The organism is Pantoea sp. SGAir0183, from assembly GCF_043545505.1.
On record NZ_CP028053.1, the window covers coordinates 4,189,118 to 4,246,788 of the forward strand.

The 57,671-nt window shown below is 52.8% G+C and carries 39 protein-coding genes, 7 tRNA genes, 6 rRNA genes and 1 riboswitch (2 of these 53 running past the window's edge); of the genes, 11 read left to right on the top strand and 41 right to left on the bottom strand.

Annotated elements, in window-relative coordinates; translation table 11 throughout:
- From aceB to C1N59_RS19510, 4 genes are all read right to left on the bottom strand, one after another.
- Positions 1-201: the 5' end (the start) of a malate synthase A gene (gene aceB, locus C1N59_RS19495; RefSeq protein WP_394550106.1), read on the bottom strand. Its footprint begins 1,398 nt before the window's first position; 201 of the gene's 1,599 nt are visible here — the first part of the coding sequence; the start codon lies at positions 199-201; its stop codon lies beyond the left edge, outside the window.
- A gap of 262 nt (positions 202-463) precedes the next feature.
- Positions 464-1,393, bottom strand: a complete 930-nt coding sequence (metA, locus tag C1N59_RS19500; protein ID WP_033738928.1) for a homoserine O-acetyltransferase MetA — start codon at positions 1,391-1,393, stop codon at positions 464-466.
- 138 nt (positions 1,394-1,531) lie between these two features.
- Positions 1,532-2,290, bottom strand: a complete 759-nt coding sequence (locus C1N59_RS19505) for a substrate-binding domain-containing protein (RefSeq protein ID WP_185200078.1) — start codon at positions 2,288-2,290, stop codon at positions 1,532-1,534.
- Positions 2,259-3,329, bottom strand: coding sequence for an ABC transporter substrate-binding protein (locus C1N59_RS19510; RefSeq protein ID WP_394550107.1), 1,071 nt, complete (start codon positions 3,327-3,329; stop codon positions 2,259-2,261). Before C1N59_RS19510 ends, C1N59_RS19505 begins: the two co-directional genes overlap by 32 nt.
- A gap of 584 nt (positions 3,330-3,913) precedes the next feature.
- Between C1N59_RS19510 and C1N59_RS19515 the strand changes: the two genes are divergently transcribed.
- Positions 3,914-4,132 carry a YdgH/BhsA/McbA-like domain containing protein gene (locus C1N59_RS19515; protein WP_006122329.1) on the top strand — a complete coding sequence of 73 codons (219 nt, stop codon included), beginning with the start codon at positions 3,914-3,916 and terminating at the stop codon, positions 4,130-4,132.
- A gap of 570 nt (positions 4,133-4,702) precedes the next feature.
- On the opposite strand, the gene rrf (C1N59_RS19520) is transcribed toward C1N59_RS19515, so the two are convergent.
- The 4 genes from rrf (C1N59_RS19520) to C1N59_RS19535 all read right to left on the bottom strand — a co-directional run bounded on the left by rrf (C1N59_RS19520) (position 4,703) and on the right by C1N59_RS19535 (position 9,749).
- Positions 4,703-4,818, bottom strand: a 5S ribosomal RNA gene (rrf, locus tag C1N59_RS19520).
- A gap of 104 nt (positions 4,819-4,922) precedes the next feature.
- Positions 4,923-7,827: ribosomal RNA gene (locus tag C1N59_RS19525) — 23S ribosomal RNA — on the bottom strand.
- 213 nt (positions 7,828-8,040) lie between these two features.
- Positions 8,041-8,115, bottom strand: a tRNA-Glu gene (locus C1N59_RS19530).
- A 92-nt stretch (positions 8,116-8,207) separates the two neighbouring features.
- Positions 8,208-9,749, bottom strand: a 16S ribosomal RNA gene (locus tag C1N59_RS19535).
- Together the 16S, 23S and 5S rRNA genes with 1 tRNA gene alongside form the textbook arrangement of a ribosomal RNA operon.
- Before the next feature lie 632 nt (positions 9,750-10,381).
- Here C1N59_RS19535 and purH point away from each other — a divergent pair.
- Positions 10,382-11,971, top strand: a complete 1,590-nt coding sequence (gene purH, locus C1N59_RS19540) for a bifunctional phosphoribosylaminoimidazolecarboxamide formyltransferase/IMP cyclohydrolase (RefSeq protein WP_054634702.1) — start codon at positions 10,382-10,384, stop codon at positions 11,969-11,971.
- Between the two features lie 16 nt (positions 11,972-11,987).
- A complete protein-coding gene (purD, locus tag C1N59_RS19545; RefSeq protein ID WP_394550108.1) occupies positions 11,988-13,268 on the top strand; it encodes a phosphoribosylamine--glycine ligase in 1,281 nt (426 codons plus the stop codon).
- Between the two features lie 38 nt (positions 13,269-13,306).
- On the opposite strand, the gene C1N59_RS19550 is transcribed toward purD, so the two are convergent.
- From C1N59_RS19550 to nudC, 6 genes are all read right to left on the bottom strand, one after another.
- Positions 13,307-13,969: a DUF1481 domain-containing protein gene (locus C1N59_RS19550; RefSeq protein ID WP_394550109.1), complete on the bottom strand. Its 663-nt coding sequence runs from the start codon at positions 13,967-13,969 to the stop codon at positions 13,307-13,309.
- Between the two features lie 67 nt (positions 13,970-14,036).
- On the bottom strand, positions 14,037-14,309 hold the full coding sequence (gene hupA, locus C1N59_RS19555) for a nucleoid-associated protein HU-alpha (RefSeq protein ID WP_006121511.1): 273 nt from the start codon (positions 14,307-14,309) through the stop codon (positions 14,037-14,039).
- Positions 14,310-14,497: 188 nt separating this feature from the next.
- Positions 14,498-15,088 (bottom strand): YjaG family protein, encoded by a 591-nt coding sequence (locus C1N59_RS19560; protein WP_006121510.1) that lies wholly within the window; start codon positions 15,086-15,088, stop codon positions 14,498-14,500.
- Between the two features lie 62 nt (positions 15,089-15,150).
- Positions 15,151-15,819: a deoxyribonuclease V gene (gene nfi, locus C1N59_RS19565; RefSeq protein WP_033737954.1), complete on the bottom strand. Its 669-nt coding sequence runs from the start codon at positions 15,817-15,819 to the stop codon at positions 15,151-15,153.
- Positions 15,819-16,889, bottom strand: a complete 1,071-nt coding sequence (hemE, locus tag C1N59_RS19570; protein WP_039343272.1) for a uroporphyrinogen decarboxylase — start codon at positions 16,887-16,889, stop codon at positions 15,819-15,821. The genes nfi and hemE overlap by 1 nt, the downstream gene beginning before the upstream one ends.
- 40 nt (positions 16,890-16,929) lie before the next feature.
- Positions 16,930-17,700 carry an NAD(+) diphosphatase gene (nudC, locus tag C1N59_RS19575; protein ID WP_033737957.1) on the bottom strand — a complete coding sequence of 257 codons (771 nt, stop codon included), beginning with the start codon at positions 17,698-17,700 and terminating at the stop codon, positions 16,930-16,932.
- A gap of 196 nt (positions 17,701-17,896) precedes the next feature.
- On the opposite strand from nudC, the gene C1N59_RS19580 reads away from it, so the two are divergent.
- From C1N59_RS19580 to thiE, 3 genes are all read left to right on the top strand, one after another.
- Positions 17,897-18,400: an Rsd/AlgQ family anti-sigma factor gene (locus C1N59_RS19580; RefSeq protein ID WP_033737958.1), complete on the top strand. Its 504-nt coding sequence runs from the start codon at positions 17,897-17,899 to the stop codon at positions 18,398-18,400.
- 133 nt (positions 18,401-18,533) lie between these two features.
- A riboswitch (TPP riboswitch) is annotated at positions 18,534-18,633 on the top strand.
- A gap of 86 nt (positions 18,634-18,719) precedes the next feature.
- Positions 18,720-20,642 carry a phosphomethylpyrimidine synthase ThiC gene (gene thiC, locus C1N59_RS19585; protein ID WP_394550110.1) on the top strand — a complete coding sequence of 641 codons (1,923 nt, stop codon included), beginning with the start codon at positions 18,720-18,722 and terminating at the stop codon, positions 20,640-20,642.
- Positions 20,643-21,275, top strand: a complete 633-nt coding sequence (thiE, locus tag C1N59_RS19590) for a thiamine phosphate synthase (protein ID WP_033737961.1) — start codon at positions 20,643-20,645, stop codon at positions 21,273-21,275.
- Between the two features lie 114 nt (positions 21,276-21,389).
- Here thiE and C1N59_RS19595 read toward each other — a convergent pair whose 3' ends face one another.
- Positions 21,390-22,928, bottom strand: a complete 1,539-nt coding sequence (locus tag C1N59_RS19595; RefSeq protein ID WP_394550111.1) for an aminotransferase-like domain-containing protein — start codon at positions 22,926-22,928, stop codon at positions 21,390-21,392.
- Positions 22,929-23,102: 174 nt separating this feature from the next.
- Between C1N59_RS19595 and C1N59_RS19600 the strand changes: the two genes are divergently transcribed.
- The gene (locus C1N59_RS19600) at positions 23,103-23,288 is read left to right on the top strand and encodes a DUF1127 domain-containing protein (protein WP_394550112.1); all 186 of its coding nucleotides are present in this window, start codon (positions 23,103-23,105) and stop codon (positions 23,286-23,288) included.
- A gap of 175 nt (positions 23,289-23,463) precedes the next feature.
- On the opposite strand, the gene rpoC is transcribed toward C1N59_RS19600, so the two are convergent.
- From rpoC to C1N59_RS19665, 13 genes are all read right to left on the bottom strand, one after another.
- On the bottom strand, positions 23,464-27,687 hold the full coding sequence (gene rpoC, locus C1N59_RS19605) for a DNA-directed RNA polymerase subunit beta' (protein WP_033737967.1): 4,224 nt from the start codon (positions 27,685-27,687) through the stop codon (positions 23,464-23,466).
- A gap of 119 nt (positions 27,688-27,806) precedes the next feature.
- Complete coding sequence (gene rpoB, locus C1N59_RS19610) at positions 27,807-31,835, bottom strand: DNA-directed RNA polymerase subunit beta (RefSeq protein WP_033737970.1); 4,029 nt, start codon at positions 31,833-31,835, stop codon at positions 27,807-27,809.
- 330 nt (positions 31,836-32,165) lie between these two features.
- The gene (gene rplL, locus C1N59_RS19615) at positions 32,166-32,528 is read right to left on the bottom strand and encodes a 50S ribosomal protein L7/L12 (protein ID WP_006121499.1); all 363 of its coding nucleotides are present in this window, start codon (positions 32,526-32,528) and stop codon (positions 32,166-32,168) included.
- 63 nt (positions 32,529-32,591) lie between these two features.
- The gene (gene rplJ, locus C1N59_RS19620) at positions 32,592-33,089 is read right to left on the bottom strand and encodes a 50S ribosomal protein L10 (RefSeq protein ID WP_003848098.1); all 498 of its coding nucleotides are present in this window, start codon (positions 33,087-33,089) and stop codon (positions 32,592-32,594) included.
- A gap of 421 nt (positions 33,090-33,510) precedes the next feature.
- Positions 33,511-34,215 carry a 50S ribosomal protein L1 gene (gene rplA, locus C1N59_RS19625; RefSeq protein WP_006121496.1) on the bottom strand — a complete coding sequence of 235 codons (705 nt, stop codon included), beginning with the start codon at positions 34,213-34,215 and terminating at the stop codon, positions 33,511-33,513.
- 3 nt (positions 34,216-34,218) lie between these two features.
- Complete coding sequence (rplK, locus tag C1N59_RS19630; RefSeq protein ID WP_006121495.1) at positions 34,219-34,647, bottom strand: 50S ribosomal protein L11; 429 nt, start codon at positions 34,645-34,647, stop codon at positions 34,219-34,221.
- Positions 34,648-34,792: 145 nt separating this feature from the next.
- Positions 34,793-35,338 (bottom strand): transcription termination/antitermination protein NusG, encoded by a 546-nt coding sequence (gene nusG / locus C1N59_RS19635; protein ID WP_003848088.1) that lies wholly within the window; start codon positions 35,336-35,338, stop codon positions 34,793-34,795.
- Between the two features lies 1 nt (position 35,339).
- Positions 35,340-35,723, bottom strand: a complete 384-nt coding sequence (gene secE, locus C1N59_RS19640; protein ID WP_006121494.1) for a preprotein translocase subunit SecE — start codon at positions 35,721-35,723, stop codon at positions 35,340-35,342.
- Between the two features lie 229 nt (positions 35,724-35,952).
- Complete coding sequence (gene tuf / locus C1N59_RS19645) at positions 35,953-37,137, bottom strand: elongation factor Tu (protein ID WP_006120578.1); 1,185 nt, start codon at positions 37,135-37,137, stop codon at positions 35,953-35,955.
- A gap of 106 nt (positions 37,138-37,243) precedes the next feature.
- Positions 37,244-37,319: transfer RNA gene (locus C1N59_RS19650), tRNA-Thr, on the bottom strand.
- A 5-nt stretch (positions 37,320-37,324) separates the two neighbouring features.
- Positions 37,325-37,399, bottom strand: a tRNA-Gly gene (locus tag C1N59_RS19655).
- A 192-nt stretch (positions 37,400-37,591) separates the two neighbouring features.
- Positions 37,592-37,676: transfer RNA gene (locus C1N59_RS19660), tRNA-Tyr, on the bottom strand.
- A 7-nt stretch (positions 37,677-37,683) separates the two neighbouring features.
- Positions 37,684-37,759: transfer RNA gene (locus C1N59_RS19665), tRNA-Thr, on the bottom strand.
- A gap of 1,480 nt (positions 37,760-39,239) precedes the next feature.
- Between C1N59_RS19665 and coaA the strand changes: the two genes are divergently transcribed.
- A complete protein-coding gene (coaA, locus tag C1N59_RS19670) occupies positions 39,240-40,187 on the top strand; it encodes a type I pantothenate kinase (RefSeq protein WP_006121491.1) in 948 nt (315 codons plus the stop codon).
- Positions 40,188-40,231: 44 nt separating this feature from the next.
- Here coaA and birA read toward each other — a convergent pair whose 3' ends face one another.
- The gene (gene birA, locus C1N59_RS19675; protein WP_375097300.1) at positions 40,232-41,191 is read right to left on the bottom strand and encodes a bifunctional biotin--[acetyl-CoA-carboxylase] ligase/biotin operon repressor BirA; all 960 of its coding nucleotides are present in this window, start codon (positions 41,189-41,191) and stop codon (positions 40,232-40,234) included.
- Positions 41,188-42,225: a UDP-N-acetylmuramate dehydrogenase gene (murB, locus tag C1N59_RS19680; protein ID WP_324020643.1), complete on the bottom strand. Its 1,038-nt coding sequence runs from the start codon at positions 42,223-42,225 to the stop codon at positions 41,188-41,190. Before murB ends, birA begins: the two co-directional genes overlap by 4 nt.
- A 161-nt stretch (positions 42,226-42,386) precedes the next feature.
- Between murB and C1N59_RS19685 the strand changes: the two genes are divergently transcribed.
- Complete coding sequence (locus tag C1N59_RS19685; protein ID WP_394550113.1) at positions 42,387-42,521, top strand: hypothetical protein; 135 nt, start codon at positions 42,387-42,389, stop codon at positions 42,519-42,521.
- Between the two features lie 257 nt (positions 42,522-42,778).
- On the opposite strand, the gene rrf (C1N59_RS19690) is transcribed toward C1N59_RS19685, so the two are convergent.
- The 9 genes from rrf (C1N59_RS19690) to pepQ form a co-directional block, all read right to left on the bottom strand.
- Positions 42,779-42,894: ribosomal RNA gene (rrf, locus tag C1N59_RS19690) — 5S ribosomal RNA — on the bottom strand.
- 103 nt (positions 42,895-42,997) lie between these two features.
- Positions 42,998-45,901 (bottom strand): 23S ribosomal RNA (locus C1N59_RS19695).
- Positions 45,902-46,103: 202 nt separating this feature from the next.
- Positions 46,104-46,179, bottom strand: a tRNA-Ala gene (locus C1N59_RS19700).
- Positions 46,180-46,327: 148 nt separating this feature from the next.
- Positions 46,328-46,404 (bottom strand) — tRNA-Ile (locus C1N59_RS19705).
- Between the two features lie 73 nt (positions 46,405-46,477).
- Positions 46,478-48,019 (bottom strand): 16S ribosomal RNA (locus tag C1N59_RS19710).
- A 406-nt stretch (positions 48,020-48,425) separates the two neighbouring features.
- Positions 48,426-48,962: a menaquinone-dependent protoporphyrinogen IX dehydrogenase gene (gene hemG, locus C1N59_RS19715; protein ID WP_033737395.1), complete on the bottom strand. Its 537-nt coding sequence runs from the start codon at positions 48,960-48,962 to the stop codon at positions 48,426-48,428.
- 18 nt (positions 48,963-48,980) lie between these two features.
- On the bottom strand, positions 48,981-50,432 hold the full coding sequence (gene trkH, locus C1N59_RS19720) for a Trk system potassium transporter TrkH (RefSeq protein ID WP_033737393.1): 1,452 nt from the start codon (positions 50,430-50,432) through the stop codon (positions 48,981-48,983).
- A 31-nt stretch (positions 50,433-50,463) separates the two neighbouring features.
- A complete protein-coding gene (locus C1N59_RS19725) occupies positions 50,464-51,081 on the bottom strand; it encodes an IMPACT family protein (RefSeq protein WP_162286656.1) in 618 nt (205 codons plus the stop codon).
- Positions 51,081-52,412 carry a Xaa-Pro dipeptidase gene (gene pepQ, locus C1N59_RS19730; protein WP_039343611.1) on the bottom strand — a complete coding sequence of 444 codons (1,332 nt, stop codon included), beginning with the start codon at positions 52,410-52,412 and terminating at the stop codon, positions 51,081-51,083. The genes C1N59_RS19725 and pepQ overlap by 1 nt, the downstream gene beginning before the upstream one ends.
- 185 nt (positions 52,413-52,597) lie before the next feature.
- Between pepQ and fadB the strand changes: the two genes are divergently transcribed.
- Both fadB and fadA read left to right on the top strand, forming a co-directional pair.
- Complete coding sequence (gene fadB / locus C1N59_RS19735) at positions 52,598-54,781, top strand: fatty acid oxidation complex subunit alpha FadB (RefSeq protein WP_394550114.1); 2,184 nt, start codon at positions 52,598-52,600, stop codon at positions 54,779-54,781.
- Positions 54,782-54,791: 10 nt separating this feature from the next.
- Positions 54,792-55,955, top strand: a complete 1,164-nt coding sequence (gene fadA / locus C1N59_RS19740; RefSeq protein ID WP_006121482.1) for an acetyl-CoA C-acyltransferase FadA — start codon at positions 54,792-54,794, stop codon at positions 55,953-55,955.
- A 68-nt stretch (positions 55,956-56,023) separates the two neighbouring features.
- On the opposite strand, the gene fre is transcribed toward fadA, so the two are convergent.
- Together fre and ubiD are read right to left on the bottom strand one after the other, a co-directional pair.
- Positions 56,024-56,725, bottom strand: a complete 702-nt coding sequence (gene fre, locus C1N59_RS19745) for an NAD(P)H-flavin reductase (protein WP_033737387.1) — start codon at positions 56,723-56,725, stop codon at positions 56,024-56,026.
- A gap of 42 nt (positions 56,726-56,767) precedes the next feature.
- Positions 56,768-57,671 carry the 3' portion of a 4-hydroxy-3-polyprenylbenzoate decarboxylase gene (ubiD, locus tag C1N59_RS19750; RefSeq protein ID WP_006121480.1) on the bottom strand. Its footprint extends 581 nt past the window's final position, so 904 of the gene's 1,485 nt are visible here — the last part of the coding sequence; its start codon lies off the right edge, out of view — the gene reads right to left on this strand; the stop codon is at positions 56,768-56,770.

The window sequence follows — 57,671 nt, forward strand, 5'->3', positions numbered from 1 at the left end:
CATTTCGAAATCAGGTAACGACCCGGCATCGTACTTTTCTTGTCGTGCCTGTCGCGCCGCTAATAACGTATCGCGTTGGGGGGCAAAACGGATAACCAGATCCTGTAAAAACGCGACGGATTCTTCAGTAAGTAGCTGTTTTTCAAGATGATAAAAGGGCTTCTGGAAGTGTAATTCGTGGGTAATAACTGAGTCTGTCATGCTTGCTCTCTCCTGTTTACAGGCAGATCAACATGGTCGATCCACAAATAGGGTGATTAGTGAGCTACAGGATCAGAGCATATGTATTTTAAATTTAAAATCAAAAACTATTTCCATTTTAATTAAATATTATATTTATATCATTGAAATTTATGGTTTTATTTTTACTTTCCTTTAGGTAATGCCTTTCAAAGCTTTTTAAGGATGAAAAAAAACCGTGTTGCCAGCCAGCTAACACGGTTCAGTTGTAATGAAAGTGCGCTTATTCCAGCGTCGGATTCATATGGCGCAGATCAAACGGCGTAATTTGATAGACGTAATAGTTCAGCCAGTTTGAAAACAACAGGTTTCCATGGCTACGCCATGTGGCGCGTGGATGACGCTGCGGATCATCGTGGGGGAAGTAATTGTACGGCACGTCAGGGTTCAGCCCTGCGTCATAGTCGCGCTGAAACTCTCCCGCCAGTGTTAACGCATCATATTCCGGGTGACCCGTAACGAACACCAGCCTCTTGTCCTTGCTTGCCATCAGGTAGGCACCGGTTTGTTCCGATTCAGCAAATAATTCCAGATCGGTGTAATCGGTGATCAGCTGAGTGGGGAAATCCGCATAACGCGAATGCGGAGCGAGAAAATTATCATCGAATCCCCGCGTCAGTAAGGCATGGGGATGGAGAATCTGATGTTCAAATACGCCTGCAAGTTTCGTCTGTCGGGTTTGTTTAGGAATACCATACAAAATATTCAGTGCTGCCTGTACAGCCCAACAGACAAACAGGGTCGAGGTAACATGATCTTTCGCCCACGCCAGCACCTGCTGTATCTGGGGCCAGTAGGCGACATCGTTAAATTCAACCAGGCCCAGCGGCGCACCTGTAACGATTAAGCCATCATAGTTATCGTGCTGGATATCCTCAAAGTTACGGTAGAAATTATTAAGGTGATCGCTGGGTGTGTTACGCGATTCACGGCTGTCGATACGCAGCAACTGGACATCAATCTGCAAAGGTGAGTTAGAGAGCAAGCGCAGGAACTGGTTTTCGGTCTCAATCTTTTTAGGCATCAGATTAAGTACCAGAACTTTAAGTGGGCGGATCTCCTGAACACTGGCGCGCGACGACGTCATCACGAAGACATTTTCGTTACGTAAAAAATTCACTGCCGGTAATTCATCGGGAACCCTGATTGGCATGACTTAATCACCTCTTGTAACCATATATACGTTTAGACATCCAGACAGCCAAAGATAACGGCTCTTTTGCTAAATGTCGAGTCTGCATATAGACAGGTGAAAAAGTTTCAAGGCACTGTTACAGCCCGCACTGGTGGGTCAGAGACAGGCTTTACCTTGTGCGGGCTTTCTGAAACCATACGGCGGCAAAAAACCGTAACGCCGCAAAATACGCTGTGCCTCATCAGTATGGAGGAAGGCGGCAAGCGGCATGGCGGAGGGTGAAAGAGTGGCCCAGCCGTATTGCGCCCGTACGTTGTAAGCAGGGGGAATATTAAGCACCAGAAGGGACTGGTGATGCCTCAGGCGGGGCGCATAACTGGCATAGCCAATAAAGAGTTCAGCGTAGCCTTCATCAATGAGCCACTGGGCTGCCAGTCTGCCAACAGGAACAGGCAGACTGTCCGGGCCACCAACCAGGGCGTTTGCTTTGTTCCGGATTCGGCTGCCCTGACCGGGATATCGCTGCTCAATGTTTTCGAATAACTGCCACGTGTAATCCCCTGAGGGATCGTACAGGGGCGTTGAGGTTGCCAGCCGTAAATCATCACGTTGCAGTAATGACAGCCAGTCGTCTTCTGCAGAGACATCCTCCCGCCTGGCAGTCAGACACAGCCTGTTATCGATGAAATGACCGGTGTCCTCTGCCAGACCTTGTCGCGACAGGCTTGTGGGATGCTGCAGGTTGGCCGAAACAAACATGTCACCGACTTCACCCTGTTCGATGCGCTGACGCAGTAAACCAGCCGGGCCATAGTGTGTTTGTGTCGTTATGCCGTATTCCGCGCTGAACGCGGCAACCAGCACCGGCCACACATCGCGCAGACTACCGGCCGCCAGAATCTGGAGAGGTTTCATGATAGGCGGTCCGGTAAAAGCGGCGATACCAGCGGTCGGCCCGCTGCTGCATATCCACATCGCGAAATTTGTCAGGATAGAGTTTTTTCGCCATCCACAGTTCACCTAACCCTATGGCTTCTGGCATCGGATAGCCCCATGCCTTGGCATAGTCAGGCATCAACCAGACACGGTGATGTTTGACAGCATCAATGGTCTGCCAGAGCGGATCGTGCTGAATCGCCTGAACAACCTGCGGATAGCGGTTCTGCACAAAAATTACCTGCGGATTCCAGACCACCACCTGTTCCATGCTGACCTGCCTGAAACCCTGAATAGTCGATGCTGCCACGTTCAGTGCGCCAGCATGGGCCATCATCAGCCCCGTATATTTCCCGGCACCGTATGTCGTCAGACTGGGATTGGCCATATAGGCGCGTACACGCTGCTGTTCAGGGAGATCGTGGAGACGATCAGTCACCTCTTTACGCCCCGCAAAGGCTGCTGAGATGAGAGCTTTGGCCTGCTGCTGCCTGTTCACCACATCACCTATCAGGGTGATGCCTTCCTTTATCCCGAGATCGTAGGCCTTATCTTCATTTTGCATACTGGGATTAATTTCGCCCTGCTGCCCGGCGTCATCGTGACGCAGTGAAATCGCCAGTACAGGAATGCCCAGTGCGGAGATCTGGTCAATCATCTCTTTCGGCGCATAGTTGGTGACGAATACCACCTGTGGATGCAGTGCAATTAGCTTTTCCAGATCAACATGGGTCAAATCACCCAGCATTGCTTTATGCGTCAGCTCAGGCACCAGCGTTGCGTAATTGTCCCCTAACTGCTGTTTCCAGTTAGCCAGTATCCCTACAATTTTATCTGTCGCATTTAACTGCACCAGAAGATTCAGCGTCTGGTGCTGAAGCACAACCACGCGATCAACCCGATCCGGGATTGTAACGTTACGACCAAGCTGATCGGTCACGATGCGGCTGGCGTAGCTGTTCCATGCGGTAAAGATAAGTAAGCCTGTAAAGACGAGGTGATTCGGTCTGATTTTCAATGAAGGTCCCCTGTAGCGTAATGTATTTGATTATATAGCGATGCACCGCGACAAGGTAAACAGTGGATGCGCCTGTCGTTGACACGGGTCTGCGTGGCAGGGATGACTGTCGGTGTCGTGGCATTTTCGATGCAGGGCGCGCCTGACAGACAGCGCCAGCCCATTGGTTCGGTTTGCTGACCTTGAAATGCGCGTATGCCCTGACATCGCTCTGCATGCTGATATCCACTTAAGAGGGCATGTTTTTAGCTGAGACAAACTACAAAAGATGAGAATAAATCGGCAGGATTAGTGCGTACTCAGCAAATACGCTTTATCCTGGTGCATTTAACCTGTTTACTTATGATTAGGGCCTGAAAATGTCAGTTCAAAATAACGTCCCCATTGTTGAAATATGTTATTTCCGTATTAAATCCCTACACAGTTAACCTGATGATATTCACTTTTACACACTGCAATTAATCTTATCAGCTTGATATTAATTAGAGCACACGACGTTAATTTTAGATCGCGTTCCTTTTGCTAATTTGATTTTAACGGAGCCAGACAGACTCCTTCATCAACCGGAATCAAGGGGTAATGTTATGAAAATCAATAAAGTATCATCAGCCGCTGCGGCTGTAGCATTGACACTGATGTCTTTTGGTTGTTTCGCCGCAGAAACGGTCTCTGCCACCTCGTTAACGCTGGATGGCGCGGTTTCTAAAATCGCCAGACAGGCTAAACAGCAGGGCGAGCATTTTAAAGTGATTAGTGCTGACACGAATAACTACGCACACGTCACCGCTGAATTATATAAATAATGTCAGTAAGTGAAATAAAAAGCCGGTTTTAAAACGCCTCCCGGCGCTTTAATTACCGGCTTTTCAAACTTTTTTATTCATATCTTACCGTGCCGACGTATATTTCCCTGCATTAACACGTAATTAAATCACCAGTATTTAGCCCCTGTACGTCCCATCTTTTCTTCCAGTAAAACGAATGCGCCCAAAGTCACGTTAAGCACAGACATAACCGTTTCTTGGATCACGGCAGGGGTGACGCGTTCGTTTGATTTACTGGTTTTGATATTGAAAGAGATCGGATGTCATAACGTCGGGATGATGGCAGGCTTACCCTGTTTCACGACATTATTTATATTCAGGAAAGGAGGCGGAAATACGTCATAAGCCATCGTTTCATCGCGTTGCTATAAACGGGATGAGAATGGGCTGACAGTCGACGGAGGGTTCCGGCATAACGGTTCCGCGCGCCCGGTCAGGCAGCAACAAAGATCTGTGAAGCCCGCAGAGGCCCGGCAGCCCCCGCCCTCCCCGGACGCCGGACGTAAAAAAGCCCCGTACTTCCGTACGGGGCTTCTTCACCTGATTGATGCCTGGCAGTTCCCTACTCTCGCATGGGGAGACCCCACACTACCATCGGCGCTACGGCGTTTCACTTCTGAGTTCGGCATGGGGTCAGGTGGGACCACCGCGCTACAGCCGCCAGGCAGATTCTGTCTGCCGCACCGCCCTCTCGGGCCGCACGGCGTTATCCGGTAAACAAGGCTGAAAATTCTTTCTGTCTCTCAACCCAAAACGCCTCTGGCGTTGTAAGGTTAAGCCTCACGGGTCATTAGTACCGGTAAGCTCAACGCATCGCTGCGCTTACACACCCGGCCTATCAACGTCGTCGTCTTCAACGTCCCTTCAGGAGGCTCGGAGCCTCAGGGAGAACTCATCTCGGGGCAAGTTTCGTGCTTAGATGCTTTCAGCACTTATCTTTTCCGCACTTAGCTACCGGGCAGTGCCACTGGCGTGACAACCCGGACACCAGCGGTGCGTTCACTCCGGTCCTCTCGTACTAGGAGCAACCCCCCTCAATTCTCCAGCGCCCACGGCAGATAGGGACCGAACTGTCTCACGACGTTCTAAACCCAGCTCGCGTACCACTTTAAACGGCGAACAGCCGTACCCTTGGGACCTACTTCAGCCCCAGGATGTGATGAGCCGACATCGAGGTGCCAAACACCGCCGTCGATATGAACTCTTGGGCGGTATCAGCCTGTTATCCCCGGAGTACCTTTTATCCGTTGAGCGATGGCCCTTCCATTCAGAACCACCGGATCACTATGACCTGCTTTCGCACCTGCTCGAGCCGTCACTCTCGCAGTCAAGCTGGCTTATGCCATTGCACTAACCTCCTGATGTCCGACCAGGATTAGCCAACCTTCGTGCTCCTCCGTTACGCTTTGGGAGGAGACCGCCCCAGTCAAACTACCCACCAGACACTGTCCGCAGCCCGGATCACGGGCCCACGTTAGAACACCAAACATTAAAGGGTGGTATTTCAAGGACGGCTCCACGCAGACTGGCGTCCACGCTTCAAAGCCTCCCACCTATCCTACACATCAAGGCTCAGTGTTCAGTGTCAAGCTGTAGTAAAGGTTCACGGGGTCTTTCCGTCTTGCCGCGGGTACACTGCATCTTCACAGCGATTTCAATTTCACTGAGTCTCGGGTGGAGACAGCCTGGCCATCATTACGCCATTCGTGCAGGTCGGAACTTACCCGACAAGGAATTTCGCTACCTTAGGACCGTTATAGTTACGGCCGCCGTTTACCGGGGCTTCGATCAAGAGCTTCTCCTTACGGATAACCCCATCAATTAACCTTCCGGCACCGGGCAGGCGTCACACCGTATACGTCCACTTTCGTGTTTGCACAGTGCTGTGTTTTTAATAAACAGTTGCAGCCAGCTGGTATCTTCGACTGGCCTCGGCTCCGGGAGCAAGTCCCCTCACCTACGCGCCAGCGTGCCTTCTCCCGAAGTTACGGCACCATTTTGCCTAGTTCCTTCACCCGAGTTCTCTCAAGCGCCTGGGTATTCTCTACCTGACCACCTGTGTCGGTTTGGGGTACGATTTCGTGTTACCTGATGCTTAGAGGCTTTTCCTGGAAGCAGGGCATTTATCACTTCAGCACCGTGGTGCCTCGTCGTCACGCCTCAGTGTAAAGTGCACCGGATTTGCCTGGCGCACACACCTACACGCTTAAACCGGGACAACCGTCGCCCGGCCGATATAGCCTTCTCCGTCCCCCCTTCGCAGTAACACCAAGTACAGGAATATTAACCTGTTTCCCATCGACTACGCCTTTCGGCCTCGCCTTAGGGGTCGACTCACCCTGCTCCGATTAACGTTGAACAGGAACCCTTGGTCTTCCGGCGACAAGGTTTTTCACCTTGTTTATCGTTACTTATGTCAGCATTCGCACTTCTGATACCTCCAGCATGCCTCACAGCACACCTTCAGCGGCTTACAGAACGCTCCCCTACCCAGCAACGCTTACGCGTCGCTGCCGCAGCTTCGGTGCATGGTTTAGCCCCGTTACATCTTCCGCGCAGGCCGACTCGACCAGTGAGCTATTACGCTTTCTTTAAATGATGGCTGCTTCTAAGCCAACATCCTGGCTGTCTGTGCCTTCCCACATCGTTTCCCACTTAACCATGACTTTGGGACCTTAGCTGGCGGTCTGGGTTGTTTCCCTCTTCACGACGGACGTTAGCACCCGCCGTGTGTCTCCCGTGATAACATTCTCCGGTATTCGCAGTTTGCATCGGGTTGGTAAGCCGGGATGGCCCCCTAGCCGAAACAGTGCTCTACCCCCGGAGATGAGTTCACGAGGCGCTACCTAAATAGCTTTCGGGGAGAACCAGCTATCTCCCGGTTTGATTGGCCTTTCACCCCCAGCCACAGGTCATCCGCTAATTTTTCAACATTAGTCGGTTCGGTCCTCCAGTTAGTGTTACCCAACCTTCAACCTGCCCATGGCTAGATCACCGGGTTTCGGGTCTATACCCTGCAACTTAACGCCCAGTTAAGACTCGGTTTCCCTGCGGCTCCCCTATACGGTTAACCTTGCTACAGAATATAAGTCGCTGACCCATTATACAAAAGGTACGCAGTCACACCACGAAGGTGCTCCCACTGCTTGTACGTACACGGTTTCAGGTTCTGTTTCACTCCCCTCGCCGGGGTTCTTTTCGCCTTTCCCTCACGGTACTGGTTCACTATCGGTCAGTCAGGAGTATTTAGCCTTGGAGGATGGTCCCCCCATATTCAGACAGGATACCACGTGTCCCGCCTTACTCATCGAACTCACAGCCTGTGCACCTTTGTGTACGGGAGTATCACCCTGTACCCTGCGACTTTCCAGACGCTTCCACTGATGCACAAGCTGATGCAGGTTCTGGGCTCCTCCCCGTTCGCTCGCCGCTACTGGGGGAATCTCGGTTGATTTCTTTTCCTCGGGGTACTTAGATGTTTCAGTTCCCCGGTTCGCCTCATGCCGCTATGGATTCACTGCATGATAGTGTGACGAGTCACACTGGGTTTCCCCATTCGGGTATCGCCGGTTGTAGCGGTTCATATCACCTTACCGGCGCTTATCGCAGATTAGCACGCCCTTCATCGCCTCTGACTGCCAGGGCATCCACCGTGTACGCTTGGTCGCTTAACCTCACAACCCACAGGCGTTTTGCGCTTGCGTGTTATGAGCTTTTGAGAGACCCGAACGCATCGTGCTGTGTTCCTTATTACGGAGGAACACGACGTGCGTCGTTTCAAATTTTCAGCTTGTTCCGGATTGTTAAAGAGCAAATATCTCAAACGTGACCCTGAGGCCAGTTTTGAGATACTTTGTGGAGACACCTTTCACCTGTCACCAAGCAAGTGGCGTCCCCTAGGGGATTCGAACCCCTGTTGCCGCCGTGAAAGGGCGGAGTCCTAACCGCTAGACGAAGGGGACACGTACGTGTGTCTCGGCTTCGCAGCCGTCTTGCTTCTTCAGCTTTCTATCAGACAATCTGTGTGAGCACTGCGCACGAAGGTATCTTCAGGTAAGGAGGTGATCCAACCGCAGGTTCCCCTACGGTTACCTTGTTACGACTTCACCCCAGTCATGAATCACAAAGTGGTAAGCGCCCTCCCGAGGGTTAAGCTACCTACTTCTTTTGCAACCCACTCCCATGGTGTGACGGGCGGTGTGTACAAGGCCCGGGAACGTATTCACCGTGGCATTCTGATCCACGATTACTAGCGATTCCGACTTCACGGAGTCGAGTTGCAGACTCCGATCCGGACTACGACGCACTTTATGAGGTCCGCTTGCTCTCGCGAGGTCGCTTCTCTTTGTATGCGCCATTGTAGCACGTGTGTAGCCCTACTCGTAAGGGCCATGATGACTTGACGTCATCCCCACCTTCCTCCGGTTTATCACCGGCAGTCTCCTTTGAGTTCCCGACCGAATCGCTGGCAACAAAGGATAAGGGTTGCGCTCGTTGCGGGACTTAACCCAACATTTCACAACACGAGCTGACGACAGCCATGCAGCACCTGTCTCAGCGTTCCCGAAGGCACCAATCCATCTCTGGAAAGTTCGCTGGATGTCAAGAGTAGGTAAGGTTCTTCGCGTTGCATCGAATTAAACCACATGCTCCACCGCTTGTGCGGGCCCCCGTCAATTCATTTGAGTTTTAACCTTGCGGCCGTACTCCCCAGGCGGTCGACTTAACGCGTTAGCTCCGGAAGCCACTCCTCAAGGGAACAACCTCCAAGTCGACATCGTTTACGGCGTGGACTACCAGGGTATCTAATCCTGTTTGCTCCCCACGCTTTCGCACCTGAGCGTCAGTCTTCGTCCAGGGGGCCGCCTTCGCCACCGGTATTCCTCCAGATCTCTACGCATTTCACCGCTACACCTGGAATTCTACCCCCCTCTACGAGACTCAAGCCTGCCAGTTTCAAATGCAGTTCCCAGGTTAAGCCCGGGGATTTCACATCTGACTTAACAGACCGCCTGCGTGCGCTTTACGCCCAGTAATTCCGATTAACGCTTGCACCCTCCGTATTACCGCGGCTGCTGGCACGGAGTTAGCCGGTGCTTCTTCTGCGGGTAACGTCAATTGATGAGGTTATTAACCTCACCACCTTCCTCCCCGCTGAAAGTACTTTACAACCCGAAGGCCTTCTTCATACACGCGGCATGGCTGCATCAGGCTTGCGCCCATTGTGCAATATTCCCCACTGCTGCCTCCCGTAGGAGTCTGGACCGTGTCTCAGTTCCAGTGTGGCTGGTCATCCTCTCAGACCAGCTAGGGATCGTCGCCTAGGTGGGCCGTTACCCCGCCTACAAGCTAATCCCATCTGGGCACATCCGATGGTGTGAGGCCCGGAGGTCCCCCACTTTGGTCTTGCGACGTTATGCGGTATTAGCTACCGTTTCCAGTAGTTATCCCCCTCCATCGGGCAGTTTCCCAGACATTACTCACCCGTCCGCCACTCGTCACCCGAGGAGCAAGCTCCTCTGTGCTACCGTCCGACTTGCATGTGTTAGGCCTGCCGCCAGCGTTCAATCTGAGCCATGATCAAACTCTTCAATTTAAAGTTTGATTTGCTGCAACCAGTGCAGCGATGCTCAAGGAAAACGTCGTAATGAATTTCAATACGTGTTCACTCTTAAGACTTGATATTTTTTGCGTCCGGAGACGCGGATATCAATCCTGCGAGTGCCCACACAGATTGTCTGATAAATTGTTAAAGAGCAGTGCAACCAGCGGGTTAACCGTCTGTTGCGAGGTGGCGTATATTACGCTTTCCTCCTTCAGAGTCAACCTCTTTTTCAGAAGTTTTTCTCCGGCGGCTCAGTTGCCTGACCCTCTCAACACCGCATTCCGTAAGCCGTTGTGCCGTGTCGATGGAGGCGCATTATAGGGAGTTCTCGCGGGCTGACAAGGGCTAAATTCAATAAAAATGACTGTTCGCTGCATTCCACAGCAAAAGCCCGCCTTATACGCAGTTACACACAAAGTTATCCACATTCCTGTTACGTACAAATTTAGACGAGCATCACGCAAACGTTTTCGCTACAATGCCCCCGCAACGCTATGGATGCCCCTTTTCGGGGTGTTACCTGAAGTTTTCGCGTTTTCACTTCTCTATAAAGAGGAAGAAAGCTCGCAAACTTGATGTAACGCTCTTATTTACGCGAATCAAAGCCAAGGGATAAAACCACCATGCAACAACCTCGTCCTTTACGCCGCGCCCTGCTCAGTGTTTCTGATAAAGCCGGCATCCTCGAATTTGCTCAGGCACTCTCCCAACGTGGTGTTGAGCTGCTCTCTACAGGCGGCACCGCACGTCTGCTGGCAGAGGCAGGGCTCCCCGTCATCGAAGTGTCTGACTACACCGGTTTCCCGGAAATGATGGATGGACGCGTTAAAACGCTGCACCCGAAGGTCCATGGCGGCATTCTGGGACGTCGCGGACAAGATGATGCGGTAATGGCGCAGCACGCTATCAACCCTATCGATATGGTGGTCGTTAATCTTTATCCCTTTGCACAAACCGTTGCGAAGCCAGACTGCTCACTGGAAGATGCCGTAGAGAACATTGATATTGGTGGCCCAACCATGGTGCGCTCGGCGGCCAAGAACCACAAAGATGTGGCGATTGTGGTAAAGAGCAGCGACTACCCGGCCATCATCGCCGAGCTGGACGCCAACCAAAACTCACTGACGCTGGAAACCCGTTTTGACCTGGCGATCAAAGCGTTTGAACACACCGCTGCGTACGACAGCATGATTGCCAACTACTTCGGTAGCATGGTTCCCGCCTACCATGGTGAAACTGAGCAGCCGGCAGGACGCTTCCCACGCACCCTCAATCTTAACTTCGTTAAAAAGCAGGATATGCGTTATGGCGAGAACAGCCATCAGGATGCCGCCTTCTATATAGAAGAAAATGTACAGGAGGCCTCTGTCGCTACCGCCGAGCAGGTGCAGGGCAAAGCACTGTCTTATAACAACATTGCGGATACCGATGCAGCACTGGAGTGCGTAAAAGAATTCGCTGAGCCCGCGTGCGTCATTGTAAAGCATGCTAATCCTTGCGGCGTGGCCGTCGGCGAGTCCATTCTGGCGGCTTACGAGCGCGCTTACCAGACCGATCCTACCTCTGCATTTGGCGGTATTATTGCGTTTAACCGTGAACTGGACGAGGCGACCGCACAGGCCATTATCAGCCGGCAGTTTGTTGAAGTGATCATCGCCCCTTCGGCGACCGAAGCGGCCCTGAAAATCACGGCGGCGAAACAAAACGTTCGTGTACTGGTATGTGGTGAATGGCAGGGCCGTGTCGCCGCGCTGGATTTCAAACGGGTGAATGGTGGTCTGCTGGTTCAGGATCGCGATCTGGGGATGGTCGATGCCAGCCAGTTGCGTGTCGTCAGCAAGCGTCAGCCTTCTGAACAGGAACTGCGTGATGCTCTGTTCTGCTGGAAAGTGGCTAAATTCGTTAAGTCCAACGCCATTGTCTATGCACGCGACAATATGACTATTGGCATAGGTGCGGGCCAGATGAGCCGCGTCTATTCTGCCAAAATTGCGGGCATCAAAGCGGGTGATGAAGGTCTCGAAGTTAAAGGTTCTGCGATGGCTTCCGATGCGTTCTTCCCATTCCGTGATGGTATTGATGCCGCTGCAGCCGTGGGCGTGAGCTGTGTCATTCAGCCAGGCGGCTCTATCCGCGACGACGAAGTGATTGCAGCTGCCGATGAACACGGTATTGCCATGATCTTTACTGATATGCGTCACTTCCGTCATTAATTCTGTGGAGCGTTTTATGAAAATTTTAATCATCGGTAACGGCGGACGTGAACATGCCCTGGCCTGGAAAGCCGCCCAGTCGCCGCTGGCAACGGCCGTTTTTGTCGCCCCTGGTAATGCAGGTACGGCGCTGGAACCGACTTTACAGAACGTCGATATTTCCCCAACAGATATCCCGGCATTACTTGCCTTTGCGCAACGTGAACAGATCGATCTCACTATCGTTGGACCCGAAGCGCCGCTGGTGATTGGCGTGGTTGATGCATTCCGTGCCGCCGGCTTAAAAATCTTTGGTCCGACTCAGGCTGCCGCACAGCTGGAAGGTTCGAAAGCGTTCACGAAAGACTTCCTTGCACGTCACAACATCCCCACTGCCGAATACCATAATTTCACCGAGGTCGCCCCTGCGCTGGCCTACCTGCGTGAAAAAGGGGCGCCCATTGTCATCAAAGCCGATGGCCTGGCTGCCGGTAAAGGTGTCATTGTGGCCATGACGTTGCAGGAAGCCGAAAACGCGGTGCAGGATATGCTGGCGGGCAACGCCTTTGGTGACGCCGGGCACCGTATTGTGATCGAAGAGTTCCTGGACGGTGAAGAAGCCAGTTTTATCGTGATGGTCGATGGCGAGAATGTCCTGCCGATGGCCACCAGTCAGGATCACAAACGCGTCGGCGATGGGGATACAGGACCAAACACCGGCGGTATGGGCGCTTACTCTCCTGCACCAGTGGTGACGGATGAAATCCACCAGCGCGTCATGGACCAGGTCATCTGGCCAACCGTACGTGGCATGGCAGCAGAAGGGAATGTTTACACAGGCTTCTTATATGCCGGGCTGATGATCGATAAGACCGGTCAGCCAAAAGTGATCGAATTCAACTGCCGTTTCGGCGATCCGGAAACGCAGCCCATTATGCTGCGCCTGCAATCGGATCTGGTGGATCTCTGTCTGGCTGCCTGTGAAGGCAAGCTCGATCAAAAAGACTCACAATGGGATCCCCGCCCTTCGCTGGGCGTGGTGCTGGCGGCTGGCGGCTACCCTGGCCCCTACGCGAACGGCGAACAGATTCACGGTTTGCCGCAGGAAGAAGCGGCTGACGGCAAAGTTTTCCATGCCGGTACACGCCTGGAAGGCGACCGCGTACTGACTAACGGTGGACGTGTGTTGTGCGTCACCGCGTTAGGCGATGACGTTGCCGCTGCGCAGAAGCGCGCTTATGCGCTTGCTCAGCCGATTTCCTGGCAAGGCAGTTTCTGCCGCCGCGATATCGGCTATCGCGCCATTGGTCGCCAGTAACGATGACAGGGGCACACGTTGTGCCCCTTTTTCATGTCTCAGAAATCCGCCTCTTTGGGCTCATCTGCACATTCGTCTTTGTGGCTGACCCGCAACAGTTGAACGCCTTCCGGCGCTTCCAGCCATGAAACCATCAAGGGACCAGCGGAATGACGGCGGTAATGCGTGAGCGTCTGCCATGCCTCACTGTCAAACGCTGGCGTCACCTTTTGGCCGTCACAGGTCTCCACGACATTGCCCCCTGCCCAGTGCCCCTGCTTCAGAAACACCCGACCGCTTAAGAGCGCATCGCTGATGTCCCGCATACGTTGCGCGTCAAACTTATAAAGTTCCACCGTATCAGGGCTGACCGCTTCACGTTGAGTAGCAAGCTGGCGCTGCATAAAGTTAAGACTGCCATTCTGGTCAAATCGCAGGGTGACATCGTCGGGAGGCGCGCCTTTCACCTGACGCTCAACGCTGACCAGATGATCGCCCAGCCAGCGGTAGTCTGTCGTTTCGCTTTTTTCGCTGTTAAACGGGTTGTACAGCGTACGAATATGCACAGACTGATGATCCGTATTCTTACGCCAGATACGCACACTGCCACGGTCGGCCAGATAACCACTGGCGGAAAAGGCGGGAATGTCGGGGGTGGAACTGCACCCGATAATCAGTGAGGAGAGAAGCAGGGCGGAAAAGCGCTGAAGCAGCGTAGTCATGGTGGCTGGCCCTTAAACAAAAGGGGCGAAATCGCCCCTGTTTAAAACTTTACCGCTATGCGACGTCTTACTTGACGGCGTCTTTCAGAGCTTTACCAGACACGAATGCAGGTACGTTTGCCGCAGCGATTTTGATTTCTTTGCCAGTCTGTGGGTTACGACCGGTACGCTCAGCGCGGTGGTTCACTTTAAAAGTACCAAAACCAACCAGTTGTACAGCATCACCCTCTTTCAGAGACTCAGTGATTGCAGCCAGAGTAGATTCCAGCGCTGCCTTGGCCTGGGTTTTAGACAGGTCAGCTTTTTCTGCGATCACATCAATCAGTTGAGTCTTGTTCATAAGTTATCCTTAAAGTGTATTTATCGCTTGCTAAGCAACGAGTGCGAGGGAAAAGCCAACTTCGGGCACTCTTCAGCCTGCACGCACCGATAGCCACAATTTTCAGCCCCCCAAATGTAGACCAGACAGGGGGCTGATGTGAAGCCTCTAGGCGCGCTAATTAAGGCCTGAAGTCACGTTTTCTCGCCTTATTGCTGAATTTTTATACCGATGTTACTAATTCCCGCCTCGCGCAGGTCGGATCGCAGACCTTTTATCAATTCAAGGTCTCGCTCTTCACAGTCTGCGAGCAGGCGAAAAATCTCCCATTGCAGGTCCCATTCGTCGATGACAGCCGGGTTTTCCCGCAGCTCTTCATCAGTCATTTCACGACCTGCCTGAGTCATTTCCAGAATGGCCACGGTGGTGATGGAGGTCTTGCTGACTTCAATCGCATGTTCAAGCGTTTCGCCACTTAACAGGGCGTGCAGCACTTCACTTAATGCCACACAGGCATCGATGGCCGGATACACGCCGTAGACCTCAAAATCATCGCCATCCGGAATCGCAGCTTCGAGCTTTTCCAGTTGACTGTCGAAGTTGATCTTTGCATCTTTCACCGTCAGCGTTTCCCAAATCAGATCGAGAATTCGGCGATAAAGCGCAGGATCGGCAAACGCAGTTTGCTGGCAAAAGGCCATGTAATTAGGATACATGCGCTCGCACAGGCAAGCCATAAACGTCAGATGTTGCCAGCTTTCCAGCTTTGCCAGACGCAAATGCACAGGGTTTTGTAACATACACAGAGCTCTTATTCGTTTCGCTGGCCGCAGTGTAACGCAAAAGCGCCCTACAAACAGTGCTAAAGCGCGTTTTGCCAGCGCAGAAATGCAGGTCGGCGTGATGCGACAGCATCTGCCCAGCGCGTCGGTTCCGGTAAACGGTAGCCCTGAGTACACTTTTCAACCCAATCGAGGGCACTGTCCAGGCTGACGCGATGCCCGGTGGCCACAAACAGCGGATTACAGCGTACCTTGCTGCGCCATACCCAGCCAATTTGCTCCCCTTTATCCATTAACGGCTGGCGACTGCCGGGAGTCTCGTCCAGCGGCTCAAACCGTCCGCACAAACGCTTTTTGGCGACACCGATGGTGGGAACATCGACCATCAGTCCAAAGTGTGACGCCACACCGAGCCGACGCGGATGCGAAATGCCGTGACCGTCGACAAACAACAGGTCAGGCTTCTGCTCCAGCATATTCCATGCCGCCAGCAAGGCGGGATATTCCCGGAAAGAGAGAAAGCCAGGAATGTACGGCATAGTCGTCTCGATGCGCGCGATACGATGCTCCACCAGCTTCAGCGACGGGTATTCGAGAATAACCAGCGCCGCGCGCGTGACCGCACCTTCCTGTTCAAACCCGACGTCTGCGCCACCAATAAAGCGTGGCGGCAGCACATCAAAATCGTCCTGCCGCACGACGTCTGCGGCACGCTGTTGTTGCTCCGCACGAAGTGCAGCAATATCCATTATGACTCCTGATGATACTGGCGGGAAAGGCGGTGCACCGCCTCAACGAAGACGCCGGCATGCTCTGGCGGTACATCCTGATGGATACCATGTCCCAGATTGAATACGTGGCCTTCACCTTTGCCGAAACCGTCCAGAATACTGGCCACTTCCTGCTCGATACGGGCCGGTGGTGCGTACAGCATGGAGGGATCCATATTGCCCTGTAAGGCAACTTTATGCCCGACACGACGGCGGGCCTCACTGATGTCGATAGTCCAGTCCAGGCCCAGTGCATCGCAGCCTGTTTCAGCCATGGCCTCAAGCCACTGACCGCCGCCTTTAGTAAACAGCGTGATCGGCACACGACGGCCTTCGTTTTCGTGCAGTACGCTGTCGACGATTTTATGCATGTAATACAGCGAGAACTCGCGATAATCGCGGCCACTCAATGCGCCGCCCCAGGTGTCAAACACCATGACTGACTGCGCCCCGGCGCGGATCTGAGCGTTGAGATAGAGAATAACGCTGTCGGCCAGCTTATCCAGCATGGCATGCAATGTGGCAGGTTCGGCGTACATCATTTTTTTAATTTTGGTGAAGGCCTTGCTACTGCCGCCTTCTACCATATAGGTTGCCAGCGTCCACGGACTGCCTGAAAAACCAATTAAGGGCACCTCACCATTAAGGTTCTTACGGATGGTCCGTACGGCATTCATCACGTAACCCAGTTCCTGTTCAGGATCGGGAACAGGCAGGCGATCGACATCGGCACGGCAGGTTACGGGGTTTGAAAAGCATGGACCTTCCCCCGTTTCGAAGTACAGCCCTAATCCCATCGCATCAGGAATGGTGAGAATATCACTGAAGAGGATGGCCGCATCGAGCTTGTAGCGACGCAATGGTTGCAGGGTGACTTCGCAGGCCAGCTCGGCATTCTTACACAGCGACATAAAGTCGCCCGCCTGGGCACGCGTGGCTTTATATTCCGGCAAATATCGTCCGGCCTGGCGCATCATCCATACGGGGGTAACATCGACAGGCTGGCGTAACAGGGCGCGCAAATAACGGTCGTTCTTCAGTTCACTCATGTCAGGACTCTCTCGGTATCAAGCGAGTAGTGTAGCACTCTCACGCCTCAGCGCGGCAGAGGGCAACGGTATCTTCAATTAATCGACGGGCAACGGTGCCAGGTGGAGGCAGTAAAGGCAGCGCATCAAAACGGAACCATCCGGCATCCAACAGCTCTTTACCGTCGTGCTGTAAGTCGCCGCCGTCATACTCCGCCATAAAGGCCATCATTAAGGACTGCGGGAAAGGCCAGGGCTGGGAAGTGACATAACGGACATTCTTCACGCGCACGTTGCTCTCTTCCATCACTTCGCGTGCAACCGCCTGTTCAATGGTCTCACCGACTTCAACGAACCCGGCCAGCACAGTGTAAATGTTATTACGATGACGCGCATGGTTGGCCAGCAGGATCTCATCTCCACGGCGGATAGCAACGATAATACAGGGCGCAATTTGTGGGTAATAACGTTCACGGCAATGGCTACACAGGCAGGCAAATTCGCGTTTACTGGCATGCATCTCATGACCACAATAGCCGCACCAGCGATGAGATCGGTAAAACTCCGCTAACTGCACACCGCGCCCGGCCAGCTGAAACAGGCCCGGATCTTCGTTGAGTAACTGGCGCAACGACAGCATATCTGACGAACGCGTTTCACAAATCAGCCAGACCTTCTCTCCCTGCCATTCGCCAATCACGCGCCCCTGGTGCCCGGTAAGGCCAAACTGCTGTGCGTTTCCGTGAGGTAAATCGCCTTGCGGTAACCAAATTTTCTGCTCACTACTGACAATCCACCATCCAGCGTCTACGCTTGAAATTTCGCATTGCATTTATTTCGTCATCCTTAGCGTCAACCCGCACGCTGAAGTCCCGATGTTAAGTGTGTAGATGAACAACTATACCCAAATAATTCTGGTTGCAAGACGACAGCACGCTTATTTATCCCGACAGGTTCGCGGAGAACAAGCGCAATTGGCGCATCGCTAATCTGAAATATGAAGGTGCATAACGCATACGGAGTTAACTATGCTTAACCAGTTAGACGTTCTGACCCAACGCGTAGGTGGCAGTAATGAACTGGTAGATTCATGGCTGGCAGCTCGCCGCCAGCTGTTGGTTTCTTATTACCATTTGGTCGGCATCAAGCCGAAAAAAGAAGCGCTGACTCGCCTGGACGAGCAGGCACTGGATAACTTTTGCCACACGCTGGTCGATTATCTTTCATCCGGTCACTTTAGCCTTTACCAGCGTTTGATTGCAGAGATGGACGGCACCAGTCCGCTGCTGGCTGCCGCGCAGATTTACCCGTCGCTGGAAGCCAATACCGAGCAGTTGATGCAGCTGTATGACGGCCACCTGCAACAGGCCATCGATGATGACAACTATGTGACGTTTCAGCACGCCTTGTCAGAAGTCGGCGAAGCTCTTGAAGCGCGTTTTACCCTTGAAGACAAGCTTATCCAAATGGCATGGGACAATCACCTGACTCCGCCAGTGGCGAACGACAGTGAAATTGCCCGCCCTGCTTAACAGTGCCGCAAATGTAAATAACTTGTGATTCATAAAAAGCCCCCTTATGCTGAGTGGGCTTTAAAACATCTGTTTTATGTTAGTCAGGGTTTGACGGTTGCACGTCCTTGCGGGACCTGATTAACCGTTAAACCAAATCTTGTCGGAGTGCCCATTGGGCTGAGACCGTTAATTCGGGATCCGCGGAACCTGATCAGGTTAGAACCTGCGAAGGGAACAAGAGTAAATTTTTACGGTACGCCGCACTCAGGGTGCCCGCTGTGCCGTTACTCCTTCCGAACTCCGGACAAGCAACCTTCCCACTTACTGGAATATTGCTATGTCTACTACGAAAACGACCCGTCGCGAACAACGTGCTCAGGCACAGGAATTTATTGATTCCCTGCAGGGTGGCAGTGCCTTTCCCAACTCAAAACGTATCTGGCTGACCGGCAGTCGTGACGACATTCGTGTCCCCATGCGCGAAATCCAGCTTAGCCCTACATTGACCGGCGGCAGTAAAGATGAGCCCGTTTACCAGGAAAATGAGCCTGTGCCGGTTTATGACACCGCCGGTGCCTATGGCGATCCGGCAGCAAAAATCGACGTGCATCGCGGACTGGATAAACTGCGTGCTCGCTGGATTGAAGAGCGCGACGACAGCGAAAAACTGACGCAGATTAGCTCGGCGTATACGCAGCAGCGACTGGCTGATGACGGACTGGATCACCTGCGCTTTGAACATCTGCCAACGCCGCGCCGTGCTAAAGCCGGCCGCTGTGTGACCCAGTTACATTACGCGCGTCGGGGAATCATCACGCCAGAGATGGAGTTCATCGCCATCAGGGAGAACATGGGCCGTGAGCGCATTTGTGGTGAGGTACTTCTGCAACAGCATCCGGGCCACAGCTTTGGTGCCCATCTGCCCGAAAACATTACCCCCGAGTTTGTGCGCCAGGAAGTGGCCGCTGGCCGCGCCATTATTCCGGCCAATATCAACCATCCCGAATCCGAACCGATGATCATTGGACGCAACTTTCTCGTGAAGGTGAATGCCAACATTGGTAACTCAGCGGTGACCTCGTCTATTGAAGAAGAAGTAGAAAAGCTGGTCTGGTCCACACGCTGGGGCGCGGACACGGTCATGGATCTGTCGACCGGACGCTATATTCATGAAACCCGTGAATGGATTCTGCGTAACAGTCCTGTTCCCATCGGCACTGTTCCGATTTATCAGGCACTGGAGAAGGTCAACGGTGTGGCTGAAAACCTGAACTGGGACATTTTCCGCGATACGTTACTGGAGCAGGCCGAACAGGGCGTGGATTATTTTACTATCCATGCGGGTGTGCTGCTGCGCTACGTTCCCATGACTGCAAAACGCCTGACCGGTATTGTGTCCCGTGGTGGCTCCATTATGGCGAAGTGGTGCCTGTCTCATCACAAAGAGAGCTTTCTCTATGAACACTTCCGCGACATCTGTGAAATTTGCGCAGCCTACGATATCGCTTTGTCACTGGGCGACGGATTACGCCCCGGATCGATTCAGGACGCCAACGACGAAGCACAGTTCGCTGAGCTGCACACGCTGGGTGAACTGACAAAAATAGCCTGGGAATATGACGTACAGGTGATGATCGAAGGCCCCGGCCATATCCCGATGCAGATGATCCGTCGCAACATGACAGAGCAGCTGGAACATTGCCATGAAGCGCCGTTTTATACTCTGGGCCCACTGACGACCGACATTGCGCCGGGCTACGATCATTTTACCTCTGGCATCGGTGCCGCCATGATTGGCTGGTTTGGCTGCGCGATGTTGTGTTACGTCACGCCGAAGGAGCATCTTGGCCTGCCAAACAAAGAGGATGTGAAACAGGGGTTAATCACTTACAAGATCGCCGCGCATGCTGCCGATCTGGCCAAAGGCCATCCGGGGGCGCAGATCCGCGACAACGCCATGTCGAAAGCGCGCTTCGAATTTCGCTGGGAAGATCAGTTCAATCTGGCGCTGGATCCTCATACAGCCCGGGCCTATCACGATGAAACGTTGCCACAGGAATCGGGTAAAGTCGCCCACTTCTGTTCAATGTGCGGCCCTAAGTTTTGCTCAATGAAGATCACGCAGGAAGTGCGTGACTATGCTGCCAGACAGGAAGCGGAAGCGCAGGCTATTGAGGTTGGCATGGCGCAGATGTCTGATCATTTCCGTGAACGGGGCGGTGAACTCTACCATCCCGCCACAGCGATTAAGGAGGAGTAAATGAACGCCTTTCCCGCTACCGCGCCGCGATTAGGGCTGTATCCGGTGGTCGACAGCGTTGAATGGATCGAACGCTTACTGGATGCCGGGGTGCGCACGATTCAGCTGCGGATTAAGGATCTGCCAGATGAGATCGTTGAACCCACCATCATCCAGGCTATCGCAACAGGTCAGCGTTACCAGGCGCGCCTGTTTATTAATGACTACTGGCAGCTGGCGATTAAGCATAAGGCTTATGGCGTTCATCTGGGGCAGGAAGATCTGGCCGTGGCCAATGTGCAGCGCATTCTGGACGCAGGCTTGCGCCTGGGCATTTCCACGCACGATGATGCTGAGCTGGATCGGGCGCTGGCGCTGCGTCCTTCCTACATTGCGCTGGGACATATCTTTCCGACTCAGACGAAGGTGATGCCCTCTTCTCCGCAGGGTTTGTCTGAACTTAAACGCCATCTGAGTCGGTTGCAGGGGATCTCTACCGTGGCGATTGGCGGCATCAGCATTGATCGCGTTCCGGCGGTACTTGAAACTGGTGTCGGCAGTATCGCCGTGGTGAGCGCCATTACGCAGGCAGAGGACTGGCGGGCGGCCACCCGCGAGCTGTTACGGCTTGTTGAGCCCGAATCCGGGCATTAACCCCGCCCTGTCGCGCAGATAAACGCGCACGTTGTGCAACAGGCAGTAAAAACTGGAAAGCCGCGCACGGCAATGAACATTGCAACTGGCGCAGCTTTTTTCTGTCCTTTAAAGTCACTGGCGTCCGGCCGGGATGGCCTGACCAGGGCCAGTTCCCTCCTCTTTCTGGCCCTGCTTCTCACCACCTGAAGCGATGATATCGATAACGGCGGACAGGTCAGCCGACGACTGATGCGCACAGGCGGCCATCGCCCGCTCGACAGCCTTACCGGTCAAGGCCAGTGCCTGTTCAATCTTACCGCTTGCGGGCAAGGCGTAATTCAGGCGCAGACAGTTACGGTACTTTCCGGAGGCCGAAAAAAGCGAGCCTACGGCAATCTGGATCCCTGATTTGCGTAATTCGTGGTTGAGCTGCACCGCATCAAATGCCTCAGGTAATTCAATCCACATCAAAAAACCGCCCTGAGGCCGCGTGACGCAGATACCGCAAGGGAAGTAATGCCGTACCCAGCAGGAAAAGGTGTCGTAATTGCGCTGGTAAACCTGGCGCATCCGCCGAAGATGCGTCTGGTAATGGCCCTGCTGGATAAAGTCAGCTACGGCATGCTGAGGCTGAGTGGCGGTAGAACCTGTCACAATGTATTTCATATGCAAAACACGATCGCGGAAGCGTCCGGGCGCCACCCAGCCCACACGTAAACCCGGTGCCAGCGTTTTGGAAAACGAGCTGCACAGCAATACGCGTCCTTCTGTATCCAGAGATTTAATGGATGAAGGCCGCGGGTACTCCCAGGCCAGCTCACCATAAACATCGTCTTCAATGATCGCCGCATCAAAACGCTGTACCAGACTCAGCAGCGCGCGCTTGCGCTTTTCGGGCATGATAAAGCCAAGAGGATTGTTGCAGTTAGGGACGACGACGACCGCTTTGATCGGCCACTGATCAAAGGCCAGTTCCAGCGCTTCAAGGCTGATTCCCGTTACAGAATCGGTCGGAATCTCAATGGCCCGAATACCGAACCCACGTAATGTCTGCATGATGCCGTGAAATGACGGCGATTCGACCGCAATGATATCGCCGGGCTGGCATACTGCGCGCACGGACACTGACAGCGCTTCGTGGCAGCCTGTGGTAATCACAATATCTTCTGAGGTCAGCTGGCAGCCGCTGTCGATCATCAACCGGGCAATTTGTTCTCTCAGCCGGGCGACACCGTAAAGGTTGTCGTAATTCAGCAGCGTGCTTTCCTGCTGCTGCGCCTGACGGCTAAACGCCTTCCACAGAGGTTTCAGTGTGGACTGCGTTAAATCCGGCATACCGCTGCCCAGTTGCAGTACATCCTGTTCCCGGCGGCTGTTAAGCAGGTCAAGCACCGCGTCCCACTGGGTAATTTCCACCGGATGTTGCGCCGGACGCGTCAAGGCCGGAACGGGCGGCATCGCCTTATGCGGCGCCACAAAATACCCGGAACGCGCCTGCGGAATAATCAGCTGTTTCTGCTCCAGCAGATAATAGGCCTGCTGTACCGTGCTGATGCTGACACCATGTTCGACGCTCAAACTCCGAACGGAGGGCAGGCGTTCGCCACTTTGGTACAACCCCTGTTCAATACGTTTTTCTAGCAATGTGGCTAAATGTTGATAGCGCGTCATGATCGACCTCAGCCAGGTTGATGACCCGACAAAACAGTACAGACAGCCTGTATTTCTACCATTCAGTCCACGCTGACGGCAATCTGTATGTTAAATAATTGCTTCAGGTGCATCTGTATTGGAAATTGTATCTGCATGAAAATATTTCTCAGGTTACTTACTGAGGGCAGGATCATGGGATATGAGGAAAATCGTAGCGCTAAACCCTTTGCAGTTTCACTCAGCCTGTTTCGCTTTATCTGGCATCATTTTCGTCGCTGGCAGTGTCGGCGCGAAACCCGCGTGATTTTATGCAGACTGAGCGACAGTGCGCTGAAAGATATCGGGTTAAAGAGAAGCGATATCAACAAACGCTTTTAATTACGGCTCGCCTGCAAACAGGCGTGAGTCGATTTCGTTAACAGGACGGACTTCGGAAAACACTCTTCACGACAGCACGCGTTATGAATGCCGGTGCCGCCTGTATAAGACAGCCTGATCTCGCAGGCAAAAAAAAACCCTGCCGGAGCAGGGTTTTTTATCAGGCGTTTGACGATTACTCGTCGTTGTTACCGCCAAGACCCGCGTTCAGTAACTCCGCCAGGCTTGCGGATGCTTCGTCAGCAGTCACCTGCGGTGCAGCTGGCACTTCGCCTGCCGCACGACGACGCATACGATCCTGGTGATAAGCGTAACCGGTACCGGCCGGGATCAAACGACCCACGATCACGTTCTCTTTCAGACCGCGCAGTTCGTCGCGCTTGCCTGCTACTGCCGCTTCAGTCAGGACACGTGTAGTTTCCTGGAACGATGCTGCAGAGATGAACGATTCGGTTGCCAGTGACGCTTTAGTGATACCCAGCAGGTCACGTACGAAGGTTGCGCCAACTTTTCCGTTCGCTTCAAGTTCACGGTTAGAGATCTTGATGCGAGAGAATTCAGCCTGCTCACCTTCCAGGAACTCGGTGCTGCCCGCGCTCATGATAGTAGCTTTACGCAGCATCTGACGAACGATGACTTCGATGTGCTTATCGTTAATCTTAACGCCTTGCAGACGGTAAACTTCCTGCACTTCGTTAGTGATGTAACGGGTAACCGCATGTACGCCACGTAAACGCAGGATGTCATGTGGTGACTCTGGACCATCGGAAACCACGTCACCGCGCTCAACACGTTCACCTTCGAACACGTTCAGCTGACGCCATTTCGGAATCATCTCTTCGTACGGATCGCTACCATCCAGCGGTGTAATCACCAGACGACGCTTACCTTTGGTTTCTTTACCGAAGGAGATGATGCCGCTGATCTCCGCCAGGATTGCTGGCTCTTTCGGACGACGCGCTTCGAACAGGTCAGCAACGCGTGGCAGACCACCGGTAATATCCTTGGTACCGCCAGATTCCTGCGGAACACGCGCCAGGGTATCACCCGAGCTGATCTTCACGCCATCTTCCAGCTGTACAATCGCTTTACCTGGCAGGAAGTACTGAGCAGGCATATCGGTACCTGGGATCAGAACATCATTGCCGTTGGCATCAACGATTTTCAGTGCCGGACGCAGATCTTTACCACCTGAGGTACGTTCTGCAGAGTCCAGAACCACCAGCGATGACAGACCTGTTAAGTCATCAGTCTGACGCGTAATGGTCTGACCGTCGATCATGTCGGTGAAGCGAATGAAACCGCCCACTTCTGTGATAACTGGCATGGTATGCGGATCCCAGTTTGCAACGGTTTCACCCGCAGCAACCTGCTCACCATCACCTTTCGCCATGGTCGCACCGTAAGGAACTTTATAGCTCTCTTTCGTACGGCCAAATTCGTCGATCATTTTCAGTTCAACGTTACGCGAGGTGATCACCAGCTTGCCTGCTGAGTTCGTTACCGACTTAGCATTGGTCAGCTTGATGGTACCTTTGTTCTTCACCTGAATGCTGGATTCAGCTGCCGCACGAGATGCCGCACCACCGATGTGGAACGTACGCATCGTCAGCTGTGTACCCGGCTCACCGATTGACTGTGCCGCGATAACACCGATTGCTTCGCCTTTGTTGATGATGTGACCACGTGCCAGGTCGCGACCATAGCAATGCGCACACACACCAAAGTCGGTTTCACAACCTACAACCGAACGCACCTTCACGCTGTCGACTGAGTTCAGTTCCAGCACGTCACACCAGTGCTCATCGAGCAGTGTGTTACGTGGAACCAGAATATCAGCCGTGCCAGGCTTCAGAACGTCTTCTGCCGTTACACGGCCCAGAACGCGCTCACGCAGTGGCTCTTTCACGTCGCCACCTTCGATGACTGGCGTCATCATGATGCCTTCGTGTGTACCACAGTCGTCTTCGGTGACAACCAGGTCCTGCGCAACGTCAACCAGACGACGCGTCAGATAACCGGAGTTCGCGGTTTTCAGTGCGGTATCTGCCAGACCTTTACGTGCACCGTGCGTCGAGATGAAGTACTGAAGTACGTTCAGACCTTCACGGAAGTTCGCGGTGATAGGCGTTTCAATGATGGAGCCATCTGGCTTAGCCATCAGACCACGCATACCGGCCAGCTGACGAATCTGTGCAGCAGAACCACGCGCACCGGAGTCGGCCATCATAAAGATGCTGTTAAAGGAAACCTGTTTCTCTTCTTCGCCGTCACGGTTAATCACAGTCTCGGTTGAGAGGTTTTCCATCATCGCCTTCGCTACGCGCTCGTTCGCGGCAGCCCAGATATCGATGACTTTGTTATAACGTTCGCCGGCGGTAACCAGTCCAGACTGGAACTGTTCCTGAATTTCGGCCACTTCGGCTTCGGCTTCAGAGATGATTTCCACTTTCTTGGCTGGGATAACCATGTCGTCGATACCAACAGACGCACCTGAACGGGCGGCGTAGGCGAAACCGGTGTACATGGTCTGGTCAGCAAAGATAACGGTCGGCTTCAGGCCCAAAATGCGATAACAGGTGTTCAGCATTTTAGAGATAGCCTTTTTACCCAGCGCCTGGTTGACGATGGAGAAAGGCAGACCTTTCGGTACGATCATCCACAGAATCGAACGACCAATGGTGGTGTCGATCAAGCTGGTTTTCGCAACGAACTCATCCTGCTCGTTTTTGCTGTACTCAGTGATACGCACTTTAACGCGCGCATGCAGCTCGGCCAGGCCAGCGCGATAAACACGCTCAGCTTCTTTCGGGCCGGTCAGCACCATGCCTTCACCTTTGGCATTCACTTTGTCGCGGGTCATGTAGTACAGACCCAGTACAACGTCCTGTGAAGGAACGATGATTGGCTCGCCGTTCGCCGGTGACAGAATGTTGTTGGTCGACATCATCAGCGCACGCGCTTCCAGCTGGGCTTCCAGCGTCAGCGGTACGTGAACAGCCATCTGGTCACCATCGAAGTCGGCGTTATAGGCCGCACAAACCAGCGGGTGAAGCTGGATGGCTTTACCTTCGATCAGAACCGGTTCAAAGGCCTGGATACCTAAACGGTGCAGCGTTGGTGCACGGTTCAGCAGGACCGGGTGTTCGCGGATGACTTCGTCCAGGATATCCCAAACGACAGCTTCTTCACGCTCAACCATCTTCTTCGCGGCTTTGATGGTGGTGGCCAGGCCACGCAGTTCCAGCTTGCCGTAGATGAACGGTTTGAACAGCTCCAGTGCCATTTTCTTCGGCAGACCGCACTGATGCAGACGCAGGTATGGACCAACGGTAATAACAGAACGACCGGAGTAGTCGACACGCTTACCGAGCAGGTTCTGACGGAAACGACCCTGCTTACCTTTGATCATATCGGCCAAAGATTTCAGAGGACGCTTGTTAGAACCGGTGATCGCACGACCGCGACGACCGTTATCCAGCAGGGCATCAACCGCTTCCTGCAGCATACGTTTTTCGTTACGTACGATGATATCTGGCGCAGCCAGATCCAGCAGGCGTTTCAGACGATTGTTACGGTTGATCACGCGACGATACAGATCGTTCAGATCCGACGTAGCGAAACGACCACCATCCAGCGGTACCAGCGGACGCAGATCAGGCGGCAGAACCGGCAGAACGGTCAGGATCATCCACTCTGGCTTATTACCAGACTGAACGAACGCTTCCAGCAGCTTGATACGCTTGGTCAGTTTTTTACGCTTGGTCTCGGAGTTGGTTTCGTTCAGCTCTTCACGCAGCTGCTCGCACTCTTGCTCCAGATCCATATTTTTCAGCAGCGCCTGGATAGCTTCTGCACCCATCTTCGCGTCGAATTCGTCACCGAACTCTTCCAGCGCGTCAAGGTACTGCTCTTCCGTCAGAATCTGACGTTTTTCCAGGTTAGTCATGCCGCCTTCGATCACAACATAAGATTCGAAGTACAGCACGCGCTCGATATCACGCAGCGGCATATCCAGCAGCAAGCCGATACGCGATGGCAGTGATTTCAGGAACCAAATGTGCGCAGTCGGTGATGCCAGCTCAATGTGGCCCATGCGCTCACGACGTACTTTGGTCTGTGTAACTTCTACGCCACACTTCTCGCAGATTACGCCACGATGTTTTAAACGCTTGTACTTACCGCACAGGCATTCGTAATCTTTTACCGGTCCAAAAATACGGGCACAGAAAAGACCGTCACGCTCTGGCTTGAAGGTACGGTAGTTAATGGTTTCCGGCTTTTTAACTTCACCAAAAGACCATGAACGGATCATGTCTGGCGAAGCCAGCGCAATTTTGATCGCATCAAACTCTTCGGTCTTAGTTTGCGCTTTCAGAAACTTAAGTAAGTCTTTCACGGATTAGCTCCCGTCGGAGTGAGACTCAGGGGCGTCCAACCGAAATTGAACGCCCCATAACCAGTACAAATGCGAGCGCGTTAACCCTGCGCTTACAGGCCGAAGCCCGCTACTGAGGGTTACTCGTCTTCCAGCTCGATGTTGATACCCAGCGAGCGAATCTCTTTCAACAGTACGTTGAACGATTCTGGCATGCCAGGTTCCATCTGATGGTTGCCATCCACGATGTTCTTATACATCTTGGTACGGCCGTTAACGTCATCAGACTTAACGGTAAGCATTTCCTGGAGGGTATATGCCGCACCGTATGCTTCCAGTGCCCATACTTCCATCTCACCGAAGCGCTGACCACCGAACTGTGCCTTACCACCCAGCGGCTGCTGAGTAACGAGGCTGTAGGAACCGGTAGAACGTGCGTGCATCTTGTCATCAACCAGGTGGTTGAGTTTCAGCATGTACATATAACCAACGGTTACCTGACGTTCGAACTGCTCACCAGTGCGACCATCAAACAGGGTAATCTGACCGGAAGAAGGCAGACCGCCGAGCTCTAACAGCTCTTTGATTTCGCTCTCTTTCGCACCATCAAACACCGGCGTGGCGATCGGCATACCTTTTTTCAGGTTTTCAGCCAGACGCAGAACTTCGTCATCACTAAAGGTATTCAGGTCAACTTTCTGACGCACATCTGTGCCCAGATCGTAAGCACGCTGGATGAATTCGCGCAGTTTGGCGACTTCTTCCTGCTTCTTCAGCATCGCGTTAATTTTCTCGCCGATACCTTTCGCTGCCATCCCTAAGTGCGTCTCAAGGATCTGACCGATGTTCATACGTGAAGGTACGCCCAGCGGGTTCAGTACGATATCGACCGGCGTACCGTTCTCATCGTAAGGCATGTCTTCGATTGGGTTGATCTTCGAGATAACACCTTTGTTACCGTGACGACCTGCCATCTTATCACCAGGCTGAATCTGACGTTTAACGGCCAGATAAACCTTAACGATTTTCAGCACGCCTGGTGCCAGATCATCGCCTTGTGTGATTTTACGACGCTTGCCTTCGAGTTTTTTCTCAAACTCGTGCTTCAGTTCGTCGTACTGCTCTGCCAGCTGTTCCAGCTGGTTTTGCTTGGCTTCGTCAGTCAGACCCAGTTCCAGCCAACGCTCACGCGGCAGCTTGTCCAGTTTGTCTGCTTCAACGCCACCAGAAATCAGGACAGACTGGATACGGCTGAACAGGCCCGCTTCCAGAATCTGCAGCTCTTCAGACAGGTCTTTCTTCGCCTGCTTCAGCTGCATCTCTTCGATTTCCAGCGCACGTTTGTCTTTTTCCACGCCATCGCGGGTGAAGACCTGAACGTCGATAACCGTACCCGAAACACCGTTAGGCACGCGCAGAGAAGAGTCTTTCACATCAGACGCTTTCTCACCGAAGATCGCACGCAGCAGTTTCTCTTCTGGTGTCAGCTGGGTTTCGCCTTTTGGCGTCACTTTACCAACCAGAATGTCACCACCGGTCACTTCCGCACCGATGTAAACGATACCGGATTCATCCAGTTTAGAGAGTGCAGCCTCACCCACGTTCGGGATGTCAGCGGTAATCTCTTCTGGCCCCAGCTTGGTGTCGCGAGACACACAGGCCAGTTCCTGAATGTGGATGGTCGTGAAGCGATCTTCCTGCACCACGCGCTCGGAGACTAAGATGGAGTCTTCGAAGTTGTAACCGTTCCACGGCATGAACGCGACGCGCATGTTCTGACCCAGCGCCAGTTCACCGAGATCGGTAGACGGACCATCAGCCAGCACATCACCACGCTCAACTGGCTCGCCCAGAGATACACATGGCATCTGGTTGATACAGGTGTTCTGGTTAGAACGGGTGTATTTGGTCAGGTTGTAGATGTCGATGCCCGCTTCGCCCGGATACATTTCGTCTTCGTTAACTTTGATAACGATACGTGATGCATCAACGTACTGAACGGTACCGCCACGTTTCGCCACAGCGGTAACACCGGAGTCAACGGCAACCGCGCGCTCCATACCGGTCCCTACCAGCGGCTTATCGGCACGCAGTGTAGGAACGGCCTGACGTTGCATGTTCGCACCCATCAGGGCGCGGTTAGCATCATCGTGTTCCAGGAACGGGATCAGTGACGCACCGACGGAAACGACCTGTTGGGTCGAAACGTCCATGTAGTCAACCTGATCGCGGCTGAACAGGCTCGATTCACCTTTGCTACGGCAGGTCACCAGGTCATCAACGAACGCACCTTCTTCTGACAGGTTGGTATTCGCCTGAGCGATGACATAGTTACCTTCTTCGATGGCAGACAGGTAATGAATTTCATCGGAAACCACACCGTCGATCACGCGACGATAAGGGGTTTCCAGGAAACCGTACTCGTTCGTCTGCGCATATACAGACAAGGAGTTGATCAGACCGATGTTCGGACCTTCAGGGGTTTCGATTGGGCAGACACGACCGTAGTGCGTTGGGTGTACGTCACGCACTTCGAAGCCGGCACGCTCACGGGTTAAACCACCCGGGCCGAGAGCAGAGATACGACGCTTGTGCGTAATCTCTGACAACGGGTTGTTCTGATCCATAAACTGGGACAGCTGGCTTGAACCAAAGAACTCTTTCACCGCCGCCGAAATAGGCTTGGCGTTGATCATGTCCTGAGGCATCAATGTGTCGAGGTCGCCCAGAGAAAGACGCTCTTTCACTGCACGCTCAACACGGACCAGGCCGACGCGGAACTGGTTTTCCGCCATTTCACCCACTGAACGAATACGACGGTTACCGAGGTGGTCGATATCGTCCACTTCGCCTTTACCGTTACGGATGTCGATCAGCTTTTTCATCACTTCGATGATGTCTTCTTTGCTCAGGATACCTGAACCTTCGATTTCATCACGCAGCAATGAACGGTTGAACTTCATGCGGCCGACAGCAGAAAGATCGTAACGATCTTCAGAGAAGAACAGGTTCTCGAACAGGTTCTCTGCTGCTTCACGCGTAGGTGGCTCACCAGGACGCATCATGCGGTAAATCTCAACCAGCGCGCTCAGGCGATCGTTGGTTGGGTCGACGCGCAGGGTCTCGGAGATATAAGGGCCGTGATCCAGATCGTTGGTGAACAGCGTTTCGATACGCTTGTGACCCGCCTGGCTCAGCTTGGCCAGCAGATCCAGCGAAAGCTCCATGTTCGCTGCGATAATCAGTTCACCGGTGTTCTCATCGATATAATCTTTAGAGACCACTTTGCCTGCAATATATTCAACAGGCACTTCAATGTGCTGGATACCGTCTTTTTCGAGCTGACGAATGTGACGCGCAGTGATGCGACGCCCTTTCTCAACGTAGACCGTGCCATTCGATTCGATATCGAAGGTCGCGGTTTCACCACGCAGGCGCTCTGGCACCAGTTCCATCTGCAGCTTGTTGTCACGGATTTCATACACCACTTTCTCGAAGAAGATATCGAGGATTTCAGCAGTGGTGTAATGCAGTGCGCGCAGGATGATACTGGCCGGCAGCTTACGACGACGGTCAATACGGACGAAAAGGTTGTCTTTCGGGTCAAACTCGAAGTCCAGCCATGAACCACGGTAAGGAATGATACGTGCGTTATACAGCACTTTACCCGATGAGTGGGTTTTACCCTTATCGCTGTCAAAGAATACGCCAGGACTACGATGCAGCTGAGAAACGATAACACGCTCAGTACCGTTGATAACAAAGGTACCGTTGTCTGTCATGAGTGGAATTTCACCCATGTAGACTTCTTGTTCTTTAATGTCTTTTACTGTGCCTTCTGGCGCTTCGCGCTCATAGATCACCAGACGCAGTTTGACGCGCAGCGGTGCCGAGTAGGTCACGCCACGGATCTGACATTCTTTCACGTCAAAGACAGGTTCACCTAAGCGATAGCTGACATACTGCAACTCAGAGTTGCCGCTGTAGCTCGCGATAGGGAATACAGAGCGGAAGGCAGCTTCCAGTCCGTACTGACCTTCTGGATCTTGCTCGATAAACTTCTGAAACGAATCAAGCTGGATAGAAAGGAGATAAGGTATGTCCAAAACTTGTGGACGTTTACCAAAATCCTTACGAATACGTTTTTTCTCGGTATAGGAGTAAACCATAGGGTTCCTCAGCTAGCTGACAAGTCGACCCACGCTGTCCGTCCTGACAGGACAGTTCATGCAACACGATTTTGTTTGATTCACGCACTGCCCGGCAGTGTGTGCAATACCTCTTTCTATCACGCTTAAATCATTTCATTGCTTCAGCGTGGGCAGGGAACCCGCACAGGAAAGCAGTATATTAAGTCGTCGATAGAGAAAGATATTGAAGAGCAACAATGGACAAACAGTGCGAAACCCCATTGAGGCCCTGGAGCGCAAAAAGGCTGGTGACCAAAAAGTCACCAGCCATCAGTCTGATATTACTCAGACTGCAACCCGAGGGTTGTCTTACTTAACTTCAACTTCAGCGCCAGCTTCTTTCAGAGCAGCTTCAAGTGCAGCTGCGTCATCTTTGCTGATGCCTTCTTTGATCACGCCAGTTGCTTCAACCAGATCTTTGGCTTCTTTCAGGCCCAGACCAGTTGCGGTACGAACGGCTTTGATTACTGCAACTTTGTTCGCGCCAACAGCTTTCAGGATAACGTCGAATTCAGTTTTCTCTTCAACAGCTTCAGCTGGGCCAGCAGCAACAGCTACAGCAGCAGCAGCAGAAACGCCGAATTTTTCTTCCATAGCAGAAACCAGCTCAACTACTTCCATTACGGACATAGCGGCAACGGCTTCCAGAATTTGGTCTTTAGTGATAGACATAACAATTGTTCCTAAGAATCAGAAAAAGTTTATACGTTAGCAAGTACGAAGAAAAGAGAGGCCTTAAGCCGCTTCTTTTGCATCGCGAACAGCAGCCAGAGTGCGAACCAGTTTGCCGGCAGCGGCTTCTTTCATGGTCGACATCAGACGTGCCAGTGCTTCTTCGTAGGTCGGCAGCGTTGCCAGACGGTCAATATTGGCCGCCGTGATCAGCTCACCTTCAAAGGCTGCAGCTTTGACCTCAAATTTTGCATTCGCTTTCGCGAAATCTTTGAACAGACGAGCAGCAGCGCCCGGGTGTTCCATAGAATATGCAATCAGGGTCGGACCAACAAACGTGTCTTTCAGGCACTCGAACTGAGTACCTTCAACGACGCGGCGCAGCAGGGTGTTACGAACAACACGCATGTAAACGCCAGCTTCACGGCCTGCTTTACGCAGTTCGGTCATTTTATCAACGGTAACGCCACGAGAATCCGCAACAACCGCTGAAAGCGCACCTTTGGCTACTTCGCTGACTTCAGCAACAATCGCTTGTTTGTCTTGAAGATTTAATGCCATTAGCTTTAGCTCCTGGATTTGACCGGGGATGGATTTCCCCGGAACTCACTTCACTTATTCGCCCGAAGGAAAATAAGCGCTATTACACGGTGAGCAGAATCCAGTAAAGAAAAATTCTTTTGGTTCTGTCACCGTCTACGCAGGGTATTAAGCATTACATCCGAAAATGTGCAGCTCCTGCGGTCTTGGACGGAGGCCAGGATAAGGCCTGGCTCCAACCTAAAATTCGGCTGTACATCGTGGCCCAGATTGCCCTGCACTGACAGCCTTTATAAGGCCTGCTGAACACTTTACTGTGTTTCAGGCGACTGACTCAGTCGCTGCGTTCGCACAATCTGACTTACTCACAATGACATCTGCATGAATGCAGAACAACGGGCGTAAGATTCTAGGTGAATTTTTCGCCCGTTTCAAGCAGCAATTAGTTTGCCGCTGCGCTCAGACCAGCCTGGTCAACGGCAACGCCGGCGCCCATGGTGGTAGAGATGCTGACTTTCTTGATATACACGCCTTTCGCCTGAGCAGGTTTTGCTTTTTTCAGCGCAACCAGCAGAGATTCCAGGTTTTCTTTCAGTTTGTCAGCATCGAAGTCCACTTTACCGATGGTAGTGTGGATGATGCCGTTTTTGTCGTTACGATAACGAACCTGACCTGCTTTAGCGTTCTTAACCGCTTCAGCAACGTTCGGGGTTACAGTACCGACTTTCGGGTTTGGCATCAGGCCACGTGGACCCAGAACCTGACCTAACTGGCCAACAACGCGCATTGCATCTGGAGATGCAATAACAACGTCAAAGTTCATTTCGCCTTTCTTGATCTGCTCAGCCAGATCTTCCATACCTACCAGCTCAGCGCCAGCTGCTTTAGCAGCTTCAGCGTTTGCGCCTTGGGTGAAGACGGCTACACGTACAGAACGACCTGTACCGTGTGGCAGAACGGTCGCGCCGCGCACGTTCTGGTCAGATTTACGAGCGTCGATGCCGAGGTTAACAGCAACGTCTACGCTTTCAACGAACTTAGCGGTAGCCAGCTCTTTTAGTAATGCGATTGCTTCAGCAATATCGTACTGCTTAGTCGCGTCAACTTTGTCGCGAATAACGCTCATGCGCTTGGTCAGCTTTGCCATTTCTTAGTCCTCTACTACCAGGCCCATGGAACGAGCAGTACCTTCGATTGAGCGAGTCATCGCTTCAACGTCAGAACCAGTCATGTCCGCAGCTTTAGTTTCTGCGATTTCACGTACCTGAGCACGAGTCACTTTACCGACTTTATCTTTGTTCGGCTTACCAGAACCAGACTTGATGCCCGCTGCTTTTTTCAGCAGAACGGCAGCCGGAGGCGTTTTGGTAATGAAGGTGAAAGAACGGTCGCTGTATACGGTGATAACAACTGGAGTAGGCAGGCCTTTTTCCAGTGATTCTGTTTTGGCGTTAAACGCTTTACAGAATTCCATGATGTTAACACCCTGCTGACCCAGAGCTGGACCAACTGGTGGACTTGGGTTCGCCATACCAGCTGCAACCTGCAGCTTGACGTAGGCTTGTACTTTCTTAGCCATGATAATTCCTCAATTGGGTTATAGCGCCTTTAAAAGGCTCCCCGTGGTAACGATTTACACGCTGTTGCCAGCGCATAAAAACAAAAGGCGCGAAATTATAGTTTAATTTCGCGCCTGCTGCAACAGCCAAATAGTGAAAGAAAGGTTAGCCTTTCTCCACCTGACCGAAATCGAGTTCGACAGGTGTTGCACGTCCAAAGATGGAGACCGAAACAGTCAGACGACTCTTCTCATAATCGACATCTTCGACCACGCCGTTAAAGTCGGCAAACGGACCATCGTTGACGCGTACCATTTCGCCCGGTTCGAACAGCGTTTTCGGACGTGGCTTGTCACCTACCTGCTGCAGGCGGTTCATGATCGCATCAACTTCTTTATCGCTGATTGGCGCAGGGCGGTCAGAAGTACCACCGATGAAACCCATTACGCGTGGCACGCTGCGAACGAGGTGCCAGCTGGCATCATTCATTACCATCTGAACCAGAACGTAGCCTGGGAAGAATTTACGTTCGCTTTTACGGCGTTGACCACCACGGATCTCGACCACTTCTTCAGTCGGCACCATGACGTCGCCAAACAGCTCTTCCATGTTGTGCAATTTGATGTGCTCACGCAGCGACTGTGCTACGCGGCCTTCAAAACCGGAAAACGCCTGCACGACGTACCAGCGTTTTTTTGGAGCTTCAGACATCTCAGAACCTCAGGCCAGTGATAAACGATACCAGACGGACCAGAATGCCATCCAGCCCCCACAAAATCAGTGACATCACGGCAGTGACCGCGGCAACGATTAACGTGGTATGCAGTGTCTCCTGGCGGGTTGGCCAGATAACCTTGCGCATTTCGGTTCTTGCTTCACGTGCAAAGGCTACGGTCGCTTTGCCTTTGGTCGTTAAAAGCGCAATGCCGCCTGCTGCTGCAATCAAAATAACAACAGCCAACGCACGCAGAGGTAACGTCACATCACGATAGAGGTAGTTACCTACGATCGCCGCAAGCAGTAATAAGACTACCACTACCCATTTCAGCGCTTCGAGGCCGCGCCCGCTCCCTTGAGCTTCGGTATTCGCACTCATAAACCAACCTGCCACAATAATTCAGAAACTATTCTGCCCCGCATCGCGAGGCATCCAAACCGAATGAGCTTTTGGGGCGTAACTCGGTATCCAGCGCCGCATAACAGAGCCTGTCTCAGCAATGATTATGGTGCAAAATCACTGATGAGTCAGGTTCTATAAAACAGCGTACAAAAAGGGCATCAAATGATGCCCTTTCCATGTGCATTGCGTCAAATATTATCGATAATTAAGCGATAACTTTGGCAACAACGCCCGCGCCAACGGTACGGCCACCTTCGCGGATTGCGAAGCGCAGACCTTCGTCCATTGCGATTGGGTGGATCAGGGTAACAACCATTTTGATGTTGTCGCCTGGCATAACCATTTCAACGCCTTCTGGCAGCTCTACTGAACCGGTCACGTCAGTGGTACGGAAGTAGAACTGTGGACGGTAGCCCTTGAAGAACGGAGTATGGCGGCCACCTTCGTCTTTAGACAGAACGTAAACTTCTGACTCGAACTTGGTGTGTGGCTTGATGGTGCCTGGCTTCGCCAGAACCTGACCACGCTGGATGTCTTCACGCTTGATACCGCGCAGCAGAACACCACAGTTTTCGCCTGCCTGACCCTGGTCCAGCAGTTTGCGGAACATTTCAACACCGGTACAGGTTGATTTCGCCGTATCTTTGATACCCACGATTTCAACTTCGTCGCCGACTTTAACAACACCGCGCTCAACACGACCGGTTACTACAGTACCACGGCCAGAGATTGAGAATACGTCTTCGATTGGCAGCAGGAACGGCATGTCGATAGCACGAACCGGATCCGGGATGTAGTTGTCCAGGTGGTTAGCCAGCTCAACGATCTTCTCTTCCCACTCTGGGTTGCCTTCCAGCGCTTTCAGTGCTGAACCGCGAACGATTGGAGTATCGTCGCCCGGGAAGTCGTACTGTGACAGCAGGTCACGGACTTCCATCTCAACCAGTTCCAGCAGCTCTTCGTCATCAACCATGTCACACTTGTTCAGGAACACGATGATGTAAGGAACGCCTACCTGACGACCCAGCAGGATGTGCTCACGGGTCTGCGGCATTGGGCCGTCAGTCGCAGCAACAACCAGGATCGCGCCGTCCATCTGCGCAGCACCGGTGATCATGTTTTTCACATAGTCGGCGTGGCCCGGGCAGTCAACGTGTGCATAGTGGCGAGACGGGGTTTCATACTCAACGTGTGCAGTGTTGATGGTGATACCACGTGCTTTTTCTTCAGGGGTGCTGTCGATCTGGTCGAACGCACGCGCCTGGCCGCCGTTGGTTTTAGCCAGAACGGTGGTGATTGCTGCAGTCAGGGTGGTTTTACCGTGGTCAACGTGACCGATGGTGCCCACGTTTACGTGCAGTTTGTTACGTTGAAATTGCTCTTTAGCCATCGCTTGTCCCTCTAAGACACGGATATATCAAAGATATCGTCACATTAACCAGGCATTGCCTGACTGCAAGGAGTTACAGAGAAAATCAGGAGGGAGATAAAGGAAGTGGTGCTGATACCCAGAGTCGAACTGGGGACCTCACCCTTACCAAGGGTGCGCTCTACCAACTGAGCCATATCAGCACATCTGGAGCGGGCAGCGGGAATCGAACCCGCATCATCAGCTTGGAAGGCTGAGGTAATAGCCATTATACGATGCCCGCATCCTGGAACTCGGCTACCTGTTCTTTCTGTAGCTTGTGAATAACAGGGGAAGTCCCCTATTATTCTTAGCCTGCCAGCGAAGCTGGCTGACTTTGACTGAGCTTACACCCAATCTGAATTCAGGGTGAGAAGAAGTGACTCACCTGCCAGATAAACAGGTTGTTTATCTGTTCTCAACCCGAGGGTCGAGATGGTGGTGGGAGAAGGATTCGAACCTTCGAAGTCTGTGACGGCAGATTTACAGTCTGCTCCCTTTGGCCGCTCGGGAATCCCACCTACTTGATGGTGCCGGCTACCGGAATCGAACTGGTGACCTACTGATTACAAGTCAGTTGCTCTACCAACTGAGCTAAGCCGGCATCAAGTGACGCGCATTCTAGGAAGGTCGGCTGAAGGATGCAACAAAAAAATCACTGTTTTTGTTCTATCGCTTACTATTTGTGCAAAGCATCGCAATTTACCCCTATTCTGCAGAAATAACATCCAATTATTGGTCAAATTTTCGCGTCATCTTCTGTCCCTGGATTGGGTCTTCACGATTTCATTCTTTGGTGGATGGCTTTTTTCACGTCCCCTTTTTTTGCTGATCATGCAAAATTCGTCTCGATTGCTTATTTATTGCCCGGTGTTTTCCATCGACAGCCGGTTTTTGTTTGTGGATATCGGTTTGTTTGTGCAAAAACGCCACCACAGGGTAAGCGATGAGTAATGTTAAGTTGACAGGGTTGCAGAGAAAACGTACTGGCACCTAAAGAGGTGGGAATGGACACTGGCACAATACCGCTTTCAATACGCGTGAATCAGGCATTGCTTGTATGCTTTCTGTGGCCGACAGCGCTGCTCTGTTCGGTTACTGGCCTGACAGGCGCGCGAGTGCATGTGTATTGATGTCGACGCGGTGAAGATGAGCGAGGTTGCATATGAACAGGTACTGCCTACGTACAACAGAGAAGTCACATGACACATGAGAACGGCCCGATGCTTGATGTGCAGATTCCACCCTGTCCGCACCGATGACGGCTGCGACCAACTGGAACGCCGCCGAAAGTCATTATGTTTGTCCCTTCTGTTGTCAGAACGCGCTGTGCCTCCCGGTTCAACCTGTATAGAAACCCGGTCAGGCGGATTAAAGCGCTTCTTCTCTCCTTTGGCCCTCAAAAAGCTTAAGCACACCACAAAGCCTGTGGCGGCCTTATGTTGGCAGCAACAGTATTGGGCTGATCTGATGGACACGCCATGCGAGGGCAGAGAAAGGGTCGTGGTAAGGGTTATTCGTCACGGGAAAGAGAGTACAGAAGGTATCCGTGCCTGGTGCAGACTGGTCTCTGAAGGCAATAAAGTGTCTTGTGGATGTTCAGACAAATGACCTGACGAATGAAAGCACGCCCCAAAACAGTGACGCGCCTGACACGCACCTTATTTGCGGCTTAACGTCCGGCATAAAGTAACAGACAGCCACGGATTCATTGCACGCGCTATCATGAAAGACCCGCTCGTTAACCGGCTGCTGGCTAAGTGAACCATACGATAATGAGCGAAGGCCCGTTTACGTGCCCTGATCCGTGCTACCCACCGGGCTGAAGATTTACCTGTCACATCGCATGCTGTAATTACAGAGATCAAGCCTCTTGATCAAGGATTTGTTAAAATTGCGGAGGCGCCGACGAAAGCTTATCCCCGTTTATTTTTTACTTCTTTTAAAAGCTATACTGGTGGTACCCTCCAGCCCATTGTTCTCGTTAATAACTCTGTGACCCGCAATTCATTACGCTACCGTGCCCGAGTAATTTTCGGTGAAAATGTACAGATTGGTTTGAATCTGCAGTCAAATGTATACTTATGGATAAAACGACATCACTCACCACGCCTTATTTACAGTTCACCCGTGAACAATGGGCGTCATTACGCGACTCCGTTCCCATGACGCTGGCAGAGGATGAAATTGCTCAGTTAAAAGGGATAAACGAAGACCTTTCTATTGAAGAGGTGGCCGAAATCTATCTGCCGCTCTCACGCTTGCTGAATTTCTATATAAGTTCGAATGTGCGTCGCCAGGCTGTTCTGGAACAATTTCTGGGCACAGACGGGCAAAAGATCCCTTACATTATCAGTATTGCTGGTAGCGTTGCGGTGGGGAAAAGTACGACTGCCCGCGTTTTACAGGCGCTTCTCAGCCGCTGGCCTGAGCACCGTAAGGTTGAGTTAATTACAACTGATGGCTTCCTTCATCCGAACTCGGTACTAAAAGAGCGCGGTCTCATGAAGAAAAAAGGGTTTCCTCAATCTTATGATATGCATCGGTTAGTTAAGTTTGTGTCAGACCTTAAGTCTGGCGCCCAGCAGGTGACGGCGCCCGTTTATTCCCATCTCATTTATGACGTTATTCCGGATGGGGATAAAGTGGTGCAACAACCCGATATTTTAATTCTGGAAGGCTTAAACGTTCTTCAAAGTGGAATGGATTATCCTCACGATCCGCACCACGTATTTGTTTCTGATTTTGTCGATTTTTCTATCTATGTCGATGCGGAAGAAGATCTTTTACAGCACTGGTATATCAATCGCTTTCTGAAATTTCGCCAAGGCGCTTTCACCGATCCCGACTCTTATTTTCATCATTATGCACAGTTACCTGAAGATGAGGCCATCAAGATCGCGGGATCGCTGTGGAAAGAGATCAACTGGCTGAACCTGAAAGAGAATATTCTTCCTACACGTGAAAGAGCCAGCTTGATTATGACCAAAAGTGGTAATCATGCGGTTGAAAAAGTCCGCCTGAGAAAATAAGTTACGACAATAAAGCCTGCCTTAAAAGCAGGCTTTACAGACTTTTAAAGGGGACGCAGCGATATTTCCCCACCCATCCAGGATTTAATTTCGCCCTCTTGTTCCAGCAGCAAACCACCCTGATTATCAATGCCGCGTGCAATGCCGTGAACTTCCCGCTCGCCCATCAGTAACCTGACCGGACGGTTGATAAAGTTGTCTAAGCCTGCCCAGCGTGCGACAAAAGGTGCCAGACCTTCCTGTTCAAAAACAGGTAGTGCCTCACGCAGGCGATTGATTAACGTTGCAGCCAGGTCATTACGATCAAGCGTTACGCCCGCTTCCTGCAGATTAATCCAGCCCTGATTGATTTGCGCCGCGTCGGCATTTCGCATCGCTAAATTGATGCCCGCTCCCATTACGATCTGCGCAGCATCGCCGGTTTTACCGGTTAACTCCACTAAGATGCCTGCTAATTTTCTGTCATGGAGGTAAATATCATTCGGCCATTTTACGCGAACATCCTCCGCACCTAATGACTGAAGCGTCTCTGCCATCACTATACCAATCACCAGGCTGAGCCCCATCGCTGCAGCAGGCCCTTGCTCCAGACGCCAGTACATAGACATATAAAGATTAGCACCGAAGGGAGAAAACCAATGCCGCCCGCGTCGTCCGCGTCCCGCTTGCTGATATTCCGCCACACAAACGGCACCTGAAGGCAGTGAATCCATACGCTCAAGTAAATACTGGTTCGTCGAATCGATAACCGGTATCACGGCGACATCAGGCTGAGAAAGCTGACCAAGAATCGCCTTTTCATTGAGCAACTGAAGCGGTGCAGGGAAGCTGTAGCCTTTCCCGGTAACCGTATACACTTCAAGGCCCCAGCTTTTTAACGTCTGAATATGTTTATTAATTGCTGCGCGGCTCATGCCGAGCGTTTCACCTAATTGCTCACCAGAATGAAATTCGCCATCTGACAGGATATCAATAAGCTTTAGCGGTACGCTGTGGTCTTTCATGCAATCACCTCAACCGCATTGCATTCACCTTGTGCCCGGATAAAACGGACCTCAGGCTCAAGCCAGACATCAAATTTCTCACCTACGCGTGCGCGCACCTTTTTTGCCAGCGCAACGATATCGCCTGGCGTGGCATTGGCGGCATTAATCAGCACTAATGCCTGCTGCTGATGAACTTCCGCGCCGCCAACCCGACAGCCTTTAAGCTGACACTGATCGATTAACCAGCCTGCGGCAAGTTTTACCGTACCCTCTGGTTGGGGATAATTTGGCATCGCAGGATAGTGATTAAGCAATACTTCGGCCTGCTGCCGACTAATCACTGGATTTTTGAAAAAACTGCCAACATTGCCTGTTATTTTGGGGTCAGGTAATTTGCTCTGTCGCATATGGCAAACGGCATGAAACACATCCCAGGCATTCGCAGTCGCCGGATTAAGCGTCTTTAAATCGCCATACGTCAGCACCGGTTGCCACTGTTTGGTTAATGAAAACCCGACGGCAACAATCGTATAGCCCGACTGGTACTGATGTTTAAAAATGCTGTCGCGATAGCCAAACTGGCAATCGTCACGGCTTAAACGCTCAGTGACGCCGGTTTGCAAATTCAGCACGTCTACATATTCACAGACATCTTTCAGTTCAACGCCATAGGCGCCGATATTCTGGATGGGTGCAGAGCCGACCATACCGGGAATAAGTGCCAGGTTCTCTAGTCCGGAAATCCCTTTTTCCAGCGTCATTTTTACCAGTTGATGCCAGTTTTCACCCGCGCCAACATGCAGCTTCCAGCGCTCATTCTCGTCGCGTATTTCAACTCCAGCGATGCGGTTGAGCACCACAATGCCCGCGAAGTCCTCAAGAAACAGTACATTGCTGCCTTCACCCAGGATCAAAAAGGGTTGCTGGTTACGCTGGCTCATCTGCCATGCCGCAAGTATGGCTTCAGGTGTTTCGGCGACAATACGAATTTGTGTGCTGACATCAAGACCGAGCGTATTGTCGGCTTTTAAGGAGGTATACGAGCTGGACATGATAAGGCCTTCACGGGGTTAATCTGGCCGTAGTTTACCGCATCATGAACGGATTGAGAGGGAATTTGCGTGCGAAGACGTTTTTCGCTGCATATCAGCCACTCAGAACGCTGAACGGGTAGAAAGAAATCCCGTCGCGGGCATGACGACAGGGGAAGCTGATGGAATGTGAGTTGTTTAAAGCATCTAAAAACACAGGCGGAACAATTGTGAAGTATCAGCAGAACTTTGTAGAGGTGGGCATCCGTTTCATCCAGGCCGTTTTGCCAACCGCACGTTTAAACAGCGCGGTTTGATCGCAGTCTGTTTAGCTATTCACTGGAGAGATTGATGCAAAGCATGGGCTAAAAGGCATAGACAGGAAAGGGCCGCTGACGACATATTCTTTCCTTTTACATGCAGAGGCAAGGTAAACGGACCAGGGAGGATGACCGGCAGGCGACGGCAGAGGTCTGCCCTGAAGCCCGCAGAGGTCCGGCAGCCCCCGCCCTCCCCGGACGACGGACGTAAAGAAGCCCCGTACTTCCGTACGGGGCTTCTTCACCTGATTGATGCCTGGCAGTTCCCTACTCTCGCATGGGGAGACCCCACACTACCATCGGCGCTACGGCGTTTCACTTCTGAGTTCGGCATGGGGTCAGGTGGGACCACCGCGCTACAGCCGCCAGGCAGATTCTGTCTGCCGCACCGCCCTCTCGGGCCGCACGGCGTTATCCGGTAAACAAGGCTGAAAATTCTTTCTGTCTCTCAACCAAAACGCCTCTGGCGTTGTAAGGTTAAGCCTCACGGGTCATTAGTACCGGTAAGCTCAACGCATCGCTGCGCTTACACACCCGGCCTATCAACGTCGTCGTCTTCAACGTCCCTTCAGGAGGCTCGGAGCCTCAGGGAGAACTCATCTCGGGGCAAGTTTCGTGCTTAGATGCTTTCAGCACTTATCTTTTCCGCACTTAGCTACCGGGCAGTGCCACTGGCGTGACAACCCGGACACCAGCGGTGCGTTCACTCCGGTCCTCTCGTACTAGGAGCAACCCCCCTCAATTCTCCAGCGCCCACGGCAGATAGGGACCGAACTGTCTCACGACGTTCTAAACCCAGCTCGCGTACCACTTTAAACGGCGAACAGCCGTACCCTTGGGACCTACTTCAGCCCCAGGATGTGATGAGCCGACATCGAGGTGCCAAACACCGCCGTCGATATGAACTCTTGGGCGGTATCAGCCTGTTATCCCCGGAGTACCTTTTATCCGTTGAGCGATGGCCCTTCCATTCAGAACCACCGGATCACTATGACCTGCTTTCGCACCTGCTCGAGCCGTCACTCTCGCAGTCAAGCTGGCTTATGCCATTGCACTAACCTCCTGATGTCCGACCAGGATTAGCCAACCTTCGTGCTCCTCCGTTACGCTTTGGGAGGAGACCGCCCCAGTCAAACTACCCACCAGACACTGTCCGCAGCCCGGATTACGGGCCCACGTTAGAACACCAAACATTAAAGGGTGGTATTTCAAGGACGGCTCCACGCAGACTGGCGTCCACGCTTCAAAGCCTCCCACCTATCCTACACATCAAGGCTCAGTGTTCAGTGTCAAGCTGTAGTAAAGGTTCACGGGGTCTTTCCGTCTTGCCGCGGGTACACTGCATCTTCACAGCGATTTCAATTTCACTGAGTCTCGGGTGGAGACAGCCTGGCCATCATTACGCCATTCGTGCAGGTCGGAACTTACCCGACAAGGAATTTCGCTACCTTAGGACCGTTATAGTTACGGCCGCCGTTTACCGGGGCTTCGATCAAGAGCTTCTCCTTACGGATAACCCCATCAATTAACCTTCCGGCACCGGGCAGGCGTCACACCGTATACGTCCACTTTCGTGTTTGCACAGTGCTGTGTTTTTAATAAACAGTTGCAGCCAGCTGGTATCTTCGACTGGCCTCGGCTCCGGGAGCAAGTCCCCTCACCTACGCGCCAGCGTGCCTTCTCCCGAAGTTACGGCACCATTTTGCCTAGTTCCTTCACCCGAGTTCTCTCAAGCGCCTGGGTATTCTCTACCTGACCACCTGTGTCGGTTTGGGGTACGATTTCGTGTTACCTGATGCTTAGAGGCTTTTCCTGGAAGCAGGGCATTTATCACTTCAGCACCGTAGTGCCTCGTCGTCACGCCTCAGTGTAAAGTGCACCGGATTTGCCTGGCACACACACCTACACGCTTAAACCGGGACAACCGTCGCCCGGCCGATATAGCCTTCTCCGTCCCCCCTTCGCAGTAACACCAAGTACAGGAATATTAACCTGTTTCCCATCGACTACGCCTTTCGGCCTCGCCTTAGGGGTCGACTCACCCTGCTCCGATTAACGTTGAACAGGAACCCTTGGTCTTCCGGCGACAAGGTTTTTCACCTTGTTTATCGTTACTTATGTCAGCATTCGCACTTCTGATACCTCCAGCATGCCTCACAGCACACCTTCGACGGCTTACAGAACGCTCCCCTACCCAGCAACGCTTGCGCGTCGCTGCCGCAGCTTCGGTGCATGGTTTAGCCCCGTTACATCTTCCGCGCAGGCCGACTCGACCAGTGAGCTATTACGCTTTCTTTAAATGATGGCTGCTTCTAAGCCAACATCCTGGCTGTCTGTGCCTTCCCACATCGTTTCCCACTTAACCATGACTTTGGGACCTTAGCTGGCGGTCTGGGTTGTTTCCCTCTTCACGACGGACGTTAGCACCCGCCGTGTGTCTCCCGTGATAACATTCTCCGGTATTCGCAGTTTGCATCGGGTTGGTAAGCCGGGATGGCCCCCTAGCCGAAACAGTGCTCTACCCCCGGAGATGAATTCACGAGGCGCTACCTAAATAGCTTTCGGGGAGAACCAGCTATCTCCCGGTTTGATTGGCCTTTCACCCCCAGCCACAGGTCATCCGCTAATTTTTCAACATTAGTCGGTTCGGTCCTCCAGTTAGTGTTACCCAACCTTCAACCTGCCCATGGCTAGATCACCGGGTTTCGGGTCTATACCCTGCAACTTAACGCCCAGTTAAGACTCGGTTTCCCTGCGGCTCCCCTATACGGTTAACCTTGCTACAGAATATAAGTCGCTGACCCATTATACAAAAGGTACGCAGTCACACCACGAAGGTGCTCCCACTGCTTGTACGTACACGGTTTCAGGTTCTGTTTCACTCCCCTCGCCGGGGTTCTTTTCGCCTTTCCCTCACGGTACTGGTTCACTATCGGTCAGTCAGGAGTATTTAGCCTTGGAGGATGGTCCCCCATATTCAGACAGGATACCACGTGTCCCGCCTTACTCATCGAACTCACAGCCTGTGCACCTTTGTGTACGGGAGTATCACCCTGTACCCTGCGACTTTCCAGACGCTTCCACTGATGCACAAGCTGATGCAGGTTCTGGGCTCCTCCCCGTTCGCTCGCCGCTACTGGGGGAATCTCGGTTGATTTCTTTTCCTCGGGGTACTTAGATGTTTCAGTTCCCCGGTTCGCCTCATGCCGCTATGTATTCACTGCATGATAGTGTGACGAGTCACACTGGGTTTCCCCATTCGGGTATCGCCGGTTATAGCGGTTCATATCACCTTACCGGCGCTTATCGCAGATTAGCACGCCCTTCATCGCCTCTGACTGCCAGGGCATCCACCGTGTACGCTTGGTCGCTTAACCTCACAACCCACAGGCGTTTTGCGCTTGCGTGTTATGAGCTTTTGAGAGACCCGAACGCATCGTGCTGTGTTCCTTATTACGGAGGAACACGACGTGCGTCGTTTCAAATTTTCAGCTTGTTCCGGATTGTTAAAGAGCATAATACTTCGCAGCACACCGTCGCCGGTACGCTCTGAAGTATTGTCAGAAAAAACAGCAAGTATGGTGGAGCTAAGCGGGATCGAACCGCTGACCTCCTGCGTGCAAGGCAGGCGCTCTCCCAGCTGAGCTATAGCCCCATACAGTTACTGCAGAGACCACTACTACCACTCAACCGAGTACACATTCTTCGCATGGAGGAATGCAATTTCTTCTCAGGCAAGGCATGCGGAAGGGAAGTTTACCTCTGTAAACGACCGCGCGCATAACGCAGCATGAGGAGAAATTTGGTAGGCCTGAGTGGACTTGAACCACCGACCTCACCCTTATCAGGGGTGCGCTCTAACCACCTGAGCTACAAGCCTGTAGAGGTTTTTTCTGCTCGTGACTTTCTATCAGACAATCTGTGTGAGCACTTCGCACGAAGGTATCTTCAGGTAAGGAGGTGATCCAACCGCAGGTTCCCCTACGGTTACCTTGTTACGACTTCACCCCAGTCATGAATCACAAAGTGGTAAGCGCCCTCCCGAGGGTTAAGCTACCTACTTCTTTTGCAACCCACTCCCATGGTGTGACGGGCGGTGTGTACAAGGCCCGGGAACGTATTCACCGTGGCATTCTGATCCACGATTACTAGCGATTCCGACTTCACGGAGTCGAGTTGCAGACTCCGATCCGGACTACGACGCACTTTATGAGGTCCGCTTGCTCTCGCGAGGTCGCTTCTCTTTGTATGCGCCATTGTAGCACGTGTGTAGCCCTACTCGTAAGGGCCATGATGACTTGACGTCATCCCCACCTTCCTCCGGTTTATCACCGGCAGTCTCCTTTGAGTTCCCGACCGAATCGCTGGCAACAAAGGATAAGGGTTGCGCTCGTTGCGGGACTTAACCCAACATTTCACAACACGAGCTGACGACAGCCATGCAGCACCTGTCTCAGCGTTCCCGAAGGCACCAATCCATCTCTGGAAAGTTCGCTGGATGTCAAGAGTAGGTAAGGTTCTTCGCGTTGCATCGAATTAAACCACATGCTCCACCGCTTGTGCGGGCCCCCGTCAATTCATTTGAGTTTTAACCTTGCGGCCGTACTCCCCAGGCGGTCGACTTAACGCGTTAGCTCCGGAAGCCACTCCTCAAGGGAACAACCTCCAAGTCGACATCGTTTACGGCGTGGACTACCAGGGTATCTAATCCTGTTTGCTCCCCACGCTTTCGCACCTGAGCGTCAGTCTTCGTCCAGGGGGCCGCCTTCGCCACCGGTATTCCTCCAGATCTCTACGCATTTCACCGCTACACCTGGAATTCTACCCCCCTCTACGAGACTCAAGCCTGCCAGTTTCAAATGCAGTTCCCAGGTTAAGCCCGGGGATTTCACATCTGACTTAACAGACCGCCTGCGTGCGCTTTACGCCCAGTAATTCCGATTAACGCTTGCACCCTCCGTATTACCGCGGCTGCTGGCACGGAGTTAGCCGGTGCTTCTTCTGCGGGTAACGTCAATTGATGAGGTTATTAACCTCACCACCTTCCTCCCCGCTGAAAGTACTTTACAACCCGAAGGCCTTCTTCATACACGCGGCATGGCTGCATCAGGCTTGCGCCCATTGTGCAATATTCCCCACTGCTGCCTCCCGTAGGAGTCTGGACCGTGTCTCAGTTCCAGTGTGGCTGGTCATCCTCTCAGACCAGCTAGGGATCGTCGCCTAGGTGGGCCGTTACCCCGCCTACAAGCTAATCCCATCTGGGCACATCCGATGGTGTGAGGCCCGGAGGTCCCCCACTTTGGTCTTGCGACGTTATGCGGTATTAGCTACCGTTTCCAGTAGTTATCCCCCTCCATCGGGCAGTTTCCCAGACATTACTCACCCGTCCGCCACTCGTCACCCGAGGAGCAAGCTCCTCTGTGCTACCGTCCGACTTGCATGTGTTAGGCCTGCCGCCAGCGTTCAATCTGAGCCATGATCAAACTCTTCAATTTAAAGTTTGATTTGCTGCAACCAGTGCAGCGATGCTCAAGGAAAACGTCGTAATGAATTTCAATACGTGTTCACTCTTAAGACTTGATATTTTTTGCGTCCGGAGACGCGGATATCAATCCTGCGAGTGCCCACACAGATTGTCTGATAAATTGTTAAAGAGCAGTGCAACCAGCGGGTTAACCGTCTGTTGCGAGGTGGCGTATATTACGCTTTCCTCCTTCAGAGTCAACCTCTTTTTCAGAAGTTTTTCTCCGGCGGCTCAGTTGCCTGACCCTCTCAACACCGCATTCCGTAAGCCGTTGTGCCGTGTCGATGGAGGCGCATTATAGGGAGTTCGCGCGGCCTGACAAGGGTTAATTGCAAAAATATTACTGTTCGTCTCAAATTTCGCCAGATCGCGTTATTTCAGTACGATTTGCCTGGTAACTGTGCAAAATCTCTGGCGAAACCGCGCACCTGCTCCCAGTCCGTATACTCAACTTCCTTCGTCGTATCCGTTTCGCCGCCGGTCATGCGCATAATCAACTTAATCATGACCCGATCAAACCAACGATAGCGGGGATAATACAGTGCACCAGCAAAAACCGCACAGCAATCGGGCTTCCAGGGCGACTGCGCTAAAAACTTAACGGTATAGGCATTGGTTTCCGGCGTCCGCTTCTCTGGCTTTCGCGCCGTAAGATTCACGGAGAAGAAGCCGCTGACGCGCTGCTGCAATGCGGCCAGGTTCTGCTTAACAAATTCGTTTACGGCGGGCTGAAAGTGACCATAACGGATTGAAGCCCCAATCAGCACCCGATCATATTGCTGCCAGTCAATCGCGTCTGCATCCTGAATATTCATCACATCGCACGCTTGCTCGCCCTTAATCGCCTCCGCCATAGCGGAAGCGATTTTTTGCGTCTGACCGTCACGGGTCGAAAAGAGAATTAATGCTTTCATCATCTGCATCCTTATTAGTTATTCTCGCCAGAAGGTTGGCGTGAATAACACCAGCAACGTGAATACCTCAAGGCGACCAAACAGCATAGTCGAAATTAAAATCCACTTTGCCACATCATTCATTGAGGTGAAGTTATCCGCTACAACACCCAGACCGGGCCCCAGGTTGTTTAACGTTGCGGCGACCGCGGCAAACGCAGAAAAATCATCCACGCCGGTGGCAATAATGGCCAGCATACTGATCAGGAAGACCAGCGCATACGCAGAGAAGAATCCCCAGACCGCTTCCAGGATGCGTTCTGGCAACGCGCGATTACCCAGCTTAATGGTGTAAACCGCATTGGGATGGACAAGGCGTTTGAGTTCGCGATTCCCCTGTTTACACAGCAGCAGGATGCGGATCACTTTCAGGCCACCGCCCGTCGAACCGGCACAGCCGCCAATGAACGCAGAGCACAGCAGCAAAACCGGCAGGAACAGCGGCCAGCGCGCAATACTGTCTGTGGTGAATCCCGCTGTCGTCGCCATCGAGACAACCTGGAAAAACGCCTGATTCAACGTTTGCCAGCCACTGTCATAAACATTATGGAACCACAGTACCACTGTACAGATCAGTACCAGCGTCAGTTGCACACCGATAAACATACGAAATTCGGGATCGCGTAAGTACACCCGAAGATTGCGGTTACTCAGTAAAGAGAAGTGCAGGCCGTAGTTACAGCCGGAGATCAGCAGGAACACGGCCACAATCGTATTAATGGTGCCGCTCTGGAAATAGCCGATACTGGCATCGTGGGTTGAAAATCCCCCAATAGCAATCGTCGAAAAGCTGTGCCCAATGGCATCGAAGGCGGGCATTCCGGCAAACCATAATGCCAGTGCGCAGGCCACCGTCAGTAATACATAGATAAGCCATAGCGTCTTGGCCGTTTCGGCAATACGCGGACGCATCTTATTGTCTTTCAACGGACCGGGCATTTCGGCACGGTAAAGCTGCATCCCACCGACGCCCAGAATGGGCAGAATCGCCACCGCGAGCACAATGATTCCCATACCGCCAAGCCACTGCAGCATCTGGCGATAGAACAGAATCGCTTTAGGCAAAGAGTCCAGCCCCACCAGCGTCGTTGCACCGGTGGTGGTTAACCCGGAAAAGGATTCAAAAAAGGCATCGGTAACCGACAGATGCGGCTGTTCGGCAAAGATAAACGGCATGGCCCCGACGCTGCCCAGCACGGTCCAGAACAGAACCACGATCAGAAACCCTTCGCGCGGCTTAAGCTCCGTTTTCTTCTTACGGTTTGGCCACCACAATAATGAACCAATCACCAGAGCCATCATAAACGTCTGGCTGAAGGCGCGGCCGGCACCATCCCGATAAATCAGCGCAACGAGGCCGGGTACAATCATCGTCACCGAGAAGAGGATCACCAGCAGACCGACAATGCGGGTAATGGCGCGAAAATGCATTAAGCCGTTCCTTTAGTTAAAGAGAAGAACATCATGATGTAAGCGGAAGAAGCGTTAACGCACCCCGGCTGAAGTCTGACAGATTTTGCTTAAATCCCTCAATTTGTCCATAAGGCAAAGCCAGCGTCATCGCGATACGGTCGCAATACTGACTTTCAGTAATGCTGCCGTCGTAGCGCTGCACCAGACGCTCAATGTCGCTCAACTGGGCGTAGTCACACTGCAACGTGAATAACCTTACCGGGACTTTTCGCTGGCGCTCAAGCTGTTTCAGCCCTTGCTGGACACCGCCGCCATAAGCCTTTACCAGACCGCCCGTTCCCAGCATGATGCCGCCGTAGTAACGTACGACGACGGCGGTGATTTCCCCTATGCCCGCCCCCATCAACTGCGCCAGCATAGGTTTCCCCGCCGTTCCCGAAGGTTCGCCGTCATCGGAAAACCCCAACTGCTGCGAATCATCCGGCGCGCCCGCCACCCAGGCCCAGCAATGATGCCGGGCCGTCGGATGATCCTGTTTTACCTGCTGGACAAAAGCCCGCGCGGCTTCGACACCGTCCGTGTGCGCCAGTAACGTAATAAACCGGCTCTTTTTGATGGTTTCCTCGCTCACGCTCAGCGCTTGCGCAGGAATATCGTAAGCCTCCATCAGGCGAGGTGCAGGTCGCGCGTCATGTTTTCAACGCGATTAGCATGAATAACCACGTTATCTTCAATGCGAATGCCGCCGTAAGGCTTAAGCGCATCCAGTGCCTGCCAGTTAAAATGCGCACTGAATTTGCCAGCGCGCAGCGGTGCCAGCAGTGAATCAATAATGTAGAAGCCTGGCTCGATGGTTAACACCATCCCCGGCTGGATGACACGGGTGCAACGCAGGTAAGGATATTGCGCTGGCGCAGCCAGGTGCGTCCCGCTTTCATCCTGCATAAATCCGGCGACATCATGAACCTGCAGGCCCAGCGGATGACCTAAACCGTGTGGCATAAACGGACCGGTCAGGTCTTCGGCCACCAACGCCTCTTCACTGATGCCGTGGACCAAATCAAACTTCACCAGCAATTTTGCAATGCGCTGATGCATTTGCAGATGGTAATCGGTGTAGCGCACGCCCGCTTTCAACGTCGCAATCAAGGCCAGCTCTTCCGCATTCATCGCCTCCACCATTTTGGCATACAGCGATCCGCTTTGTGCGGCATAGCTGCGGGTCAGGTCAGCGGCATATCCCTGATATTCCGCCCCGGCATCAATCAGGAAACTGTAGCGCTTAGCCGGTGGCTGATGATCCAGTTTGGTGTAATGCAACACGGCAGCATGTTCGTTCAATGCAATAATGTTGCCGTAAGGGACATCCGTATCGCGATGACCAGTCGCGGTCAGGTACGCCTGATTAATATCGAATTCACTCAGACCTGCCGCAAACGCTTCTTTGGCAGCGCGATGTCCTGCCACGGCAATTTTCTGCGCCTGACGCATACAGCTCAGTTCGTAGTCAGTTTTAATACTGCGGTGATAATGCAGGAAATCGATCACCGCTTTAGGATTGATGTTGCCTGCCGTAATGCCTAACTGCGCAGCGCGTTCGATGACCGGGCCAATATAGGCAACATTTTCGCGCTGAGCAGGCAGGAGATCGCCAATGGCATTCGCGTTTGCCAGCCCGATAATCTCAATGTCGTCGGTCCAGAAACTGTGCGGAAGCGGTTCAACGTTGTGCCAGTAATCCACCGGCGAATAGAACCACAATTTCGGTTTGTTCACGCCATCGATCCACAGCCAACAGTTAGGTACCTGTGTTACCGGCACCCAGGACTTGAACTGCGGGTTGACCTTAAACGGATACGTGTGGTCGTCCAGAAATACGGTGAGTAGCTCGCCGGAATGGATCAGCATGGCGTCCAGTTTATGACGTGCCAATACCTGCTGAGCACGTTGTTGCAAGGTCGTAATATGCGCGTGATACAAGCTCTTAAGTGAATCCATTGCCGCCTCTCCAGTGTCCGGAAAAGCCGCAGTTTATCACAGGCAAAATCCGGATGCCGGGTTCCCCGTGGCTGTGATCTTGTTAGCAAATAAACAAAGACCTGTTTGCAAAAAATTAACATCCCTCCCAAACTCACGATCATCTGGTATGACCAGATCACCTTTCGCGGTTTCAGGAGACGTACATGCTCTACCAAGGCGCTAACCTCACTCTTCACCAGCTGGACGATGGTATTGTCGAGCTGGTATTTGATGCCCCCGGCTCCGTTAACAAGCTGGATACGCAAACCGTGGCCAGTCTTGGCGATGCGGTAACGGTGCTGGAAAAACATGCCGGCCTGCGCGGTGTGCTTCTGCGATCAGCAAAACCCGCCTTTATCGTGGGTGCGGACATTACTGAATTCCTGGCGCTCTTTGATGCGCCGACAGAGAAACTGAGCCAGTGGCTGACCTTCGCCAACAGTATCTTCAATCGTCTGGAAGATTTGCCGGTGCCCACGATCTCGGCGATTGAGGGCTATGCGCTGGGCGGTGGCTGTGAATGTGTACTGGCCACGGATTTGCGCGTTGCCACACCGACGGCCCGCATGGGGTTACCGGAAACGAAGCTGGGCATCATGCCGGGTTTTGGCGGCAGCGTGCGTCTTCCTCGTCTGTTAGGTGCCGACAGTGCAATGGAAATCATTGCCGCAGGCAAAGATGTTGACGGTGTTGAAGCGCTGAAACTGGGTCTGGTGGATGCGGTTGTCAGCAACGATAAGCTGCGTGATGCTGCGTTAACCATGCTAAAAGCGGCCGCCCACGACGGCAGCTGGCGTGCCCGTCGCGCCCCTAAACTGGCTCCATTGAAACTCAGCCCCGTTGAAGCCGCGATGAGCTTTACGATAGCCAAAGGCATGGTGATGCAAACGGCGGGGAAACACTACCCTGCGCCAGTCACTGCCGTTAAAACCATTGAAGCGGCAGCAGCGCTGGGCCGCGATGATGCGCTAAAGCTGGAAACCGCAGCGTTTGTTCCGCTGGCACAGTCAGATGTGGCCCGCGCGCTCGTCGGGATTTTTCTCAACGATCAGTACATCAAAAGTCTGGCCAAAAAACGCAGTAGTGAAAGCGGCACGCCCAGACAGGCCGCCGTGCTGGGCGCCGGTATTATGGGCGGTGGAATCAGCTATCAATCGGCATGGAAAGGCGTGCCGGTTAAAATGAAGGATATCAATCCGCAGGCGCTGACGCTGGGCATGAATGAAGCCAGTAAGCTTCTGAATAAGCAACTGGAACGCGGTAAAATAGACGGAAACAAGCTGGCCAGCGTCATTGCCACTATTCAGCCTACTCTCGATTATGCCGGTTTCGACCAGGCCGACATCGTGGTAGAAGCCGTCGTCGAAAATCCGAAAATCAAGGCCAGCGTTCTGGCTGAAACCGAAACCCATATGCGCGCTGATGCCATTCTGGCGTCAAACACCTCAACCATCCCCATCAGCCATCTGGCGCAGGCGTTGCAGCGTCCAGAAAATTTTTGTGGCATGCACTTCTTTAACCCGGTTCCACGTATGCCGCTGGTAGAGGTGATCCGTGGAGAGAAAACCAGTGAGGCCACGCTGGGTAAAGTTGTCGCCTGGGCCAGTAAAATGGGTAAAACCCCGGTGGTGGTGAATGACTGTCCGGGTTTCTTTGTTAACCGCGTTTTGTTCCCCTACTTCGCTGCCTTCGGCATGCTGTTGCGTGATGGTGCGGACTTCCGCCAGATCGACAAGGTAATGGAAAAACAGTTTGGCTGGCCGATGGGGCCTTCATGGCTGCTGGATGTCGTGGGCATTGATACCGCGCATCATGCGCAAAGCGTCATGGCGGACGGTTTTCCTGAACGGATGAAAAAAGACTATCGCGATGCGATCGATATTCTGTTTGAGGCGAAGCGTTTTGGTCAGAAAAATGGTCTGGGTTTCTGGCGCTGGGAAGAAGACAAAAAAGGGAAACCGAAAAAAGTGTCCGATGCAGAGGTCGATGCCTTACTCGAACCCGCCTGCCAGCCTAAACGGATATTCAGCGATGAAGAGATTCTGAATCGCATGATGCTGCCGATGTTGAATGAAGTGGTTCGCTGCCTGGAAGAGAAGATTATCGCCTCACCTGCTGAAGCAGACATGGCGCTGGTCTATGGTCTGGGATTCCCGCCTTTCCGTGGCGGCGCTTTCCGTTATCTCGACACTTTGGGTAACGGCAACGTGGTGGATCAGGCGAAACGTTATTCGTCATTGGGTGGGCTGTATGCGCTCCCTGCCCTGCTGCTTGAGAAAGCGCGCCAACACGAAAGCTGGTATCCCGCCGTCAAACCGATCGATGAAGCCGCGTTCAGAAGCGCCTGAGGTAATCAAAATGGAAAATGTGGTAATTATTGACGCGGTGCGTACGCCGATGGGCCGTTCAAAAGGTGGGGCATTTCGCCATGTACGCGCCGAGGACCTGTCCGCGCATGTCATGCGTGCTCTGTTGAACCGCAATCCGGGGGTGAATGCCGCCACGCTGGACGACATTATCTGGGGTTGCGTGCAGCAAACGCTGGAGCAAGGCTTCAACATTGCCCGCAACGCCGCGCTGCTGGCTGAAATCCCGCACCGCGTTCCGGCGACAACGGTTAACCGTCTTTGCGGTTCTTCAATGCAGGCCTTACATGACGCCGCACGCGCAATCATGGTCGGCGATGCTCAGACCTGTTTAATTGGCGGTGTCGAACATATGGGGCATGTCCCCATGAACCATGGCGTCGATTTTCATCCGGGTTTAGGCCGTACCGTTGCGAAAGCCGCAGGGATGATGGGGCTAACGGCAGAGATGCTGGCGCGCATGCACCATATCAGCCGCGAGCAGCAGGACGCTTTTGCTTTGCGCTCTCATCAGCGTGCCTGGCAGGCCACGCAGCGTGGCGATTTTGCCAATGAAATTGTTGCGCTGCATGGTCACGATGCCGATGGCGTCCTGAAACGCTATGACGTTGACGAAGTCATCCGTGAAGATACCAGCCTGGAAGGACTGGCAGCACTGCGGCCTGCCTTCGATCCGGTGAACGGAACAGTCACTGCGGGCAGTTCGTCAGCGTTATCAGACGGGGCGGCGGGCATGTTGATCATGAGTGAAAGCCACGCACGAGAGCAGGGCCTGAAACCCCGTGCACGCATTAAAAGTATGGCAGTAGTGGGATGCGATCCTTCCATTATGGGATACGGCCCGGTCCCGGCCAGCAAGCTGGCACTGAAGCGCGCCGGGCTGAGCGTAAATGACATTGATGTTTTTGAACTTAACGAGGCTTTTGCCGCGCAGGTTCTGCCCTGCATCAACGATCTCGGCCTGTCAGACAGGCTCGATGACAAGGTCAACCTCAATGGCGGCGCCATCGCGTTGGGCCATCCGTTAGGCTGCTCAGGCGCACGCATCAGCACGACGTTGCTGAACATTATGGAACGTCGCGATGCGCAGTTCGGCCTGGCCTCCATGTGTATTGGTTTGGGTCAGGGCATCGCTACCGTTATTGAACGCGTTTAATACGTTGGAACGTTATAGTGTGAGATTTACCCGCCTGTCAGGGGCGGGTTTTTTCTTGTGCTGTCACGTCAGATAAAAGCAAACGCATCGCCATACATTTGTGCTTCAACGGCACCTCGTTCTGAACAAAAGCGTTCACGGGCGATTTTCGCCATTTCGAAGCGGCCGGCAATATAAATCTCATGCTCACTCAGGGTCGCAAAGTCCTGCATGACGGCTGTCAGCACCGTACCAGAACGGCCCGGCCAGCCTGCTTCAGGCTGTTCGACAACCGGAATCACTTTCAGATTCGGATGCTTAATCGCCAGTGCTTCCAGCTCGTCCAAATCATACAAATGCTTCAGTTCGCGCCCGCCCCAGTAAACCGCAATATCACGGTTGGGTTGTTCGGCAAGCGCAGTGAGTAAAATGGAACGCACATAGGAAAAGCCTGTGCCACCCGCGATCAGGATTAACGGCTTGTCACTCTCTTCACGCAACCAGGCATCACCATGTGGGATGTCCACCACAATTTGCCCTTCCTGCTGAATACGATCCATCACCGCCATGGCGTAGAGATTCAGCTCTGAGGCACCGATATGCAGTTCAATGATTTCAGTTTCCATTGGCGTGGAGGCTAATGAAAACGGGCGCTTGTCACGCTCATCCATTACGACCATCAGGTACTGCCCTGCGCGAAAACTAAAATCTGCTTCCGGAATCAGGCGAACGCGATACACCGTGTCGGTAATCGCCTCAACTGAAGTTACTTTACAGCTTAACGTTGTCATGCGGTCCCTCTGTCGGGTCGTCTTTATGGTTATTGCTCACCATCAACGCTGTGATGGTTGATCAAAAATACCGAGGTCATCCCAGATAGCGTCGATACGTGCGGTAACGGCCGGATCTTTGACAATCGGCGTGCCCCACTCTCGTTGCGTCTCACCTGGCCATTTATTCGTGGCGTCGAGGCCCATCTTTGACCCTAGTCCGGAAACCGGAGACGCAAAATCAAGATAATCGATTGGCGTGTTTTCTACCAATACGGTATCGCGTGCCGGGTCCATACGCGTCGTGATTGCCCAGATGACGTCGTTCCAGTCGCGGGCATTAACGTCATCATCACACACAATAACAAATTTGGTGTACATGAACTGCCGTAAAAATGACCAGACGCCAAACATCACGCGCTTGGCATGTCCCGCGTACTGTTTTTTAATCGTCACGACCGCCAGTCGGTAAGAGCATCCTTCTGGTGGCAAATAGAAATCGACGATTTCCGGGAACTGTTTAATCAGAATCGGTACAAGCACTTCATTCAGCGCCACGCCCAGGACGGCGGGTTCATCCGGTGGCCTTCCGGTATAGGTAGAATGGTAGATCGCCTGATGACGCTGCGTGATGTGCGTAACGGTAAACACCGGGAAACTGTCGACTTCATTATAGTAACCGGTGTGATCGCCATAGGGACCTTCAGGTGCCATGTCACCGGGTTCGATATAACCTTCCAGCACAATTTCGGCGCTCGCAGGCACTTCCAGATCGTTTGAGAGGCACTTGACGACTTCGGTCTTGTTGCCGCGCAGCAGACCGGCAAACGCATACTCTGACAACGTGTCAGGGACGGGCGTGACCGCCCCCAGAATGGTCGCCGGATCGGCGCCCAGTGCAACGGACACCGGGAAACGTTCGCCAGGATGTGCCTTGCACCATTCAAGATAATCCAGGGCACCACCA

Bases quoted from the DNA above. Each gene is read 5' to 3' on its own strand.
- C1N59_RS19550 (WP_394550109.1), bottom strand. From the start codon at position 13,969: ATGACTACGCTGCTTCAGCGCTTTTCCGCCCTGCTTCTCTCCTCACTG.
- trkH (WP_033737393.1), bottom strand. From the start codon at position 50,432: ATGCATTTTCGCGCCATTACCCGCATTGTCGGTCTGCTGGTGATCCTC.
- hemG (WP_033737395.1), bottom strand. From the start codon at position 48,962: ATGAAAGCATTAATTCTCTTTTCGACCCGTGACGGTCAGACGCAAAAA.
- purD (WP_394550108.1), top strand. From the start codon at position 11,988: ATGAAAATTTTAATCATCGGTAACGGCGGACGTGAACATGCCCTGGCC.
- tuf (WP_006120578.1), bottom strand. From the start codon at position 37,137: ATGGCTAAAGAGCAATTTCAACGTAACAAACTGCACGTAAACGTGGGC.
- nusG (WP_003848088.1), bottom strand. From the start codon at position 35,338: ATGTCTGAAGCTCCAAAAAAACGCTGGTACGTCGTGCAGGCGTTTTCC.
- hupA (WP_006121511.1), bottom strand. From the start codon at position 14,309: ATGAACAAGACTCAACTGATTGATGTGATCGCAGAAAAAGCTGACCTG.
- C1N59_RS19560 (WP_006121510.1), bottom strand. From the start codon at position 15,088: ATGTTACAAAACCCTGTGCATTTGCGTCTGGCAAAGCTGGAAAGCTGG.
- hemE (WP_039343272.1), bottom strand. From the start codon at position 16,889: ATGAGTGAACTGAAGAACGACCGTTATTTGCGCGCCCTGTTACGCCAG.
- secE (WP_006121494.1), bottom strand. From the start codon at position 35,723: ATGAGTGCGAATACCGAAGCTCAAGGGAGCGGGCGCGGCCTCGAAGCG.
- rplJ (WP_003848098.1), bottom strand. From the start codon at position 33,089: ATGGCATTAAATCTTCAAGACAAACAAGCGATTGTTGCTGAAGTCAGC.
- murB (WP_324020643.1), bottom strand. From the start codon at position 42,225: ATGTCCAGCTCGTATACCTCCTTAAAAGCCGACAATACGCTCGGTCTT.
- metA (WP_033738928.1), bottom strand. From the start codon at position 1,393: ATGCCAATCAGGGTTCCCGATGAATTACCGGCAGTGAATTTTTTACGT.
- rplL (WP_006121499.1), bottom strand. From the start codon at position 32,528: ATGTCTATCACTAAAGACCAAATTCTGGAAGCCGTTGCCGCTATGTCC.
- rplA (WP_006121496.1), bottom strand. From the start codon at position 34,215: ATGGCAAAGCTGACCAAGCGCATGAGCGTTATTCGCGACAAAGTTGAC.
- thiE (WP_033737961.1), top strand. From the start codon at position 20,643: ATGAACGCCTTTCCCGCTACCGCGCCGCGATTAGGGCTGTATCCGGTG.
- purH (WP_054634702.1), top strand. From the start codon at position 10,382: ATGCAACAACCTCGTCCTTTACGCCGCGCCCTGCTCAGTGTTTCTGAT.
- nudC (WP_033737957.1), bottom strand. From the start codon at position 17,700: ATGCAATGCGAAATTTCAAGCGTAGACGCTGGATGGTGGATTGTCAGT.
- nfi (WP_033737954.1), bottom strand. From the start codon at position 15,819: ATGGATATTGCTGCACTTCGTGCGGAGCAACAACAGCGTGCCGCAGAC.
- C1N59_RS19515 (WP_006122329.1), top strand. From the start codon at position 3,914: ATGAAAATCAATAAAGTATCATCAGCCGCTGCGGCTGTAGCATTGACA.
- C1N59_RS19595 (WP_394550111.1), bottom strand. From the start codon at position 22,928: ATGACGCGCTATCAACATTTAGCCACATTGCTAGAAAAACGTATTGAA.
- fadB (WP_394550114.1), top strand. From the start codon at position 52,598: ATGCTCTACCAAGGCGCTAACCTCACTCTTCACCAGCTGGACGATGGT.
- thiC (WP_394550110.1), top strand. From the start codon at position 18,720: ATGTCTACTACGAAAACGACCCGTCGCGAACAACGTGCTCAGGCACAG.
- C1N59_RS19580 (WP_033737958.1), top strand. From the start codon at position 17,897: ATGCTTAACCAGTTAGACGTTCTGACCCAACGCGTAGGTGGCAGTAAT.
- C1N59_RS19685 (WP_394550113.1), top strand. From the start codon at position 42,387: ATGGAATGTGAGTTGTTTAAAGCATCTAAAAACACAGGCGGAACAATT.
- rpoB (WP_033737970.1), bottom strand. From the start codon at position 31,835: ATGGTTTACTCCTATACCGAGAAAAAACGTATTCGTAAGGATTTTGGT.
- coaA (WP_006121491.1), top strand. From the start codon at position 39,240: ATGGATAAAACGACATCACTCACCACGCCTTATTTACAGTTCACCCGT.
- fadA (WP_006121482.1), top strand. From the start codon at position 54,792: ATGGAAAATGTGGTAATTATTGACGCGGTGCGTACGCCGATGGGCCGT.
- C1N59_RS19600 (WP_394550112.1), top strand. From the start codon at position 23,103: ATGGGATATGAGGAAAATCGTAGCGCTAAACCCTTTGCAGTTTCACTC.
- fre (WP_033737387.1), bottom strand. From the start codon at position 56,725: ATGACAACGTTAAGCTGTAAAGTAACTTCAGTTGAGGCGATTACCGAC.
- C1N59_RS19505 (WP_185200078.1), bottom strand. From the start codon at position 2,290: ATGAAACCTCTCCAGATTCTGGCGGCCGGTAGTCTGCGCGATGTGTGG.
- rplK (WP_006121495.1), bottom strand. From the start codon at position 34,647: ATGGCTAAGAAAGTACAAGCCTACGTCAAGCTGCAGGTTGCAGCTGGT.
- C1N59_RS19725 (WP_162286656.1), bottom strand. From the start codon at position 51,081: ATGGAGGCTTACGATATTCCTGCGCAAGCGCTGAGCGTGAGCGAGGAA.
- birA (WP_375097300.1), bottom strand. From the start codon at position 41,191: ATGAAAGACCACAGCGTACCGCTAAAGCTTATTGATATCCTGTCAGAT.
- pepQ (WP_039343611.1), bottom strand. From the start codon at position 52,412: ATGGATTCACTTAAGAGCTTGTATCACGCGCATATTACGACCTTGCAA.